This is a genomic window from Mesorhizobium sp. M0938, assembly GCF_040319125.1.
Taxonomy (GTDB): Bacteria; Pseudomonadota; Alphaproteobacteria; order Rhizobiales; family Rhizobiaceae; genus Mesorhizobium; species Mesorhizobium robiniae.
Window position 1 is genome coordinate 228,454 of sequence record NZ_JAMYNS010000005.1, and the last position, 56,506, is coordinate 284,959.

A 56,506-nucleotide genomic window follows, 5' to 3' on the forward strand; every position below is an offset into this window, starting at 1 on the left:
GACGGGGCGAGGCCGGCGGTGCCGGCGACCGGCCGCGGAATCCAGGTGCGGAACGGCACGTAGGTGCCGAACACCTCGCTTTCGTCGGCGACCAGCAACACATCGTGCTCCGGCAGGTCCTGGGTGAAGACAGGCATCTGCCGCTGGATCTGGACGACGCCGGAATCGGTCCGCCGTGCCGTGCCGGTGTCCTTGAATTCCTTTTCGCCGACGATCTCGCCGCCGAAGCGCGTCGCCGCCCGGCGCAGCGCCTCGGCAAAAAGCTGGTCGCGCTCGTGCGAGCCGTAGATCAGCACCCAGCGCCGCCATTGCTTCCAGATGAGATATTGCGCCAGCCCGTCGGCCAGCATGCTGCGCGTCGGGATGGTGTGGAAGATGTTGGCGCGGCATTCCTCCTCGCGAAGACTGTCGTCGGTGGCGCCGGCATTGAAGATCAACACGCCGTTGTCGCGGGCAAGATCGGCGATCGACAGCAACTGCCTGGCCGAGAGGTCCGCGACCACATAGCGGTCGCCTTTGGCGATCATGTCCTTAAAGGCCGGAACGACATCCGCATCCGGCTTTACCTCGGTCACGTCGAGGCTGAATTTCTGGCCGAGGAAGCTGCCGGTCGTGTTGTTATCGGCAATCGCCACATTGCCGCCGGCAACGCCTTCGTCGCGCGGCGGGACGTCGAGCACCGACAAGGCCAGCTGCGGCGCATAAGCGCGCAAATAGCCTATCTTGATTTCGGTTATCTTTTTTTCCGGCTTGGCCGTTGCAGCCGGTTGCTCGCCGGTCGCTTCCTGGGCTACCGCGCCGGGAACGTTGACGGTCAACGAAAAAAAGCACAAAAAAGCCGCGAGAGTGCACGGCACCGCGCTCGTCATCGATAAAATTACCCGTTCTTGCGCTAAAGTCCGATTGTTGTCGGACCGTCGCGAAGTCAAGGTGCCCGCAATGAGCTTAGCTGACCCGCAAAATTTATCAAACCCTGAAAGTGGACTTCTCGCGTCTGCTTTAGTGCCATGCCTTCTCGCCGGAACGGCAACTGGGCGGATTTCGGTATTCGGGCCCGAAAGCGTCCTGTCCCTCCTGCCGGAGAAAATCCAATGACCAGAATGCTGGGCAGTGTCACCGGCGCCGACGAGGCGGAGATCGCGCTTTCAGGCGGCGTCGATATCGTCGACCTGAAGAATCCGAAGGCGGGAGCGCTGGGCGCGGTATCGACGCAAACCATCCGTCGGACGATTTCGTTCATCGCCGGCCGGGCGCCGGTCAGCGCAGTCTGCGGCGATCTGCCGATGGAACCCGAAACGATCCGCGCCAAGGCCGAAGAGATCGCTGCCACCGGCGTCGATTACGTCAAGATAGGCTTCTTTCCGTCGGCAAAAGCCGCTGCCTGTGCGGAAGCGCTCGCGCCGCTCGCCGCGCGAACGAAGCTGATCGCCGTGCTTTTCGCCGATCTGGCGCCGGACTTCGAGCTTTTGCCGGTGTTTGCCAAACATCGCTTCCATGGCGCCATGGTCGACACCGCGAACAAGGCAAACGGCCGGCTGCTCGACCATCTGCCGCCCGAGCGTATCCCGGGCTTCGTCGATCGAGCCAAATCGCTCGGCCTGATGGTTGGCCTGAGCGGATCGCTGGAAGCCCCCGACATTCCGCGCCTGTTGCCCTTCGCTCCCGATTTTCTCGGTTTTCGCGGGGCGCTGTGCGGCCATTCCGGCCGCGCCGGCTCGATCAGCGCCGAGGCGGTTTCGCAGATCCGCGAATTGGTGCCGGCAGAATCCCGGGCCGGCGGTCCGTCGAGCATCGACTACCGGCTGCTGGCGGCGAGGGGTTATTCGCCGGGCACCGACCCGACATTGGGCACCGACAAGATCTTCGTGCGGGACTTTGTCCTGCCGGTCCAGATCGGCGCCTACAGCTTCGAGCACGGCCATACGCAGAAGGTGCGTTTCGATGTGACCGCCGACGTGCTGCAGGTCACCGACCATCCCGAAGACATGCGCCATGTGTTCTCCTACGACATCATCATGGACGGCATCCGCACCATCGTCGCGCGGGGCCACATCCAGCTCAGCGAGGCCCTGGCCGAGCAGGTGGCGACGTATATTCTGGAGAACCCGCGTGTCGTGCGCGTCACGGTAAGGGTGGAAAAACTCGAACTCGGCCCAGGCGGCGTCGGCGTCGAGATCGAACGCAAGCGCCAAGCGGCAAGCCGTGGCGTTGCCCCCGGCCCAGCCGGCCGAAAAGACCAAAGCGCTGTTTCCCAGCCGCGACAGGAAAGGCCCGAGGCCAGGCGCGCCGTGGTCAAGCCGATCGTCGTCAAATTGGGCGGCAGCACGGTCCATGCGGCGGAAATGGCGCGCTGGATCGCGGCGCTGGCGGGGTCCACGCTGCCGATCGTCATCGTGCCGGGCGGCGGCCTCTTCGCCGACCAGGTGCGCGAGACGCAGATGCGCATGGATTTTTCCGACACCGCCGCCCACGCCATGGCGATCCTCGCCATGGAGCAGTTCGGCCAAATCATCCTCGACCGGGACGAAAGGCTGGTGCCGGCACGGTCTCTGGAAGAAATGGTGCAAGCGTTGGACGCCGGGAAGGTGCCGGTGTGGCTGCCGTCATCCTTGGCCCTGCCGGCGCCGGACATTCCGGCGTCCTGGGATATTACCTCCGATTCCCTTGCCGCTTGGCTTGCCGGCAAGCTCGGCGCGAAGGCGCTGCTGCTGATCAAGCAGACCGGCGCGTTCTTCGGCAGCGACACGATCGACAGCCTGGCAGTCAGAGGTATCGTCGATGCCGGCTTTGCCGCCATGCTGCCCGACGGCGTCGATGTCCATCTCGCCGGCCCGAAAGATGCAGCCGAAGCCGGGACGATGCTCGCGGCGGGCAATCTGCCGGGCATGGCGATCGCGGCCCCGATCCGGCCGGCAAGAAAAGCAGGGTAGGCGATGGCGAAGCTGCATACGCCGCGCTGGGCATGGGTTCTGACCGGTTCCGGTCATTTTTTTACGGAGAGCTTCGCACTCATTCACCAACTCGAACATTGCGATGTCTTCGTGTCGAAAGCAGCCAACGAAGTGCTGCGCATGTACAAGCTCAAGCTCGATTTCCCGGAGACGACGCGCGTGCTGCACGACAAGACAGCGAGCGCGATCCCGGTCGGCGAATTCTATCACGGCGTCTATCACACAGTCGTGGTGGCGCCGGCCAGTTCCAACACGGTCGCCAAATGCGTGCACGGCATTTCCGACACGCTCGCCACCAATGTCTTTGCCCAGGCGGGCAAATGCCGGGTGCCGGCCATCGTCTTTGCCTGCGACACCGCGCCGGAACTCGAAACCATGGCGCCGCACGGTTTGGTCAAGGTCTATCCGCGTAGGATCGACCTGGAGAATACCAGACAATTGAAGAGCTTCGAGCGGACCGAGGTGGTCGAGTCGCTCGCCGATCTCGAAGCCTCGGTCAGACGGCGCCACGCCGAACTTGCAAGCCATGGCTGAGCGGCTGGCCTTTCTTACCGGCCATCTGGCCAAGGTCCGGCTGGAAAGGCTGCTGGCCGGGTTGGGCGAAACCGAATTTGCGTGGGAGATCATCGACATCGGCGTCAAGGTCGCCGCGCTGATGAGCGAAGACATCATCAAGCGGCGGCTCACCCTGACCGGCGGTACCGACCGCGTCATCCTGCCCGGCCGCTATCGCGGGGACATCGAGCATCTGTCGAACCATTTCGGCGTGCCCTTCATACGCGGTCCCGACGAGATCGCCGATCTGCCGGCCTTTCTCGGTCGCGCGGGCGAGCCGCCTGACCTTTCGCGTCACGACATGCGCATCTTCGCCGAGATCGTCGACGCGCCGATGCTGTCGATCGAGGCGCTGGTGGCGAGGGCACGGACGCTGGCTGCGGCCGGCGCCGACGTCATCGATCTCGGTTGCCTGCCGGAAACGCCGTTTCCATTGCTGGAAGAGGCCGTGCTCGAGCTGAAGGCACAGGGATTTCGGGTCAGCGTCGATTCCGCCAGCACGGACGAACTGTCGATCGGCGCACGCGCCGGTGCGGACTATCTTCTCAGCCTCGATGAGAACACGCTGCCATTGGCCTTCGACCACAAGGCTGTACCGGTGCTGATCCCGTCTACGCCAGGCGATTTGAATTCACTCGGGCGGGCCATCGACGCGGCGCAAAAGGCCGGCATCGCCTTCATCGCCGATCCCGTGCTCGACCCGATCCATTTCGGCTTTGCCGCCTCACTCGGGCGATTCATCGAGGCGCGCCGCCGCTGGCCCGAGGTCGAACTGCTGATGGGCACCGGCAATCTCACCGAATTGACCGACGCCGACAGTTCCGGCGTTACCGCCGTTCTGGCCGGGCTCTGCTCGGAACTTCAGATCCGAAACGTGCTTGCCGTTCATGTCAGTCTGCACACGCTGCGAACGATCGAGGAGCATGATATTGCCCGCCGCATCCTGTTTGCCGCGAAGAACGACGGTGCGCTGCCGCGGAGTTACCATCCGGGGCTGCTGCAGGTTCACGACCGCAAGCCGTTCACTGCCTCGACCGGGGATATCGACGCGTTGGCGGCAGAGGTGCGCGACGCCAATTTCCGCATCATGACCGCCGAAGACGGCATCCATGTCTTCAACGGCAAGGGGCATGCGGTTGCCACGGATGCGTTCGAACTCTTTGCCGGGCTTGGCGTTGAGGCCGATGGCGCGCACGCGTTCTATCTCGGCGCGGAACTGATGAAGGCCGAGATCGCGTGGCGCCTCGGCAAGCGCTATGTGCAGGACGAGCCGCTCGCATGGGGCGTCGCCGCGCCGGCTCCCGAAACCGACCGCACCCGTCTTGCGGAAGCGGGCCACACGCTTCGCGCGAAGAAAGAGCGCTAAACCATGCCCTATATCAGCGAAACGATCATCACCACGGTCAGCAAGACCGGCGACGTCCACATCGCGCCGATCGGCATCATCGCCGAGAAGGACGGCTGGGTCATCGCGCCGTTCAGGCCATCGGTCACGCTCGACAATCTCGCCGAAGTGCCGTTCGCGATCGCCAATTATACCGACGACGTGCGCATCTTTGCCGGCTGCCTGACCGGCCGCAAGCATTGGCCAACGGTTGCGGTCGACGGGTTTGCGGTGCCGCGGCTCGAGGCGGCGCTGGCGCATTCGGTCCTCGAAGTCGAAAGTGTCGATGACGACGCTATGCGACCCCGCCATTTCTGCCGCGTGGTGCGGGAGGAAACGCATGCGCCGTTCACCGGCCTCAACCGCGCCAAGGCGGCGGTGCTGGAACTGGCCATACTGGTCAGCCGGCTCGGCATGCTGCCGCGCGACAAGGTCGAGGCGGAAATCGCCTATCTTTCGATCGCCGTCGAAAAGACCGCAGGCGAGGGCGAAAAGGAAGCCTGGGGCTGGCTGATGCAGCGCGTCGGCGATCACCTTGCGGCCGAGGATGCCAGCGGCGAGGATGCGCGGGGGTGAGCCGGATATGCTGAACCAGGGTAAGCGTCCGGGCTGACGCGTTTTAGCACACGGTGGCGGTGGCGCTGATCTCAAACGGTGTTCGACCCTTTTGCGGTCATCGAGCCCGGTATGCACGATGACCGGAGTGGGGCCGAGATCGGAATGGCGGCTGACAAGCTAACTGCTCGAAAAGTGGACCTTGAAATCTTGCGAGGCCTTCCAAACATCCACTGGCGTTCAACATCGCCCGCGGCTCGGTTCAGCTCGTCTTCTAACTATCTCGACGAGCACTTACGGGTTTGCCTACTCATCGGTCGCGGGCTCCCTTCTGAAAGTGCTGATCCGGATACCGTCACCAAACAATGTTGGCGCGAATGACGAGATAATCCTCCGCTCATTCAACCATAAAGCGAATTGCTCATTGATCGGATCTCTGTCGATTCTTGGAGACTTTCCATAGGTGGCTATGTCGCGGTACGGTACGGGCAAACCTCGGAGCACATCGCGCACTTCGCCCATGGTCAGTACATCGTGCATCTTATTGAACAACGATAGTTGCAGCGATTCCGGGTAAGAGTTCAGAATGACTGCGCGAACGAAATCCGGTCCGTAATCTTTTGCCACGATCTTTGACCGATCGAGGACAGGACCGATGGCAGTGGCAAGCGGCGGATTTTTTGAAACAAGGTCTGGGTCAATATCGCCGATGATTGCCATTTTCTGACTGTCGGCGAGATTGGAATTCAGTAACCTTTCGATGACTTTGGCGTCGATCGAGAACTCGTTTCGCTTGGGCCTGTAGTCCTCGAAATTCAATTCGATGAATAGAGCCTTAAGCTCATCGTCCCCGAGCTTTACGAAATTGTCGACTGAGAAAACAGCTCTGCGCTCCTCGATCAATATCCTGATCTTCATCGGCCCAACCTCCGGCAGAACCGTGAAGGGAAACGGCAATTGGCGGACATGTAACCTATAGATTTCATCCGGCAGCGCGTCATTCTCAATCACGAATTTCCGCAGCGCCAACGCATTTTTGCCGTTCGGGATTGCCTTCCGAGAGAGAGCCTCGCTTGCTTCACTCTGGAGATAGGCCGTGAGAACTTCGGGGCTGAAAGCCTCGCTGATGAGAAACGCCAAGCAATTCTCCCAAGTGCTGTCGATCTTCTGTTCCTTAACCAGAGAGGAGTGAAACGCGGCCGGAACCCCTTCGAACGACGGGAAAGTCGCCGTCTGCATACTGAGGAACTCCGAACGAAGCTCGAGACCTACCTCATCGTGGCCCAGCACCTCGATGATCGCGGACGGATCTTCGGCAGTGTTGTTTTCAAGTTTCAGTAGGACGTCTCGGACGTAGGCCTCGAAACTGGAGCCGACATGCTTTAGCAGCGGGCGGTAGTTGGCTTCACGCAGTGAGGAGAAATGCTTGGTATCCAGATCGCTAGGCGTTGGGAACTTGACGACCTGTTCCATAATAAGTTGAATGTTGCCAAGGGAAATCCTGTATAGCCCTTCCGCTGCGACATACGAGACCACATCGTGATTGTCAGCGATGGCTCGAATATCGGCTATTTCGACCTGAAGGGACTTCAAGATGCCCAGATCGAATTCAACGCGTTCGGCGAGAATCCTGCTCAGTTCATGAGACGCAAAACGTGCCGATGCGAAGCCAGCGGGAGTTCCTTGCTTGATCGCACCATTTGGAGCGTGCGCAAGTATTCTTGCCGCGTGTGAGACTGCCAAATCACTTCTCAAGGCGACTACTGTGAAAGCTGGCCATCTCCGGATCAGCGCGGAAACCAATCGATCTACATGCGCACCTCGGGCATAGTAGCTTAGGAAAAAGTCCTTGCATTCGTCGACGTGGCTGGCGATGAATTCGAGTGCGCTAGTGCTTTGAGCTTCGTACTCCTGGGGATTTTCCAGCAAGCCATCGATGATGAATCGGTTGAGGACGTAGGTTCGTCCGAAATCATCCTCGCGCATCGAGGCAATGACTTCCGAGATGCTGTCCAACTGGAAATCGGGTTCAGGATTGTTGAAACTGCGGATCTGAATCAGGAATCTGTTGTCATTGCGCGACAGGCGCCCGCTGTGGAACAGTGAGGTATATTGATAGTAGGTATCGTCCAGGTAACCTTCCAGAATGAGGAATTTCAGGAGATCCCGGTTCTCGCCGACCTCTGCAAAAACCTCTTCTATAAGGGCGGAGCTTTCCCTCACGACCTCATGGAATTTTCTTGTCCGAAGTAAAGACAGCTCAGCCTTAAGTTCCTGAGCCTTGTTTTCCATCTTCTCTCTGTGCTCAGGAGACTTGTGCTCGATTTGCGTCTTGCGTTCGGCGAAGGACCAATTTGGATCTACCGCCGCTTCTATCTCCCGAAGATCCACACGCGATTGTTGGCCAGCACTATTCGTGACCCTCATTGGCGGCTGTGAGAAGAGATCATCGAACTGGGGATGCTGAGGTAGCGCAGCGAGCGCTATCTGGCCGAAACTTGGGTGCAAATGCGTGTAGTATTCTGGCACGCGTTCTATGATCGCCATGGCATAGATACGGTGGAGTTCAGCGAGATCCCTAGCGTGCTGCTCATCGCTGCGGACTAGGTCTGCTTGGATCTGATCTAGTTCAGAGCGGATCTTGTCTCGCGACTTCTCAACGAATTCATCGTACCGGTTCAGCACTTTGGATAGCGCACCTTCCCGACGGTGCAGCGCGGCGAAGTCCTTCGGAATGACGTTCTTGTATATCAAGACGGCGAGCAGCTTGTTTGGATCCAGTGCGCCATCTCCGTCTGCTCGGAGATTGGACGCGTAGATCACGTACTCGTTGAAGATATTCGCAATTAGCCTCAGATCACTCAGATATCGGGAAACCTCGCGAACGAAACGCCGATCAAGCCGCCGATCAAGATCGATACGCTGAGTATGTTCGAGGACCTTATCTATCGAGTTGGAATGGTTGATCACCGGAATGACGGGAACAATGAATTCGAAGAACTTGGTCCTGTCCGTGTTGATGAATATGTCGTCGCGGAGAGCGTAAAGGAATCGAATGCGCCGATGTATGTCGGCGTTCTCATTCACCAGCGCATTGATTTCGCGTAACGTCACGAAGATGTCGGGATTGTCGAACCGATCCAAGTCTTCGATGACGACCAGGTCGTATTTGGTGGACTGGAAGAAGTAGATAATCTCGTCGAGGTGCCGATTGAGGATCGATTCCTCGTCCGCAGCCTTCGGGGCGATCTGAATGTCCTTGAGGGAAATGCTTTTCAGGGAAAGCCCCAGGCTTTTCAAATATGCGGTGTGAACCAGCCGCCAAACGAACAGCGCTGCAATACCAAATGATACGATGTTGAACCAGTTGGACAGTTCGAACGGCTCGAAGAAATTCCCGGAAATCACATCGGTTTGATTGGTGACGATATACCAAAGGCAGAACACCCCTAGGCATACTGCCAAAGAACTGGCTGCGGACCATTTCTCTGGAATCTGAATCCTCTTGAAGCGCGATAGCGGCAGCTTGTTTGCGCCCGCGCCGTATAGGATCTGCTGCAGGATGCTTCGTTCGATTTCCTGTTTGCTGACCCGCACCCCAGGAACCTCGCCATCCGGCAAGAAGGACGCCAACGACAGTTCCAGCTTAGGTCGTGGGTATTTCAACAGGAAGGACTTGATGACGCTGCTTTTTCCCGAGCCGTAGGGACCGGTCAATGCAATGTTCAGCACCTCGTCGTTGTTCGTGGCGAACTCTAAAGCCTCGTGGTAGATCCCCGTCTGATCGGCGTTGCTTGTCGGCGCCAGATCAACAAATCTGCTCACGGAAATGTTCTGAGGAGACTTCCAGAAACTGCGTTTCCACATGCGTAGTAAAGAATACACTGAAAAAAATCCGTGGCTCGGTTTACATCCCATCTCTAGCCGCGAACGTGGCAGCCTTTGAAGAGGGTGTATAGGAAGTCGGTGAGGTGGCAACGCCTTAAAATTTCCCGCGATATTTTGAGGCCCTACGATCGCGGTCGTCTACAGAGCGTTGCGCAGTATAAATCATAGACCTATTTCTGCGGCCTCAATCGCAGGCTGGATACGCGACAGAGATAGGTCGGCGACGCAAATCGATAAGGTCTGTATTTGGCGCAAGAGACCGACCGCTTTCAATAGAGCAAGGGGTGATGTGAAGGACAGAAAAGAGGGCGCGTTGCTGAACGCGCCCCGCCATGTTCAGCAGGGCCGCGCGGATCAGATTTCCGTTGTCTCGGCAAGCGTAAGCGCATCATCGATATCGACACCAAGGTATCGAACGGTGTTCTCGATCTTGGTATGCCCAAGCAAGATCTGAATAGCTCGGAGATTTTCCGGTAGCTTTATAAATCAGGCCGGCCTTGGTACGGCGGAGTGAATGCGTTCCGTATTCCTCGGGACGCAGTCCAATCGCCGTAACCCATTCATCGACCAACCGAGCGTACTGACGCGTACTTAGATGTCCCTCTCGGTCAACTCTGCTTGGGAACGCGTAGTCGTCGATACTACCACCACGGCGTTGGAGCCACGCGAGCAGACTTGCCCTCGTGTCCGCGGTGATCTCGAACTGGACGGGCCGACCGGTCTTCTGCTGGACCACCATTGATCGGGCGCGTGCGGAGTCGCCGATCGGCGCGGGAGCCAACTGCTGTCGAGGCTTTCGATACCTACTGCGACATCGTGCAGTCGAAGACGTGGCGGATCGGCAACGCAAAAAAGCGCCGGCGCAAGGCGTTCGCACATCGCAAGAAGGCAGCGACTGCTGCGACAGCGTCAGCCAGTTAGGTGACTACTGCCACCTCCCTGCTCAGCACGGACACGACCTGATCGAGGCTTATGGTGTCAACTTGGAGCAGGATCCGTATCTCAGCCACAATGGCTGTGAAGCGCTGGTTCGCGACGAAACCTAGTCTAGAGCTTCAGCCTTTGCCCTGCATACGCCGTCAGCGGCCGCTATTAGTTTAGGTATCGCGGCCTGCTGCTCAACGACCGATCTGCGGCGCGAACCGGACATGCGCCGAGCGGGTGCCGTTGCGATCCTGCGCGCGGTCCGATCTTGGATGCGCTGGTACGGGTTGAGATTTTTCAAGCCAGGGCGGTATCTCATCTCCCCGATTGATCGGATGGCGATGATACAGCACCTACAATTGAGATCCCGCCAACAGCGCCACCGCTGACGCGGGCGCCACGCTGCTTGCTTCGCCGCGAACGGCGTCATCTGCGGGGATGATCTCGGCAAAATCGACGAAGCGGCGTTCCATGCGTTCGGCCAGCCGCCTGATCTGCCAGCGACCGGTTCCGGCGCCGACGATCGGCGCGTCCGGGGCAAGGGGGCCGGCAACCAGGGATGCCGCATCGTGGATCTTGCGCAACTGCTGCTCGCTGAACCAGCGCGCGACTTCACGCCATTCCGGCGGCGTCAGGTCGGCGGCGTCGCGGCCGATCATGCGCGCGAGCCGCGCGGTAGAACCGTCGACCGTCTTTTCCTTGCCATCGGCGGTGGCGTGCCTGTCGTCTTTCTCGTCGAGCACCCCCAGAATCCGGTGCGCGTCGGCGATCGAGGCGAAATACTCGTTCATCAGCGGTGTCAGCCTGCCACGGACCGGGGCCGATGAGGCCACGCCGAACAGGAACGTCCTGGTGAAGCCGGTGTAGACCAGTTCGCCGGTCAGCAGCCGTCCGGCATCGGTGTAGCCGTCATTGGCGACGGCGCCATTTTTGACGGCGATAATGTCGGTGGTGGTGGAGCCCATATCGACAAACAGGGCATCGCCGGCGAGTTTCGCCACCAACGACGCTGTCGCGTGCCAGTTGGCGGAGGCGACATCGGTGCTCAGCCGCGCTGCCTGCTCGACCCCGACAAAGCCAGACGGCCCGGCGTAGATCAGTTTTTCGCCGGGGAAACGGCTTGAAATTTCATCCAGCAGAGTTGCGACGCCGGCATCGCGGGACGGAAAGATATCAGCCAGTTCGCCGGTCATGGTGAATGCGTTGAGATCGGCGCCCGCATAAATCGGAGCCGTTTCCTCGAATGCCGAGGTCAGGGTATGAAGCCCTAGCCAAAGCGGCGTGGCGATCGTTACTGCCTCGACGATGCGGCCGTCTCGCGCGCGCGTCACCTTCAGATGCGCCCCGCCAATATCGAAGCCGGCAATGATGCTCTTTCTTTTTTCCACACTTCAAGCTTTCATGACAGGGGACAGTTGGGTCAGCGAGAAAAGCGTTGCGTATCATTCCGGTTCTCGACCTGAAAGGCGGCGAAGTGGTCCGCGCCCAGCAGGGAAAACGCGATCGCTACAGGCCGATCGTTACGCCGCTCAGCCAAAGTTCCGATGCCGTCGCGGTCACTGAGGGCCTGCGCGGACTTTATCCTTTTCCGACCTTCTATATCGCCGACCTGGATGCCATCGAAGGCGGAACGCCAAACAGCGGCGCGCTTGCCCGGCTGAAGGCGATGGCGGAGCCGCCGGAGCTTTGGGTCGATGCCGGCATCGCCGACGAGAAGACACTTGCGGCAGCACTTGCCGAACCCTGGCTTTACCCGGTCCTGGGTTCCGAATCGCAGCAAGATGACGCGCTGTTCCGGCGTTTTTGCGATCATCCCGACCTTATCCTGTCGCTGGATTTCTTCGACGACGGATTTCGCGGTCCGCCGTCATTTCTCGACGAGCCGGAGCTTTGGCCGCAAAAGGTGATCGTCATGACATTGGCCAAGGTCGGCTCCGCCTCCGGTCCCGATTTCACGCGGCTCGAGGCGATCAAGGCGAAGGCTGGAAGCCGCTCCGTGATCGCGGCCGGCGGGGTGCGCAACGAGGCTGACATTCGCGCCCTTTCGTCACTCGGTATTGCCGCGGCGCTGGTCGCGACCTCACTGCATGACGGCACGCTCACGCCAAAGCACCTCGCGACGCTTGGCACCTGACATTCGTGTAGCCTCGAACTTCGGCCTGTGAAACTGAGCCTTATAGAGCGGCGGACTCTCAAGTCGATCGTCTCGCCGCTCTATCTCTTTGCTGGAGTATCGGATTTCCCAAAACCGGTTCCCAAACCCTCGGGTCAATTCCGAGGGCAGGTTTTGGGGTCCAATGCTCTATAGGCCCAGAAGTTTTTTCAGGCGGCGCAACAGACCATCCGGCTCAGCGGAGGGTTTTGCCTGTGCGGGGCTGTCTCTTGTCTAAGCCGCGAACGGATGCTTCACCTGGTCCCGCTGGGACGTGGCTTCGGCGGCCGTCGGCGTTCCCGCGACCGCGCGTTGGATGGCTTCCTTCGTCGCCTCGTAATTGTACTTCTGGATCTTGGCGTCGTCCGCCGCGTCCCAGTGGATGAACACGCCGACGCAGATGAACAGATCGTCCGCCTCGTTGGCAGGAATGATCCCCTCGGCGACGCTGTCCTGCACCGCCTTTGCAACCGCATGCTGGGCCGGACCGAACATCTGGACGGCCTGCTTGGCGCCCTTGATCGTGACCTTGTTGAACATCACGGTGTTGGGCTTGCACTGAAGATTGGGCGCGATCACCGCCAAAAGAGAGGTAAAGCCGTCCTTGTTGTTGGTGAGTGCGTTGCAAAATGCCGTTTCGACCGCGCTCCCCCGTGGGCCGATGAGCAGGTCGACATGCGCCACTTCGTTGCCGTCTCCCACCAGCGATTCACCGACCATTACTTTCGAGATCTTTGCCATGCCAATTTCCTCCAAGACACAATTATGGTGTCCAAAGACGCCGCAACCGAGCGAGCGCTCGATGGACAGCTATCCTTGTTGGCAGCGCCCGGATGTCCGGACCGGTTGGCTGGATAGCCGCGGAAGCCCAGCTCCCGCTCATAGAAGTCAACCACCAACGCTGCGATTATGCAAGGCGAACGCCGAGGAGGTGGACTAAAAGAGTAGCCACGGTCAGATCGGCCGAGGTGCCGGGGTTGAGCTTGCCCGCCTTCAGCCGGCGGTCGAGATCCATGAGCAGATGAATGCGCGATGCTTCGTCGTCGTTGGCATGGAGCGCCGCCTGGACCGCAAGCGCTTGTTGCCGCGCCTGATTTGCGACCTCAGTGCCATGGTTGCGCACCACATGACTATCGGGGAAGCCGGCGAGAAACGCCATATAGGCGAACACCGTCGGCCACATGCCGCCTTCCCCGCGTGCCAACGCCGCTTCGAGAGCCGCAAGCCCGACGTCGAACACGTCGCCGAAACCGGTGACATACTGGCGGGCGATCATGTCGCGGTCGGCCGCCTCTCGCATGGCTTCGAGCAGATGAACCTTCGGCTCCTGGCGCACATCGTTCGCGGCCTCTCCAAGGCCGCCCGGCGCGGCCGCGACGATCGCTTCGAACACCGCCCTGGTGTCGTCCATGCTCGTCGTGCGCAGCACCGCGTCGAGATTGTCGCGCAGTCGACTGTCGTGCGGTGGGGCGCCCGTCATTTCGGCGGCGCATAGCAGAGGCCCTGACAGAAGGATGATACCGAGATTGGTGTTGGTCGCGACCGCCAGACGTGTCGCGCGGACCGCTTCCAGCATGCGCTGTCCGACCGGCAGGCGAGGATCGGTCAGCGGCCCGGACGAAACCTCAGCGCTCATCATGAACTGGGCAGCGGACATGCCGTGCCCGTCGGCGAACAAATGGACATTGCCCGGTTTCAGCGCCTCGATCTCCATCCGGCAGGCATCCTCGTAGGAAGCCCGGAGGCGTTCTCGGGAAAGCGCCCGGCTCGTCACGAATTCGCCGGCGCGGTGAAGCGGTAGGGGCGCGCCGCCGCCGCCCCCTCTGGGCGATCAGCTGGGCGATCGACCAGGAATTTCAGCAGCGCGTCGGCGATCGCATCGGCGATGTTCACCGCGACGACCGATTGAAGTCCGGACCAGGCGGGCATGCTGTTGACCTCCAGCACGAACAGCTTGCCGTCGGCCGCCGGCACGATATCGACGCCGGCGAAATCCGCTGACATAGCGGCGGCGGCGGCTCTTGCCAGCGCCGCCAGTTCGGTTTCGCCATGCCCCGGGATTTGCTCGGGCACCGCCCCGCGATTGATGTTGGTGATCCAGTCGTCGCCACGGCGGCTCATCATCGCCAGGACTTCGCCGGCGCAGACGAAAACGCGAAAATCGCGGAAAGGAGGGCCGGGACGCGGCACGTAATGCTGGAGATAGTAGACGCCGTTCACCTCGTCCTCGGCCGGGAGATCGGACAGTGTTTCGATCAGCCTGATGCCGCGGCCCTGTGCGCCGAAAAGCGGCTTCAGCACCAGCGGCGTGAACGGCAGTTCGCGTTCGGCGATCGCTTCGGCCTGGGCACGCCCCTCGACCGCGAATGTCGGCGGCGTCGGCAGGCCGGCATTCTTCAGGAGGAAGGTCGTCATCGACTTGTCGACGCAGCGTTCTATCGCCTGTGCGGAATTCCACACCGGTATGGAGAGCTTGGCGAATGCGTGCAGCACGCCGAGGCGCCGGGTGACCGCTTCGAACGATCCAGCGGCGATCGAACGGACCAGCACGGCGTCCGGCAGCGCGCCGTCGAAGCCGGGGATCGACAGTCCGCTCGGGCTGCCGGTGTCGAATTCGATTGCCGCCAGGGGCACGGTTGCGACCACGGCGCCCCGCCGATCCAGCCTTGCCGCCAGGCCCTTGGCGCGGGTGTCCGAGACATCGCTGACAATCAGGATGCGGGGGATCATGTCATGCCTCGGATACCGGTATACCAAAAGCCCGGGCGAGCGGCCTGGCAACCGGATGCCAGATGGATCCATTGCACAGCCATGGCCTAACCGAGGCTCCGTTCGAGCATCTGCAGATCACGCTCGCCGGCGCGAAACGTATCGCCGGTCTCGATCGCCGTGACGATCACTTCGGCCGGGCTGAACAGCAGCGGATCGATGGCATAGAAATCACCGTTGAACCGCTTGAAAATCTCGGCGAAGGGGTGGCCGTGGTCCCGCGAAGCGCGGCTCGGCAGTCGCTCCGCGAGTTCGCTGGCGTCTTTCGACGACCCTTTAACGAAGAGCTGAACGCTGCCGCCATAGATGATGGCGTCATTGGTTCGGCCCATGGCGGTCAGGAAATCCGGATGGGGAGCGGGGATAGGGGCGGTACCGATGCCATCGACGATGTTGTCCAGCGGAAATTTGAGGTCGTTGCTCTTGTGCAAGGCGACCTCGAGCGCGCGCGCAACGATCTGCACGCTGCCCGCAAGGCTTTGTGTCGGCGCATAGAGGAAGGTGAGCTTTTCGGTCGGCAGTCCTGTCGCCTTGCCGACCTTCTCGACGATCGCCTGGGGCGGCGGTTCGGCCGTCTCCAGGATGAGCACGGCGGATGATGCGGTGTCGCGATAGGAAAGCGCTTCGAACAGCGGTTCGACGCGAGCGAGCGCCCGCGCTGGTCCCGATCCCATGGCGAAATAGCCCTGGCTCGACAGGTTCCAGCCGGCATACTGGCTGCCCAGGCAGGCAAGCACCGGCTGCGAAGACCGCACTTCGATGGTGAGCGGCCATTTCTGCGACGCACGGTCCATGACGACCGAAATGCTGCCGAGACCGCCCATCGCGGCTTCCGCCATGCGCAGCCCGGCCTCGATGCCGCCGGCGGCCTTGGCGCCGGCATCGATCAGGCACTCGCCCAGAGGGCCCCTGGACACGGCGATACGCAGGCGTTCGGCGTTGCCGATCATGCCGTCGACGATGCGCTGTGCATTGTCGTTCAGGAATGCCGAACCATCTTTCATGTCCGGTCTCCTTCCCATTGGTGTTGCAATCGACTGGCTTGTTCCTTGATGAGCCGCCTGGTCAAATCGGCGCTCGGACCGCGCGCGAAGATGGTGCAGACAGGATCGCCGGCGATCAAACCGGTGCCGGGCGACTGATGGTCCGCGGTCCATTCAGGCCAGGCAATCGATGGAAACTGGGCGATCGGCGCCGCCGCGTAGGTCACCATCGACGCCATCGAATCGATGAAGCGTGGCAGGCGGTAAGCCCTGCCTGCCGCGGCGCGCAGATGCGCTTCGATCAGAGGCGCGTCGACGTCGTCGAAAATGTCGAGCGTGGCGCCTGGCCTCGGATTGATCTCGATGAGCTTGTAGCCATCCGGTCCGCGAATGAGATCGGCGCTGCACAATCCAACCAGGCCGGCGCGGCGCGTCAGACCTGAAAGCCAGCCGCCGATCATCGCCGCCTGCCTGCGATCGAAGCGTCTCAACCGCACGGCGCCGCCATAGCGGTAGGGGGCTGAGGGGGCGGGGGACGCCCATTGTTGGCTGAAGCCGACGATATCAGCGCTTTGGCCGTCGCCGACAAACAGGGCCGAGATGCTGCGGCCGGCAACGAAACGCTGGAAATAGCGGCCGCCAGGAGCCTGACACTGTAATGCCGGGCTTTCTCCGGTGGCCCGTCTGATATGCGTGCCGCCGGCGGCACCTGCGGTCTTGACCACCCAATTCTCCGGACCGGGCGGCTGGTCCCATCGGAATTGCGGATGCGGGATGCCGAGTTCGGCGCAATCGGCGGCCAGCAATTGCGGGTCCTTGATCCTGCGGATCGCAGCGCCGCTATTGCCGGCGAGGGGAAAATGGCGCGCGACCTCGTCGACAGTCTGCGTCATCCGCTCGAAGCCCGAGCCCAGGACAATGGCGACCGGATGATCGTCTCCAGCCAATTGCCGAAGCGTCTCGATGATGCGCTCGCCGTCGATGCCGCCCTGCAGGTCGCCCGGGAGCAAAGTCGCGCGTTCGGCGAGCGCGACCGTGTCCGTGTCGCAAAAGAAATCGGCGACCAGCGGACGATAGCCGGCGCGGCGCGCGGCGGCAGCCAGCGCCCGGCCTGAAATCGCCGCGATCAAGAGAGGTCCGGCGTTATTTGGCAATCTCGCGTGCAAGGGAAAACGCTTCCTGGAAATCGAGCGTGATGGTTTTTTCGGCTTCGATCATTCGTTTGAAGAGGCCGAATTCGACCTTATATTTCACGTTGCCGATGGCAAGCGGACCAATGCCGACAGCTTTTGTCGCTTCGATCGGATCGCTATTGGCGTTGACGGCTACGCCTTCGATGCCTGCCGGCGGGACCGCATTGACGTCGGCGGCAATAAGCAGGCCGTCGCCTTTCAACTGGGCTTTCGAGACCACCTGAACGCCGGCCTTGGCGCAAGCCAGGATCACCTCGCTCGCCTCGACCAGCTTCGTCTTTCGGGCCTCGCTCGACCCGTCGGCCGCATCCACGGCGATCTTGAATCGGCTTTTGATCTCGGCCGCGATCTGCTCGACCCTTTCGATGCCGTCATGGCCGACAAGCGTGACCCGGGCGCCTTCCCTGGCGGCGATGACGGCGGTGCAGAAGCCGACGACGCCGGTGGCGCCGAAAACAGCGATCCTGGCGTCTTTCAGCCCGCGCTCGAATTTCTTCTCCAGCGCTTTTTCGACCTTGGCCACCATCGCAGCGGCGGTGGTGAACGAGCCGGCCGGATCGGCGAATACCGAAACCTGGAAAGGCGGCACCATCGCCTTTCCAGCTGCGTCGAACATGTCGAGCGCCAGCGAGGCATCCTTGCCGGCGATGAAGATGCCTGTATCGACGCCCGCATCGGGCGGCCGCGAAAAGATCGCGTCCTGCACCAGGCCTGTCACCTCGCCGAGGCTTACATCGACATAGGGGACGACCGCGTCGAAGCCCGCATCAAGCGCCATATTCACGTCGAAAGGGCTCATATGCTTCAATGGCGTCAGCATATGCAGGATATGTTTGCGGGCCATTTCTCGCCTTTCTGCTTAAACGTGATCGCGTTGCCGAGCCGTCAGCTGCCGACGAGATCAAGTCTGGTCGAACTGATCTTCGCGCCGGAATTCCTGCCCTTGACGATCCTGATCTCGATGCCGTCTTCAACCGTCTGCTGAACGGTGCTGACGAACCCGACTGCTGCCTCCTGCGATGGGGCGAAGGCGAATCCTGTCGGTCCCCACGAGCTCTGGCCGATGCCGACGGCGCCTGCTTTATTGAGAGCATGGGCCACCCTCTCGACCCGCTTGGAGGTGAAAACACCGCCTTGCGCCGGGGCGAAATGGGTGCCGATCAGCATCTGGATCGCGGCAACGGCAGCGCCGAAGGCTGGAAGGTCGTGTTCGACCAGAGCCGGCATGATGCCCATCAGCACCCGCCGGCAGATCTCGCCGCTGCCGGCAGCCGGGAAGGGCGGCAGCGAACGAAACGCCGCAATCTCGTCATCGCCATGCAGTCCATGCCCGCCATGATCGAGGATCAGGATGACGCGCCACTCTTCCGGAAAAGGCAATCGCGCCACGACCGGCGGCGGCCTGCCGCTGTCGTCCTTGCCGGCGTCGACAATGACACCGCCGCTGTCGAAACTGGCGATGCCGATACCGGACCGTCCGCCGCGATCGAGCAGGGTCGCGTCGCCGCCGACATCGAGAGGCAGTTTGTGGAGCGTGCGCAGCGCCGAGGCGACGGCAAGGGCAATCTGCGTGCCGGAGCCCAGGCCGGCATGGCTCGGGATCGACTGCTCGACCACCAGACGATGTTGGCCGCGAATGCCGAGATGGCTGCAGAGCGTCGACAAATGCTGGCCGGCGCGACGGCTCTCGGTGCCTTCGACGATGGTCTCGCTGGACCGCGACAGGGTAACGACTGTTTCGGGTTCGCTTAGAGGCAGCCCGACGCTGCCAAAGCGGCGGCCGGTATCGCCGTTGAGATCGAGGAAACCAAGGTGCAGTCGGGCGGGCACTCGTATGGTAACAGAATTCGACATCTACCCCCCGATGGGTGCATCATAGACGCATCATGGAAGTTTAGGTGCCCATCGCCATGATAGCTGTTTTCGTCGAAGGGGCAAGCCGGAGAGAGTGCATTCGTTTTATCTTCTTTGGCCCCGGTGCGAAAACGGACCGGGCAATTCGCGGAGGTCGAGATGAGCGAGACGCCTAGGGAAAAGGTCTATTCGGAAGCCGAAATTGCTGAGCGGCTCGAGAAAGAGCTGCCGAAATGGCGCTACGAGAACGGCTGGATCCGACGTAAATACAAAACCCACAGCTGGAAATCGACGCTGATGGTCATCAACACGGTCGGCCATCTCGCCGAAGCGGCGTGGCATCACCCCGACATTACAGCGTCCTATGCCTGGGTCGAGGTGCGCCTGATGAACCACGCAGCCAAGGGCATCACCGACAAAGACTTCGAGCTGGCCAAAAAGATCGAGGATGTCGTCCAGTGGCAGCCGGCCACGGAAGGCGGCGCGCTGGAAGGCACTCCGCCGACCGATCAGCGCTTCGCTTACATCAAATATGATTAAGCCCGGTCGGAATTTGTTGATAGCATATGAAAACATTCGCTAATCTGCCGACAGGCGGGGTTCACGGCCAATCCAGTTTCGTCTAGGATCGGGCCGGCACCAGAAAGTAGCGTAGTGAATGGCGGTTGCTTGGATCGGCAACCGGGAAACGCTGGTCGAGCGCGCGGCTGCACATGCCGCCGCGCTGTTGGGGTCAAGCCGGTGCCCGGTTTTCAGCTTGGATACGGATATACACGGCACCAGGGCGGCGATCGCGCTGGCAGAGCGGGTTGGCGCGGCATACGATCATGCCGATGGCGCGGCACTTTCCCGGGAGACCGCGCTTTTTACCGACAAAGGCGCGATGACGGTTGCGCCCGGCGAGACGCGCCGGCGCGCCGATGTCGTGGTGATTGTGGGCGAACTCCCGCAAATCCATCATGAATTTGTCGGCGAACTCTCGGCCACGGTTCCCGATCTCTCGGCCCCCGATGTCTCGGCCAAGAATCAGCGCGAGATCTTTCTGGTCGGGTCGAACGGGACGTCTGCGCCGCCGTTGAGCAACGGGCTGGCGGCGACGCTCCTGTCCTGCGGCGAGGCAAGCCTCGGCGCGACGCTTGCGGCGCTGAGGACGCAGTGCAGGGGGCGTCAGACATCGCAGCCGGTGTCGAACTTCGACGATTTCGCCAAAGCCCTGGAGGCGGCGCATTTTCCCGTCTTCCTGTTTTCCGGCGACGCAACCGGAGGCCTGGCGCTGGAGATGCTGCAAGGACTGATCACCGATCTCAACCGCAAGTCGCGCGCATCCGGCCTTCACCTGCCAGCGAGCGAAACCGGCTGGGGAAGCGCGCTCGCCTCGACCTGGATGACGGGTTTTCCGTTGCGCACGGGCTTTGCGCGCGGCTTCCCGGAATTCGACCCCTGGCGTTACGATGTCGGTCGCATGATCGCTGCCGGCGAAGCCGACCTGCACCTGCGGATCTCCTCCTCGATCGTCCAGCCGCAGAAGAAAAAGAACCGCATGGCGCTGATCGCCTTGGCGAAGACGCAGGAGCCGGTCGCGGGCGCTGCGGTCACCATCGCCATCGGCGAAGCGGGCGTCGACTACGAGGCGGTGGTCTATTCCAGCCGCACCGGTTCGCTGCGGTCGGTCGATGCGCGAGCGGCGTCCGAACTGCCTTCTGCTGCGACTGTTATCCGCCTGGTTGCCAGTCATGTCTCTGCCGAGGCAGCACTGCCATGCTGACGAAAATTGCAGGCGGCGACATCATCGATCCGGTCAACGGCCGTCTCGGCAAGGGCGACCTCTGGATCGGGGACGACAAGATCGTTGCGGCGCCGGCGGGGGGCACTGCCGACCGGACCATCGACGCTGCCGGCTGCATCGTGATGGCGGGCGCCATCGACATCCATTCCCACATCGGCGGCGGCAACGTGAATACGGCACGGCTGCTGTTGCCCGAGCAGCATGCCGCGCATCAGACGCGGCCGGCGACAACGCCGCTCTCCAACGCCGGCTGGTCGACCTTCCAGACCGGCTGCCTCTACGCCAAGATGGGTTTCACCACGGTCGTCGAGCCGGCGATGTCGCCGGGAGCCGCCCTTCACACCCATCTCGAACTGGCCGACATCCCGATCATCGACAAGGCGACGCTCGCCATTCTCGGTAACGACGATTTCCTGCTGTCGATGATCCGCGACGACGCCTCCTCTCAAATGATCGAGGACTATGTCGCATGGACCGTCTCCTCGACGCGGGCGCTTGGGGTCAAGGTGATCAACGCCGGTGCGGCGGCGGCCTTCAAGGAAAACGTCCGCACCTTCTCGCTGGACGATGTGGTGCCTTCCTACGGCGTCAGCTCGCGCAAGATCGTCAAGACGCTGCAGGCGGCCGTCGATAGTCTTGGCGTCCCACATCCCCTGCATGTCCATTGCAACAATCTGGGCAGCCCCGGATCGGCGGATACCGCGGCAGCGACGATCGCGGCAGCAGAAGGGGTGCCGTTGCACCTCGCCCATCTCCAGTTCTATGGCTATGGCACGGAAGGGAAACGCAAGTTTTCCTCGGCCGCGGCGCGTCTTGCCGAGCTGGTCAATGCGACGCCGGAGGTCAGCATCGACATCGGCCAGGTGATGTTTGGCCAAACGGTCACTGTCTCCTCCGACGTGATGCGGCAGTTTTCGGCGCGCGGCAGTGCGAGCCCGAAGAAATCCGTCATTCATGACGGCGACGGTAATGGCGGCGGCATCGTGCCCTACAACTATGGCAAGGATTTCTATGGCGCCATGCAGTGGGCGATCGGGCTCGAGCTTTTTCTCCTGATCGACGATCCCTGGCGTGTCTTCTTCACCACCGATCATCCTAATGGCGCGCCGTTTACCGCCTATCCGGCCCTGTTCGAGCTGCTGATGAGCCGGGAAGCGCGCGCCGAAGCGATTGCCGGACTTCCAAAATCCGTCATGGCGCTCTCCACCCTGGCCACAATCGAGCGCGAATACACGTTCGAGGACATTGCCATCATGACGCGCGCGGCCCCCGCCAAGCTGCTTGGGCTGACGGACCGGGGCCATCTCGGCGCCGGCGCCACAGCGGACATCGCTGTCTACCGCCGGGACGGGAACATCGCGAAAATGCTCGGGCAGGCGGCGTATGTCTTCAAGGATGGCGATCTCGTCGTGCAGGATGGGGAAATCACCCATTACCGTTGGGGCAAGGCGCTCAGGCTCAAACCGTCGCCGGACAAGGCCATGGTGCGGCGGCTGGAAGACTATCACCAGCAACGCTATGGCCTGTCGCTGGACTGGTTCAATTTCCCAGAGTCCGCGATCGCGCGCGAACAGCCATTCGGCGAGGTTTCATGCCGAACGTAAGCGTAAATGGCATAGTGATCGACGATACCTTTGCCGAGGCGTTCGGTATGCGCGCGACCGCCATCATCATCACCGCGCCGAACCGGAAATGGGCGCGCCAGGCGGCGATCACCATGACCGGCTTTGCCACCTCGGTGATCGGCTGCGGCTGCGAAGCGGCAATCGATGTCGAACTGCCACCATCGGCCACACCGGATGGCCGGCCCGGCTGCCGCGTGATGATCTTTGCGATGGGAACCGACGAACTGCAGAAACAACTGCTCAATCGCGTCGGCCAGTGTGTTTTGACCTCGCCGGGTTCGGCCTGCTTCGCCGGACTGGAGGGCAGCGCCGAGCTGAAGCTCGGTTCGGCGCTGCGTTATTTCGGCGACGGCTGGCAGATATCCAAGAAAATCGGCGGCAGGCATTTTTGGCGCGTTCCCGTCATGGATGGCGAATTCCTGTGCGAAGCGACGACCGGGCTGACGAAGGATGCCGTCGGCGGCGGCAATTTCTTTGTCATGGCTGAAAGCAGCGCCAAGGCCTTGCTTGCGGCCGAGGCTGCGGTTGCCGCGATAGGCCTGGTGCCCGGCGCGATCGTGCCGTTTCCGGGCGGCATTGCCCGTTCGGGTTCCAAGATCGGCGGTAAATACAAGGGCATGATCGCCTCGGCCAACGAAGCCTATGCGCCGACGCTGCGCGGCGTCGTCAGGAGTGAGCTCGGTCCCGACATCAACGCCGTCCTGGAGATCGTCATCGACGGCGAGACCAACGATGCCGTTGCCGCCGCGATGAAGGCCGGCATCAAGGCGGTCATCGAGCTGGGGCCGAAGAGCGGCGCGGTTCGCATCGGCGCCGGTAATTACGGTGGCAAGCTCGGCAAATTCATCTATTCGCTGAAGGATATGCTGCCATGAAGGCGCTGACCTTCACCCTTGTCGCCGAACCGCCCGAGCGCCTCGACCTGTCGCTGCTGACACCGGAGCGGCTTGCCGGGATCGAAAGGCGCGACATCGAAAGAATCCAGATCGGCATGTCGAAGCACGGATCGAAGGTCGGCGATATTTTTCGCGTCGCCGGCAACGATCCGCTGGACATCGTGTTCGAAGGCGGCAGCGCGCGCCTCGACCGGGTGGCGGAAGGCATGCGGGGCGGTTCGGTTCGCGTCATCGGCAATGCCGGCGCCCAGGCCGGACGCGCCATGCGCGGCGGCAAGCTCACGATCGAAGGCAATGCGGGGCCGCATGCCGGCTCCGGCATGCGCGGCGGCAGGCTTGAAATAACAGGCAACGCCGGCGATCACCTTGGTGCGCCGCTTGCCGGGGAGCTGGCCGGCATGAATGGCGGCGTGCTGATCGTCAGGGGCAAAGCTGGCGCTTTTGCTGCTGACCGCATGCGGCGTGGCCTGATCGCGGTGCTGAAAGGCTCAGGCGACAATGCCGGCAGCCGCATGATCGCCGGCACGCTGGTGGTGGCCGGCGGCACCGGCGAGATGCCCGGCTATCTGATGCGTCGCGGTTCGATCCTGCTCGATCGCGCGCCGAAAAGCCTGTCGCCGAGCTTCGTCGAATGCGGCGCGCCGGAAAGCGTCTTCGCCGCCGTCATCGATCGCCATCTGATCGCCGAGGGTATTTTGAAACGGCCGCTTCTGGGCAATGCGCCGCAAAAATATGGCGGCGACAACGCGGTGCTTGGAATGGGTGAGGTTCTTTTCCCTCGCTGAGGCGTACAGCTGATGTCTCGGTACTTCAACATCCGATGCCCGGAGACTTAATGATTGCTCGGCGATGCAAGCCCCCGCAATGATCGAGTATCTCAGCGCGGTCTGACGGGTGTCACCGGCGGAGCAATTTCCGATCCTCTGGTCAGTTCTCGAAGGAACGCCTGGACCAGATTCCGTGTTTCGTCCGCCCTGCGGTAAGCGACCAGATGCCGGGAATTGAAGGTGTAGGATCCCGGTTTGATCGCCCGCAACTCGCCGGCATGGACCCATGACGATGCGAAATGGGCCGGCAGGAAGCCGATGAAATTCTCCGACAGGATCAGCATCAATTGTGCTTCCATGTGGATCACCGACGCGCTGGCCTTGGGATGCCCGACGAGATAGAGGTCGTCGAAATACCGATAGCTGCGCACCGAAAACCGCGCCGCGTGGATGGCGCTTTGGTCGATCCTTGAATCGGGCATCGCAAAAAGCGGGTGCCGTCGGCCGCAATAGAGGAAATGCGGCTCGCCGCAGTAATCCCGGTAAACGACACCGGGCGCTTTCTGCGACAGCGGCCCGATGACGATGTCGCGGCCGCCATCAGCGACTTGTTGCTCAAGCTCGGAGGGCGTGCCCAGCGAGAGGTCGATGAATACATCGGAATCAGGGCCCATGAAGCGTCTGAGGGCATGCTGGATGCCCAGCTCACTGCTTGTGAATACGCCATCGGACGTGCCGATCCGCAACCGGCCGGACAGGCTGCCGCTGGCCGCGCTGATGCGGTGCCCGAAATCATCGAGGTCGCGAAACAGTTTCTGCGCCGCGTCGTAGGTTGCCTGTCCGACCTCGGTCAGGCGGAACTGTTTGCGTCCGCGATGGCAGAGCTGGGCGCCGATGCGTTTCTCCAGCTCCGCAAGATGCGTGCTGAGCGTCGGCTGCGACAGGTTGAGGGTGATCTGCGCATCGGCGAAGCCGCCTGAATCGGCCAGCGCCACGAAGACGCGCAGCAGGCGGATGTCGATGTTGTCCAAACGACGCATGGCTTGTCCCTCGAACGGCGATACATCGACATTATTCGATGTAAAATTCTAAATAAACTCATTTACATCAATGCTAGAAATCGCGAGCCTGAGCGGAACAAAAATGGGGAACAATCATGAAATCGTCACTCCGCATCGCGTTGTCCGCAACACTGGTGCTCGCCAGTTCGCAGTTCGCCTTCAGCGCCGACCAGATACGCATCCTTGCTCCGACGTGGCTGGGATTTGCACCTGTCCACATCGCAAGCGATCTGGGCTGCTTCGCTGGCAAAGACCTCGACGTCAGCATCAAGTTTGAGGATGACCTGACCAACGTCATGGCAGCGATGGCGCGCGGCGACATCGAGATGCAGATGCGCTCCGTCGGCGAATATCAGGGCCGCCCGCGCGACGCCTCCACACCGGGCATCATCATCGGCACGATCGATGAATCCGTCGGCGGCGACGGCATCATCACCGACGATAAGATCAAGACGGTGGCGGATCTCAAGGGCAAGGTCGTCGCTGCCGAACCGAACATTCCCTCACGCCTGTTGCTTCAGATGGAGCTGAAGCAGGCGGGACTGTCACTGAAGGATCTCCAGATCAAGGACATCGCAACGGCCGACACGGGCGCGGTTTTCGTCGATGACTCGATCGCCGCGATCGCGACCTATGAGCCGTTCATGTCGCAGGCGCTGAAGGCCTCGACCCGTCCGGGCGCCCGCATGCTGGTCTCATCCAAGGATCATCGCGGCATCATCATCGATGCGATCATCGTCCGTAACGACGACTTCAAGGCGAACCCCGACAAATACGCGAAGTTTCTCGGCTGCATCTACGAGGCCGTCGATTTCCTCAAGGCCGATCCGGGAAAATTCGCCGATATGGCCTCCAAGCATTTCGGCCTGACGCCGGCTGAGGTGACCGAGATCGTCGACTCCAGCCTATCCTACACGACGCTCGCCGAATCGCTCGCCTACATGGGCAAACCGGGAGAAAAAGGCACGCTCCACGGCATCTTCGATACTGTGATGGACCTCAACCTGGAGAACGGCGCTGCCGACAACAAGCTCGTGGCAACGGACCAGATCGACAATTCGGCGATCAACAAGGTACCGGCCAAGTAACGGCAATGGACCAGGTCCCGGCGACCCGCCAGAAGGCGGGCTGCCGGCGGCATGTCATGCCGGCAGCCGTCTGTGACGGCAGTTGTTTTCGACCATCCGGGGATAGGGATCTTGTTCAGCAGTCTGTTTGTTTTTCGCGGCCGGGCTTCGCCGATGGCGGAATCCGCCGTCAGCGTTGCGGCGGCTGCCCTGGTCGTCGCGGGTTGGGAGCTGGCGGCGCGCGCGGGCATCATCGCGCCGCAGTTCCTCCCGTCGCCAAGCCGCGTCGTCGTCGCGTTGTGGACAATGCTGACCGAGCAGAACCTCGTCTGGCACGTTGTGGTCTCGACCACACGCGTGTGGATCGCCTTCCTGCTCGCCGCGGCCATGGCCATCCCGATCGGCATCATGATGAGCAGCTACCGGATCGTCGGAGCCGCACTCGAGCCGATGATCGATTTCATCCGCTATCTCCCGGTTCCCGCACTCGTGCCGCTGTCCATCATCTGGTTCGGCGTAGGCGAGGAGACCAAGATCTTCCTGCTCTGGCTGGGCACGTTCTTCCAGCTCGTGCTTCTCGTGGCCGACGACATGCGGCGGGTGCCGCATGAGTTCGTCGAGGTCGCCCGCACAGTCGGCGCCAGCTCAAGGCAGGTGATGACCGATGTCGCCTTGCGCTGGATGGGGCCGACACTGATCGACAATCTCAGGATCACGCTCGGCTGGTGCTGGACATATCTGATCATCGCCGAGATCGTCGCGGCCGATTCCGGCATCGGCTACGTGATCTGGACGGCACGCCGCTTCGTAAAAACGCCCGAAGTGATGGCAGGCGTCGTCGTCATTGGGCTGATCGGCCTCGTCACCGACCAACTGCTTCGCCTGCTTCACCGCCGGCTTTTCCGGTATCTGTGAGGAATAGGTCATGGTGAGCTACGTTCAGTTCGTCGATACGGCCAAGGCCTTCGGGCCGGTCGATGTCGTGCGAAAAACCGATCTTGGCCTCGACCGCAATTCGCTGGTGGTCTTCCTTGGCCCATCGGGTTGCGGCAAGACAACCTTGATGCGGATGGTTGGCGGCCTCGACGAACCGAGCTCGGGTTCGATCCTGGTCGGCGGCGAAAAAGTTGTCGGGCCGGACCGCCGACGCGGCATGGTGTTCCAGTCCTATTCGTCTTTTCCCTGGCTGACTGTCGAGAAGAACATTGCCTTCGGCATGCGCTACCGGAAGGACCTTGGCGCAACCGAAAAGGCCGAGCGGACGCGCCATTATCTTGAACTGTTCGGGCTTGCCGACTTCGCCGGCTCCTATCCGAACCGGATTTCGGGCGGCATGCGCCAGCGTGTGGCCATAGCGCGCACGCTCGCCGCCGGTTCGGATGTGCTGTTGATGGACGAGCCGTTCGGTGCACTCGACGCGCTGACGCGCGAGCGCCTCCAGGTCGAGCTGCGGCAGATCCAGATTCGCGAGGAAAAGACCGTCATCTTCGTCACCCACGACGTGGAAGAAGCGGTGTTCCTCGCCGACCGGATCATCCTGTTTTCGCGCCGGCCTGCCTCGGTCGTGGCCGACATCGATGTGGCGGCTGAGCTAGGTCCGCAACGGCTACTGGAAATCCGCGAAACGCAGAAATTCTTCGAGCTGCGCAACAAGGTCCTGCATCTGATCCGCAACGAGACGGGAGTGGTCGCATGAGCCTGTCCTTCTCCGGAAAGTCGGTCGTGATCACCGGGGCCAGCCGTGGCATCGGGCTCGGCATCGCTAAGGGCTTTGCGCAAGCCGGCGCAAGCCTGCATCTCATCGCCAACGACGCGGCTGTGCACGAACGGGCGCGTGAATTGGGCGCCACCAGCACGGAGGCCGATATTGCCGATCGTTCGGCCGTAACCGCGGCGCTCGAACCTCTCGCCCGTATAGACGTGCTCGTCAACAATGCCGGCCTCGAACTGATGACGCCGATCACCGACAGCGGCGACGATGTCGAAGCCGCATTCCGGCGCATCATCGAAATCAATATCATCGGCACGGCGCTCGTCACGGCGCGTGCTCTGCCGCGCATGCAGGCCGGCGGTTCGATCGTCAACACCGCATCGATCTGGGGCCGCGTTGCCGAGGCGCAGTTCGGCGCCTATGTCGCCTCCAAGCACGCCATCATCGGCCTGACGAAGACCTGGGCCAAGGAACTTGGGGCCAGGGGCATCCGCGTCAATGCGGTCTGTCCCGGATGGGTTCGCACCGACGCGTCGATGCGCTCGCTCGGCCGCATGGCCGAGAGAGACGCCGTCAGCGAGGCAGCACTGCTCGAAAACATTGTCGGTGCGCAAGCGTTGCCGGGCCTGATGGAGCCGGCCGACATGGTGGGCACCTATCTCTTCCTGGCGTCGGAACTCGCAGCCAACATCACCGGGCAGTCGCTTGGTGTCGACAGGGGAGAAGTGCCTTGGTAAGCCCGCTTCACGGAAAACGCGCGCTGGTCACTGGCGCGGCCAGCGGTATCGGCCGCGCGACCGCGCACGCCTTGCGCGAGGCCGGGGCGACGGTTCTGGGATTCGATCTCGAGGCGTCAGAGGGCGATATCCCCATTCTTGCCTGCGACCTCGCCAGCGAAACCGACATCATCGCCGCGGTCGAGCAGGGCAGGGACCGGATTGGCGGCTATGACATCCTCGTCAACAATGCCGGCATCCTGCAGGAAGCGCCGCTTGGCGGGATTTCGCTCGGTCATGTCGACCGCATGTTCGCCGTCAATGTGCGGGGCGCGATCATCGTGGCGCGGGAAGTGTTGCCCCATCTTCCCGAAGGCGGACGCATCATCAATATCGCCTCCGAGCTCGCCTATCTCGGCCGGTCGGGCGCTTCAGTCTATTGTGCGACAAAGGCGGCGTTACTCGGCCTTACCCGCTCCTGGGCACGCGAACTTGCGCCCCGCATTCTGGTCAACGCTGTGGCGCCCGGGCCAACCGACACGCCGCTTCTCGGCTTCGACGCGCTGACCGAGAGCCAGCGCGCGCTGGAAACGACACACCCGCTGGGGCGGATCGGACGGCCGGATGAAATCGCCGCCGCGGTGGTGTTCCTGGCCGGTCCCGGCGCAACGTTTTTCACCGGACAATGCCTGGGCGCCAATGGTGGCGCGGCGATGCTTTGAGAAGAGATGATCATGAGAGACCGCGTTTTCCTGGCTGAACTGTCGTGGCCCGAGGCTCAGAAGCGGATCGCCGCCGGCGCTCCCGTCTTCCTGCCGCTCGGCGCGACCGAACAGCACGGCCACCATATGGCGATGAATGTCGATGTGGTGATCCCGACCGCCATCGCCGAAAAGGTGGCGGCGCAGGTCGGAGGGCTGGTGGCGCCGACAATCGCCTACGGCAACCGCTCGCAACCGAGGACAGGCGGCGGCCCAGCCTTTCCAGGTACGATCAACATCACCGCACAGACTTTCTCGCTTCTGGTCAAGGATGTGATCTGCGACCTCTATCGCCAGAAGGTCCGACGCATCGTTGTGCTCAACGGCCACTATGAGAACATCGGCCCGTCGATCGAAGGCATCGAACTGGCGCTCGACGCCATCGGCCGCGAACGTGCGACGGACCTGACGATCCTGCGCGTCGACCACTGGGACATGGTGCGCAGCGAAACGCTGGCGAAAGTGTTCCCCGACGGCTATCCCGGCATCGAACTGGAGCATGCGAGCGTGATCGAGACATCGATGATGCTGGCGCTGCGCCCGGAGCTCGTCGATCTCGGCAAGGCGCTGCATGACGGCCCTGCGCAATTCAAGCCCTATGACCGCTATCCCAGACCGTCCGAGGACGTGCCGCCGTCCGGCGTCCTGTCGTTGACCGAGGGCTCGTCGGCGAAAAAGGGCCGATGGCTGCTCGACGACTGCCAGATGCGGCTCGCCGACATCGTCAAACGTGAATTCTTCTGAGGTGACGACAACATGAACAGCAATTTCTTCCAGCCGGTCGATGCGGCCGCAGTTCCCCGCTTCGCCGGGCTTTCGACCTTCATGAGACTGCCGACCGTGGCAAGCGCCGAGGGGCTGGACATCGCGCTCGTCGGCATACCGTGGGATGGCGGTACGACCAACCGCGCCGGCGCGCGCCATGGTCCGCGCGAGATCCGTAACCAGTCGAGCCTGATGCGGCGGGCCCATCACGTCTCGGGAACCGAGCCGTTCAGCATCGCCAACGTCGCCGATGTCGGCGACCTGTCGGTCAATCCGATCAACCTCCTGGACGGTCTGAAGCGCATCGAGGATGGCATCGCGGCGATTGTCGCGGCGGGCGCCATTCCGCTTGCTGCCGGCGGCGATCATCTGACGACGCTGCCGGTGCTGCGTGCGGTCGCGCGCAATGCGCCGGTCGGCATGATCCATTTCGACGCGCATTCCGACACCAATGACCGTTATTTCGGCGACAATCCCTACACGCATGGCACACCATTCCGGCGGGCGATCGAAGAGGGCCTGCTCGATCCCAAACGTGTCGTCCAGATCGGCATCCGCGGTTCAATCTACGAGCCCAACGAGCATGATTGGGCGGTCGCTCAGGGCATCCGCATCATCTACATGGAGGAGTTTGTCCGGCGCGGCGCGGCTAGCGTCATGGAAGAGGCGCGCGGCATTGTCGGCAGCGGTCCCACCTATGTGACCTTCGACATTGACTGCATCGACCCCTCGATGGCGCCCGGCACCGGCACCCCCGAGCTTGGCGGCTTCACCACCCGCGAAGCGCAGGAAATGGTCCGCCTTCTCGACACGGTACTCATAGTCGGCGCTGATGTCGTGGAAGTGGCGCCGCCGTTCGACCTTGGCGGGATGACGGCGCTGGCGGGGGCGACGATGATGTTCGAACTGCTGTGCGTGATTGCCGGTTCTGTCGCTGCAGGCAGGGCTCGACAGGCCTGAGATGCGCCGCGGCAGCGCATCGCATCCGTGGAGAGGCGGCCGCGGGACTTTCGCTAATTCTCCTCCACGAACACCTCTTCGCGCTTCTTCTTGACCCCGGGCAGGAAGACGATGACGAGCACGGCTAATGCGACGAAGAGCAGGCCGGCGCTGATCGGTCTCGTGAGGAAGGTGCTCGGATCGCCGCGCGAGAGAATCATGGCACGGCGCAGGTTTTCCTCGAGCAGCGGGCCGAGCACGAAGCCGAGCAGCAGCGGCGCCGGTTCGCAGCGCAGCTTGGTCAGGAGGTAGCCGAGGAAGCCGAAGAAGGCGACGGCGTAGAGGTCGTAGATGTTGGTGTTGACGCTGTAAACGCCGATCGAGCAAAACGCCATGATGATCGGGAAGAGCACGTAATAGGGGATCGTCAGCAGTTTCACCCAAAGCCCGATCAGCGGCAGGTTCAAGACGATCAGCATCAGATTGCCGATCCACATCGAGGCGATGATGCCCCAAAACAGCGCCGGCTGTTCGGTCGCGACATTGGGGCCGGGCACGATGCCCTGGATGATCATCGCGCCGATCATCAGCGCCATGACCGGGTTGGCCGGTATGCCGAGCGTCAGCATCGGGATGAAGGAGGTCTGGGCGCCGGCATTGTTGGCCGATTCCGGTCCGGCGACGCCTTCGATGGCGCCCTTGCCAAATTCCCCCGGGGTTTTCGATACGCGCTTTTCGACTGTGTAGGAGGCAAAGGCTGCAAGGATCGCGCCGCCTCCCGGCAGGATGCCGAGCGCCGAACCGATGATGGTTCCGCGCACGATGGGCGCCGCCATGCGGCGAAAGTCCTCGCGGGTTGGCATCAGGCCGGAGACCCTTCGGATCATCACGGAGCGCTCGTGCTCATTTTCGAGGTTGCGCAGTATCTCGGCGACGCCGAAGACGCCGACCGCCACCGCCACGAAATTCAGCCCGTCGGCATATTCGCGGATGCCGAGCGTGAAGCGCGGCGCGCCGGTGTAGATGTCGGTGCCGACAAGGCCGAGCAGCAGGCCGAGCACGACCATCGCCAGCGCCTTGACGATCGAGCCGTGGGCGAGCGCGACGGACGAGACGAGGCCGACGACCATCAGCGAAAAATACTCGGCGGCGCCGAATTGCAGCGCGATCGCCGTCAGCGGCGGAGCGAAGATGGCGACGAGGAAGGTCGACACGGTACCGGCGAAGAACGAGCCTATTGCAGCGATCGCGAGTGCCGCCCCGGCGCGACCGTTCTTGGCCATCTGGTAGCCGTCGATTGCGGTGACGGCGGAGGAGGATTCGCCGGGCATGTTGATGAGGATGGCGGTGGTCGAGCCGCCATATTGCGCGCCGTAATAGATACCGGCGAGCATGATGAGGGAGGAAACCGGATCGCCGATCTGAAAGGTGATCGGCAACAGCATGGCGATGGTCGCGGTGGCGCCGATGCCGGGCAGGACGCCGATCAGCGTGCCGAGAAGGACGCCGATCAGGCAGAAACCGAGATTTGCCAGCGTCGTTGCCGTCGAGAAGCCGAGCGCGAGGTTGTCGAGCAGTTCCATGTTCATCGCCTCACAATACGAGCCATGGCGGCAGCCATGGGCCGAAGCGCCGGAACGGCAGGCCGAGCGCGTAGCTGAAGACGAGGAACGCAAACAGGGTAAGGCTGGCGGACAGCACGAGCGCGGTCAGCGGCCTCATGCGGCCGCTGGCAAAGGATGCGATCAGCGCCGTCAGGAAGATCGAAGGGATGAAGCCGAGGCCTCGCACGGTCAGGCCGAAGAAGATCGGAGCAGGCAGGATGAACAGCATGCCGCGCCAGGCTATATGCCCGATCGGCTCGCTTTCGAAGCGCACCGCGTCGATCAGGATGACGGCGCCGAGCAGGATCAGCACGATCGCCAGGACCAGCGGGAAATAGCCCGGTCCCATGCGAAAAGCGGTACCGATTTCGAGGCCGAGCGACTGAGCTGCGAAAAATCCGCCGAGAAAGATGAACAGCACAGCGCATACGCCGTTGGTCGTGTCGATCGTGAAAGGTTTCATGATGTCCTCCCAGGCCCGCGCCGCAGGCACCCCGGTGCAGTGCGAAAGCGGGCCGAAACGAAAACGGGGCGCTGGTGGCGCCCCGCTCAAATCTCAGTCGGCGTACTGGCCGGCGGCTTCGATGATCGGCTTCCAGCGCGCAATCTCGCTTTCCAGCTTGGCCTTCAGCGCGGCCGGTGTCGCGTCCGCGTCGGACGACGGCTTGGTGCCGAGCTCGGCGAAGCGGGCGACGACATTCTGGTCCTTCAGCGCGACCTGAAGCGATTTCGACAGGCGATCGGTGACCTCGGCCGGCGTGCCCTTGGGCGCGTAGAGGCCGTGCCAGATGCCGACCTGCACCTCCGGGAGACCGGCTTCCGTCGTCGTCGGCAGATCTGCCAGCACATCGAGGCGTTGCGGCGAGGTGACGGCGTAGGCCTTGATCGTGCCGCCCTGGATCTGCTTGGTGGTGTTCGTCGTCTGGTCGCACATGATGTCGACCTGGCCGCCGAGGAGATCGGTCATGGCCGGACCGGTGCCCTTGTAGGGCACGGTGACCAGCGGCGTGCCGATCGCGCTCATGAACAGCATGCCGCACAGATGCGAGGCCGCGCCTATGCCGGCATTGGCGACGGTGACGGTATCCTTATTGGCCTTGGCGTAGTCGACCAGCCCTTTCAGATCCGTCGGCTCGAGGTCCTTGCGGCCGACGATGGTCATCGGCACATCGGTGACGAGGCCGACATATTCGAAGCCGTTCAGCGTGTCGTATGCGAGCTTTCGGTATAGTGTAGCGCTTGTCGCCATGCCGATGTGATGGAGAAGCAGCGTATAGCCGTCCGGCTCCGCGTTCGCGACGCGACCGGCGCCCAGCGTGCCGCCGGCACCGCCGACATTCTCGACGATGACCTGCTGGCCGAGATCCTTCGACATGGCTTCCGCGACGAGGCGCGTGACCGTGTCGGTCGGGCCGCCGGCCGAAAACGGCACCACGACGGTGATGGTGCGTTCGGGATAGGTCTGCGCGCCCGCGGCGAGCGGATAGAGCGTGACGGCTGCGGCTGCGGCCAGAGCGACGGCGAATTTTCTCATCGTGATTTCCTCCCAGGATATAAATTCCGGCGTCTAGAGTTCCTCTCAATACCGGCTGTGGATGGAGCAATAACTAGCGCAAGCTAGCGGATTGCAATCGGACTCAAACCGCAAACTGCGATTATGCACAACCCGTCCGCGCAAAATGGGTGGAAAGGTGACGTGGAGCCCGGGGCATTCGATCGAGTTCCTGGCGCTGCTCGATATTTCCATTCACTCTCTTGAACGCGGTTCCGTTTACAAGAAGAGACCCGTGATTCCTCTGAGCTATGCCGCATGCGACCGGCTGCACCTCAATTCACGCCAGTACCGTGATCGGTCAGGTAGTCCATGCTCGACAGCACCTGTCGAACCGTCGCGATGAAGGCTCGAATGTTCGGGCTTCCGCTTCGCTTTGCGAATTTCGCGTAGATTGGCGTATCGGCGACGGGCGGCGAAGTGCGGAGCAGGCGTACAACACCGGCGCGCACGTCCTCCTCGGCCATCTTGCTGGGATAGATGCCAATGGCCACCCCTGCCGTCACTACATGGGCCAGCATCGCCACGCTATTGCATATGTCCACCCGCGCCGGGGTGACGCCCGCACTGGCGAACCACTCGCGGACTTGGCGATAGTTGATGCTACCTTGCGGGTTTGAAATGATCGGCAGGTTCGCTAGGTCGTGTGGGCTAACCAAGGCAGGCAGGGACCATCGGGCCGAGGCAATCCAGCACGTTTCCTGTGCACCAAGCGGCACCAGCGTGAAATCGCTGTTGTCGGTTGGGTTAACTAGGAAAGCCAGGTCGAGCCGATGCGCATGGAGCTCCGGTTCGACGGCAGAGGTGGTGGCGACCATGAGTTCGGGATTCAAGTCGGGATAAAGCTGGTGCAGCAGTTCGAGGGCTCTCGACAGGCAGACGAGGGCGAAACCCTCGGCGAAGCCAACCCGGATGGTGCCGCGCACCGGGACCGGACCGCCGCGGCCAGCCAGCCTTTCTATGCCTTCGAGAATGCGCTTTGCCTCCGGCAGGAGATCGTATCCGTCGGGCGTCGGGCTAACACCGCGCCCGACGCGCTGGAACAGCGGAACGCTGGTCTCATGCTCCAGAGCTTTCAGTCGCAGCGAGATCGTCGGCTGCGACAGGCTGAGATGGCGCGCCGCGCCGTCGACCGAGCCTAACGTCGCGGTCCAGTAGAACGCCTCGATCTGGGCGACGGTAATTCTATTCATTGAAAATTCCAATGAGTGGCGGCCAAAACTTCTAATTGGTCGCTGCAGAGTTAATGCGATAGCTGGCGACAGACAACCGTAATAAAGGAGCGTTCATGAAGGACCGGGACAATCGGGTCGTAAAGGTCGAGGGATTCGAACTTTGCTGCGCGCTGCCCGAGCTTGCTGGAAACGCCCTACGGGTTTTCAACCAGCGTTCAGCCCTGCTGGTGAAGGTCACGACCGCCGGCGGCATTGTCGGTTGGGGTGAGACATGGGCTTTCCCGACCGCCGCCAGCAGCTTTATCCGCACCACCCTCGCTCCCGCCATTCTCGGTGCAGACATCACCAACCCCCGAGCCGCCCAGGCCAGATTACTGCAGTTTGCCGTTCCCGATCGCCGCGGTCAGGCGCATATGGCGATCAGTGCCCTGGATGTTGCGTTCTGGGATGGCTACGGCCATGTCGAAGGCAAGCCTATCCATGCTTTGCTCGGTGGCCGGCTGCGCGATCGGGTGATGGCCTATGCAAGCGGCCCGCTTCTCAAGGCAGGCGGCGACCGCTATGCCGGCTTTGGTGAGGAGGTGGAGCGCTACGCCGAAGCTGGCTATCGCGCGGTGAAGGTCCGGGTCGGCATTGGCGCGGCGCTGGACGTACAGGCGATCCGCAGGGCGCGCGCCATTCTCGGCGATGATGCGCTGCTCATGGCTGATCTCAACGAGAGTTCCACCCAACGCGGCGCTGTCGCCCTGACCGAGGCGGTCGCCGATGCACGGCTGGCCTGGATCGAGGAGCCGCTTCCGCATGATGACCTGCCTGGCTACACGAGGCTGGCCCGTGCTCTGGCGATCCCGCTAGCCGGCGGCGAATCCTTCTGCGGCGTCCAGGCTTTCCGCGACAGCCTGTGCGCCGGGGCTCTCGACATCATCCAGCCGGATCTCGCGCTCTGCGGAGGCCTGACCGAGGGCATGCGCATTGCCGGGTTGGCCGGCGCCTTCGACGTACCGGTCGCCCCGCATGTCTGGGGCACGGGAATAAATACCCTGGCCGCGCTTCAATTTGCGTCCGTGCTGCCGTCGAGCCGCGGCTCGGTCCCGTTCCCTTTGCTCGAATGCGATATGGGCTTCAATCCCCTGCGCACTGCCATATTCGACCCGAAGCCTGACGCTGAGGGACACATGGCAGTGCCGGACGGACCGGGCCTCGGCGTGGAGATCGCGATCGACCGGGTCGCCGAGCACGTCACAGCCCATTGGGTGCTGGAATAATTCTTTGATGTAACGTTCACAATTGGGAGGATGCAATGAACAGACGTGCCTTTTTCGTAGCCTGCATGCTGGCTGCCGGCCTGCCGAGTAGCCTGGCTTTCGCCGAACCGGAGATGACCCTCAACCTCGGCTATGTCGGCGGGGCGCAGGCGCCCGAGGCAATCGCCATGGGCCAGTTCGCCGAGGAGGTTCTGAAGGGGACCGGCAGCCGTATCGCCATCCGGCTCCAGGGCGGCGGCGCGCTCGGCGGGGACCGCGAGGTCATCGAAGGCGTGCAGGTGGGCACGGTCGACATGACTGTGGTCAGCACATCGATCGTCGCAAACTTCGCGCCCGAACTGAAGGTCTTCGACATTCCTTTCCTGTTCCGCGACTTCGACCATGCCGACGCTGTCCTGAATGGACCGATCGGTGACAAAATGCTTGAGGGGCTTCCCTCGAATGGCCTGGTCGGCCTGGCCTTTGGCGGAATGGGCTTTCGCCAGCTCACCAACAATGTGAGGGCGGTCAAAGAGCCGTCCGATGTGGAAGGTCTCAAGATCCGCACGCAGCAGAACGAAATGCACATCGCAGTCTGGACCGAACTCAACGTCCTGCCCACCCCCATGGCGATCCCGGAGGTCTACACGGCTTTGCAGCAGGGGGTCGTCGACGGACAGGAAAATCCTATCGGCGCGATCATCAATAACCGGTTCGGCGAAGTGCAGAAATACCTCAGCCTGACCGATCATGCATTCACGCCGCTAATCCTGTTGATCTCGCCTGCCGTCTATGACGGGCTCTCCGACGCCGATAAGGCGGTATTCAAGGAAGCTGCCCGCAACGCAATGGCGCGCAACCGCAAGGAGGTCGAGGCGGTCGCCAAGACCGGCATCGAAACCTTGACCGCGCAAGGCATGACCGTGGTCAAGGACGTCAACAAGGAAGCCTTCCGTGCGAAGCTCGATCCGCTCTTTGTCAAGTTCGCCGGCGAGTTCGGCGAGGAGCAACTAAAAGCAATCCAGGAAACCAAATGAACCTTGCCATCGGTTCCTGGCGCTCGGCCTTTCTTGCGGTCGAGCGCCGGATCACCCAAGCCGCGGTCATGCTCGGCTGCCTCGGGCTTGTGCTTGCAGCCCTGGCGGGGCTGTACCAGGTCGTCGCGCGTTTCATCCTGTTCCAGCCGGCGTCCTGGTCGGAGCCATTCGTCCAGGCGATCCTGATCTGGATGACTTATCTCGCACTGGCGGGCGCAATGCGCACCGGAACGCTGATTTCCGTCGACCTTCTTCTCGCGCGCAGCCAGGGACGGGCAAGGACCGCGCTTCGGGCCTTCATCGCGCTGGCTGTCATGGCGCTGCTGCTGGTCATCCTGTGGTTTGGCTGCATCCTGGTGTGGCGGGTGCGGTTCCAGACGATTGCCGGCTTGAACATCTCGGCTTCATGGGCCTATGCCGCGCTGCCGGTCGGCGCGGTGCTGTCCATTCTAGCTCTGATCGCCCATGCAATTGATCCGCCCGAGATCGACGAAATCACCATCGAGAGCGGGGGTTAATTCGACATGCTGCCGGCAATGATATTGGCCATGGTCGTGCTCATGATGCTAGCCGTTCCGGTTGCTGTGGCGATCGGGCTGGCCGGCGTGATCGGAACCGTAGGCTTCTCCAATCTGCCCCTGCTCGTCGTACCGCAACAGGCCTTCATCGCCCTTGACAAGTTTCCGCTGGCTGCCATTCCGTTCTTTATCCTGGCGGGCAATATCATGGCGGCCGGCGGCATTTCATCCCGGCTGGTCGATCTGGTGGAGAGTGTGCTTGGCAACGTCCGCGGCGGCTTGCCGATGTCGTGCATCGTCGTTTGCATGATCTTCGCCGCGGTCTCTGGTTCGAGCGTGGCAACCACCTTCGCCATCGGCTCCATCCTGATACCGGCGATGGTGCGCCAGAAATATCCGGTGGGCTTCGCCGCATCGCTGCAGGCGACATCGGCCGAACTCGGCGTCATCATTCCCCCGTCGATCCCGATGATCCTCTATGGCGTCTCCGCCGGTGCGCCGGTCGGCGACCTCTTTATCGCAGGCCTTGGGCCCGGACTCCTGATAGCCGGCGCCCTGGTGATCTATATTCTGATATGGACGCGGCTAACCGGCCACGGGGCTTCCGAAGACTTCCCGCGGAAGCCGTTCCTGCCAAGCCTCAAACGGTCGGGTTTGGCCCTGCTCATGCCGGTCATCATACTGGGCGGCATCTATGGCGGCGTCTTCACCCCGACCGAGGCATCGGTGATAGCCGTCTTCTATGCACTGGCCGTCAGCCTTGTCATTTACCGCGAGATGACGCTGCAGAGCCTGTCCGATGTGATCCGGCGGTCTACCATTTCATCCGCCATCATCATGTTCATCATCTCGATGGCCGGGCTGTTCTCCTTCGTTCTGACTAGGGCGGGCGTTCCGGCGGCGGTCGGCGAATGGATCGTGGTGAACTTCGACAGCGCCGTTGCCTTCCTGCTGGCCGTCAATCTTTTTCTCTTCCTGATCGGCATGTTCGTCGAGACATCCGCCTCGATCGTCGTCATTGCGCCGATCCTTGCTCCGGTGGCTGTACGCTTCGGCATCGACCCGGTGCATTTCGGCATGATCATGATCACCAACCTGGCCATGGGCATGATCACGCCGCCATTCGGCGTCAATTTATTCGCCGCTTGCGCGGTGGCTAAGATATCGCTGCACCGGATGATCCCGCATCTGGTGCCGCTCGTCGGCGTCATTGTGGTATGCTTGGGACTGATTACCTATTTCCCGTCCATCAGCCTTTCGTTCCTCTACTTGCTGGGCGGACGGTAGCTCACTAGGCGTGGGATGGAGTGGAGATCCGCTAGCCGGTACCGCAGCCAGTCCGAGACCCGCTTTTGAGAGCACTGCCGCTCATCGAACTGAGCCGGGGAGGCGAGGCCGGCCCGCAGCGAATGAAGCCGACTTGCGAATGGCATGTTCGACGCCGCGGAGTTCGGCCAATCCCTTAAGCCGGCCGACCGCCGGATAGCCGGGTTGGGCGCCTCGCGTCAGGTCGTCGAGGATATCCTGGCCATGGTCAGGGCGCATCGGGATGACGGCGTCCGCGCGGCCTTCCTTCTTACGCCGCGCTTCCTCATGGAGCAGCGCCGCCACCACCGCAACCATGTCCGTGTCGCCGGCAAGATGCTCATCCTCGTGGAACGAGCAGGGGGTGCCGGCTGCTTCCTTGCGCACATTGCGCAGATGCGCGAAGTGGATTTTTGGTCCGATCCGCCCGATCATGCCGGGCAGATCATTGTCGGGTCTTGCGCCGAGTGATCCCGTGCATAGTGTCGCCCCGTTGGCCGGGCTATCGACTGCGTCCAGAATGTACCTGTAGTCGGCCTCGGTCGACATGACGCGCGGCAGGCCCAGCAGCGGAAACGGCGGATCGTCCGGATGGCAGCAAAGACGCAGCCCGAGGCGCTCGGCCGTAGGCACGACCTCCGCCAGGAAGTCGACGAAATGCCGGCGCAGGGTTGTTGCGTCGATGCGGTCATAATTTGACAGTTGAGCCGCGAGACCTTGGAGAGACGTGTCTTCGGTCGAACCAGGCAGGCCGGAATTGACGTTTCTTGCCAGAGCCTTGCGCGCAAAATCATCCATCTGCGCATATCGCCGCTCCGCCTTGGAGACGATCTCCGGCGTGTAATCGCCGAGCGCCCCTTGGCGTTTCAGGATATGGATGTCGAATGCGGCGAAGTCGATCAGATCGAAGCGCATGGTGGTGCCGCCGTGCGGCAGGCGCCAGGCAAGATCGGTGCGGGTCCAATCGAGCACGGGCATGAAATTATAGCAGATGACCGAAATGCCGGCCCGCGCCAGGTTTTCCAGCGATGTCCTGTAATTTTCTATGTGGCTGCGCCATTCGCCGACCTGCGTCCTGATCGCTTCGGAAACCGGCAGGCTCTCGACGATCTCCCAACTGAGATCACTTGCGCTTCCATCCGGCAAAGACGCGACTTCGCGCTGACGTCTTTCGATTTCGACGGGCAGCCAGACGGCGCCGTGAGGAACGTGGTGAAGGGCTGAGACGATGCCTTGCGCACCGGCTTGACGCGCGTCCGCGATGGTCACCTTGTCGACCGGCCCGAACCAACGCCACACATGTCTCATTCGAACGCTCCGTCAGAAAAGAATCGCCATGCGGCTGCACGCCCGCGCTTCCCGCCGTGGCGGGATCCGCTGCTCCTCTTTCATCGGCTGCTATCAGATTCCGATGCGTCTGACACCCATCCTGCTCGGGCCTGTGCCGACCAACGGCGATGCACCGATGCCGACCGGTCGGCACGAACGGCGATGCCGGCATTGACCTGGCATCAACGAGCGTCAGCGAAATTCCAGGCTACAGCAGCGCTTCGTATAGATCGCCGATCTTTTCAACTTCGAAATCTGCTGCCCTGCTCTTCAGGAGGGCGGCAGAGGTGGGGTGGTCCAGCATCTCAGCCATCGCCTTTGCCAGCGCCTCGGCATCGCCGACCGGCACCAAGGCGCCGAAACGACCGTCATCCAGAATCTCGCGCGGGCCATGCGGCGCATCTGTGGAGACCACGGGGACCCCGGCAGCCATGGCCTCGACCAGCACATTGCCAAAGCCCTCGCTCGTGGAGGAAAGGACGAACAGATCGGCTGCGGCGTAACAGGCGGCGGGATCGTTGACGTAGCCGGCAAAGAGCACATCCGCGCCTATACCGGATTCCTGGGCATAGGCGTGCAGCTCGGCAGCCAGCGGACCTTCGCCGAAGATGACAAGCCGAGCGCGGCGGCCGGCGCGCAGGGTAGCGAAAGCCTGGAGCAAGGTCCGATGATCCTTGACCGGCACCAGGCGACCGGCGGTGGCGATGACCGGGCCATCGCCCATCGTCGCCAACTCTGCCTGCCAGGCATAGGATTGTCCCTGGAGCGCCGCGGCCGGCGGCAGCGGGTTGTTGATGACGACAACCTTGGATTTGGGGAAACCGCGGGCCGCAATATCGCGGCCGACGCCCACTGAGACGGCGATGGCCTTGGTTGCGCGCGCTGCAACCAGCGCGGAAAACCAGACTGCTATTCTCGCGCCGAGGCTGCCGGAAGGCAGTGAGGCCGCGGCGTGGAAGCTTGGAAAGAACCGCGCTCGGCTTCGCGCCAGAAGAAGCGCCAGCGTCACGACCAGATTGGCAAATTCCGGCGCGCTATAGACCGCATGGGGACCAAGGCGGTTAAACAAACGTGCGCTTCGCACGACCCCTTTCAGCGTCTCCCACTTGCCGTAGCCCTCGCCCCTGATGGGAAGGTCGAAATCGACCAGATGCACGGCAGGGGAGCGCAGCGCGGCGTTAGGTCCTTCCGCGTTCCAGGTAAAAAGTGTGACGTCGTGCCCACGCGACGCCAATTCATTTGCCATGAGGACGAAGACACGCTCGGCGCCGCCGCCCCTAAGGCTGGCAATGTGAAAGACAACGCGCTTCGCCATGCCTGGATTTTAGGCTTGGCCGACGGCAATGCCCGGTCGGTCCGGCGGCTGGCGCATGTCGCGCACGATGCCCATGGCTAAGGCGAGCAGCATGCCTAGAGCAAAGCCAGCGAAAGCCCCCAGGCCTGCCATCAGCGGGGTGCGCGGCGGCCACGAGCGCCCGTTCGGCGGCACTGCGGTGGAAATCACCTGTACATTCGTGGTGTCGATCTGCTCGCGCTCGGTGATCTGGCGCGCGCGCGACAGGAAGCTTTCATAGACCGCCCTCCTGGAGGCGGCGTCGCGTTCAAGCTCACGTAAGGCGACCTGGGACTCGCTGTCGGTGAAAACATTGCTCTTCAGATCGTTCATTTTGGCGCTGAGAGAAGCCAATGACGCGTTGGCCTTGTCCAGGTTGGCTTTTGCCGTGCCGACCGTGCGGGCGAACTCCGCCCTGAGTTGAGAACTGACGGTTTCGAATTCCGTCCTGAGCCTGACGATCGTCGGATGGCGCGGACCAAAGGTCATGGACTGTGAATCGATTTGCTGCCGCAGGCCGTTTGCCTTGTCGCGCAGTGCTGCGAGTGCTGCCGAATCCGCGGGATCAGGATTGGCTCCATTGACACCGGAGGCAACCAAGGCGTCGTAACTTGCCTGGGCAGCGATGACGCGCGATTGCGCCTCTCCAATTTCGCTATTGAGCTGCGTCATCGTCTGCGAACTGACGAGCTGGCCATTGCTGGAGGACAAATTGTGGCTGCGCCTGTAGCTCTCGACCTTCTCTTCGGCCGCCTGCACGTCGCGCTTGAGTTGGCCGAGCCGGGCGTCAAGAGCAGCTGCGGCACGGCCGGCACCGGCAGCTTCGGCCTTGGCCAATTCTTCCTGGAAAGCTTTCACTATGGCTTGCGAGATCAGGATCGCCTTGCCGGTGGTTTCTGCCGATACCGAGAGGGTCGTGACGAACGACGTTTCATCTGCAGTGACGTCGACCCGCTCCGCCAGGTTCTTCTGGGCAATAAGTTTCGGATCGGGTTTGCCGCCACTCGCTCCAACACCAGACGTGGAGGTACTCTGGTCCGGGTCGAAAAACTCCGGATCGTTGGTCAGACCGAGTTCGTCCACTACACGTGCAAGCACGTTGCCTGAGGTCAGGATGCGCTGCTTGCTGCGCGCGTTGAGAATTTGGCTATCGACCTGGCCCGGTTGCGAGTAGAGGTCGTTTTCCACAACCTGCAAATTGGCAGGATTGATGAGGATTTCCGTTGCAACGGTATAACGCTGTTTGCTCAGCAGCCCATAGGCGGCGCCGACGACGCCGCCGGCCACTGCCAGCATGCAGGCCACGACGAGCCCGGCACGCAGCCAGACAAACAGGCGTCGAAAGTCGAGCTCGAGGAAATCGCCGATCTTGTCGAGCGTCACCGTCGGGACGGGCTCGGGCGTGTGTGGAGTAACAGGGGCGGAGGTGCGTGCCATGACTGGGGCATCCTGTTGCAGCCTTGCCCTGCTGGCGCGCCGCGCATTGGCAATCCGCTCGAGCGCGCTGATGTCGGAATCCGCTGCAGAGGGAGGGGTTGTGCCGGAAGCGGCGGACATGGTGTTAACTCTGGTTATTCGCTATGCGGGCCAGCACTACAGAAAGATCGTTAACATCTCATTTTCCAAGTTGGCATATTTTGCCTATTCAAGCGCTGCGGCCATTCGGCGGTCCCTGGAATGAATCTCGTTGGTCAGAATGCCGTTTGAATACAGACACTTGGATGGGACATGAGCTATTCCGCTGCCGCTTCGGAACGATTGATGTCCAGCCAAGCGCGCCGTCAGAACGCGCTGTCGCTTCTGTTTTTCCTATGCGCGGCGTTTGCGTTCCTGCTCCGCCTCACGGTGTCACCGCAGATTATGAACATGGTCGTCGACTATACGGCCGACGGTGGCTCATTCTACGAGAAACTGCATTTCGGCACCTATGCTATCTTTCTGCTGCTTCCTATCGTTCTTTTCAGCCGACCGTTTCTGCTGCAGGGCGACGAAATTGGAATATTCAAAGCTTTAATACTCTATTCTGCGCTGATTTTCGCGCTGGTGCCCTATCTGTTCATCACCGGCCGTGCGGGCTCCTCCGGGTTCATCATCGATACCTATCTGGTGGCGGGCGCCGCAGGCCTGTTGATGCTGGCCTTGAACGCGGAAGTGCGGCGGGCGTTGGGCGACGTCGTGCTTGGAATGGTGATCCTCAGCGCTGTGCTCGGCACGATCGAAGCGGTGACTCAACATCGGTTTATGCCTTACGGTCTCAACGAACTGCAGTTCAGGCCAATCGGCCTATCGGCGCATCCGCTGGCACTGGGCGCGCTCTGCGCCACAGCGATCGGCTTCGTTCCGCTGACGCGCTGGCGCATATGGGTGCGGGTGGCGTCGATCCTTGTGTTGCTCCTGGGTTGTGCCGCATCAGGCGCTCGCGCCGCACTGATACTCGCCGCTACGGAAACCCTCATACTGCTGATGTTCGTGCCCTGGCCGCGCCTGACGCTCAAGCACCAGAGGCAGGCCAAGTCCGTCGTGCTGCTGTTCGCCGTGGCGGGTGGCGCAGTGCTGGCGGCCATACTGTTTTCGGGCGGGCTGCTGAACCGGTTCAGCAACACGATCTTCGACGAAAATTTCATGGCGCGGGTGACGATCTACCAGATATTCGGGCTTGTCAGCTGGAAAGACATCCTGTTTGGCATGAACGTCGACGAGCTCCTGAAGATCGTCAACGAGAAGCTGCATCTGCCCTATATCGAGAGCGCGCCGGTGGTCATCATCATGCTCTTCGGCTTGCCGATAGCCGTGCTCTTTATAGCGCTGGTATTCTGGTTCATTTTTCGGCTGCTGCGCGCGGCGCCGCTGCCGGCATGGATCGGCACCATGACGTTCCTGCTTGCTGCGCTGTCGAACAATGCGCTCTCGTCAAAAGCGCCAGATATCACGACTATCGTGGTGTTGCTGCTTGCCTATAGAAACGTGCCGTATAGAAAGCAGCCGAAGAGCACATCTTCGACCGCTGTTGCAGCAGAGCCGAAACTGGAGCAGCCTGGATAAGCGCTCCAGACGCATCAGCCGGCGCTATCCACAACCTCGACATTGCCTGCACGGTTAAGCGTGTGAATTCCCGCGCGGGCCCATGCCGGCCCCGGGCCGATCGGGCGGGGCGGCGCAAAGCGCACATCGCAATCGTCAAGCCGGTCCAGCCGCATCAAGCCCAGACCGCCGCCATAGGCTCTCGACCCGTTTTGGACCGGCAGCACCAGGGCGCCACCCTGGCGAATAAAGGCGCCGCCAGGCCGAGCGGCTGAGTGATCGACGGCGATTGGATTGAGCGCATGCGCAACCCAAGGTCCTCGCAGCGAGGGCGCGGAATAGACCGTCATCGTGTCCGACGCGCTGCCATAACCGAACCGCTCCGTCCCCAACAGCCAGAAGCGGCCATCCGATTCGAGCAGCGTGGCGTCATTGAAATCCTTGTCCGTCATCAGCACGGTGTCGCGTACCCAGCGATCCGGAAACTGCGCGGCACGGTAGAGCACAAGCTCGCGCGCCGCCGCACTTTCAGGAATCATGAAAATCTCGCCGGCGTGAGCGAACACCTGTGGATACGACAAATGGTGAGCTTCCTCCAGCACCACCCTCGGTACGCCGAAGCTGCCATCGTCACCCAGTTCGGCGACGGAAATCACGCCGCGACCGGTGGCGTAGGGAAATTCCTCGACGAACAGATAGTGGCGGCCATCGCGCTCGATGACGAATGGATCGGCGTAGAATCGTTGGCCATCGTCCGGCAGGATGGTAAACGGCGTACCGTCGAGTTGCCCGGTTTCGGCGACGCCGGGCCCTTCGATCAGCCGATAGGCAACCTGCCAATAGAAGGGACGCCGTCCCAGTCTGAGTTTTTGCACGGCGCGGTCGACCAACCCCTTGGAGAAAAAGGGCAGATAGTGCCTGATAAAACCGCTGTTCCTTAGGATCGGCGCCGGGCTATCGGCGATTGGCACAAGTTTGCCCTCGGAAAAACGGGCGACGCTTTGCGCAACCAGCGAGATGGCTCCGGCGAGCAGGTCGTTGCAACTGCGAGACAGCCAGAGCCGGTCGCTGAGCATCGGTCGCCCGCGGGCGACCGTGACGCCATCGAGGCGAACGGCAAGCTCGGGCAACCGCCCGCTCGCCAGCATCTCGGCCACCCCGGCGGGAAAGGTGCTGCGGCCGCAAAATTCGAGCGTCAGAACCGGCGTGCCCGGGCGTGCGAAAGTGCCGGTGAGATCGATTACGAGGTCGGCTGGACCAGCAACGCCGGACGGCAACGGCTCGGAGGGGCTTGCCAGCGAGGGACCGAAGCGCCGGCTCTCGATATCAAGCACACCATCCAGTCCGCGTGCGATCGGCGCAGGCGTCGGCGCGCGGCAACTCGAAACCACGTGACCAGCAGCGTTCAGCCGCACCAGAAGCTCATTTTCCCAGCGCCGAGAGCCGGCAATGTGGCCGATGATTAAAATATTAGTCAATCGAATATGTTCTTTTTCAAGACTACTCTGCCAGAGTACCTATCGGCTTAGGCTTTCATAAGAGTTACCGGGGAGAACGCAGGCTTGGCTGTTAATCATATATTAAGATTTGACGTCACGAAGGCGGCTTCTGCCGCTATTATAGCTCTTGTGGCGAATAATCAGCAGGTCGCGACACCCTCCGGCGACCAGGATCGGCAATGAACGTCCTTTCACATCCAAAACTGCCGTCCAGGCAAAAACTGCTGATCGTGTTCGGCACGAGGCCGGAGGCGCTCAAGTGCTTTCCGGTGGTGCGTGCCGCGCTTGCCCATCCAGGTTTTATCACCGAGACATGCATCACCGGCCAGCATCGCGAGATGGTCGACCAGGTCATCGAACTGACCGGCCTGCCGGTGCATCACGACCTCAACATCATGCAACCCGGCCAGACATTGTTCGACGTGACCTCGCGTGTCCTGCTGGGCATGGCCGACGTGCTGGAGAAGGCGAAGCCCGATATCGTCCTCGTGCAAGGCGATACGACCACGGCGATGACTGCGGCTTTGGCTGCCTTCTACAAGCGCATCCCGGTCGCCCATATCGAGGCAGGATTGCGCAGCCACGATATCAACTCTCCCTTTCCGGAGGAACTGAACCGCAAGATTGCTGGTGACATCGCCACTTGGCACTTTGCACCGACAATCCAGGCGCGCGACAACCTCGTCGCCGAAGGAAAAGCTGAAAACACCATCTTCGTGACCGGCAACACGGTGATCGACACGCTGTTGCATTTTTCAAGCGCGATCGACGCCGACAGGCTGATGAACGCGAAGCTCGCCGCCCATTTCCCCTTCCTAGACCCCGCCAAGAAAATGATCCTCGTCACCGGTCATCGGCGCGAGAATTTCGACGGCGGCATCCAGCGCATCTGCACGGCGTTGAAGGGATTGGCGGCACGCGGAGACGTGCAGATCGTCTATCCCGTCCATCCAAATCCAAATGTGCGCTCGGTGGTCAACGCGGAGTTGGAAGGGGTGCCGAACATCTATCTGGTCGAGCCGCAGGACTATCTGCCGTTTCTATACCTGCAGAAGCACAGCTATCTGGTGCTTACGGACAGCGGCGGCGTGCAGGAAGAAGCGCCTTCGCTCGGCAAGCCGGTGCTGGTGATGCGCGAAAACACCGAGCGGCCCGAGGGCATCGTGGCCGGTACCGCCCGTCTCGTCGGCACCGATGTCGAAAAAATCTTGTCCAACGCCAATCGCCTGCTCGACGATCAGGCCGCCTATCGCGGCATGGCGGAACGACATAACCCATATGGCGATGGCCGGGCCGGTAACCGGATTGTTGAGGAACTGCTGCATCATGGCTGAGATCAAGACCGTTTCCGTTATCGGCATGGGCTATATCGGCCTGCCGACCTGTGCCATTTTCGCCAGCCGCGGGCTCGATGTCATTGGCGTCGACGTCAACGAAGCGGTGGTCGAAAAAGTCAATCGCGGCGAAATCCACATCGTCGAGCCCGACCTCGATGGTTTGATCCAGAAGGTCGTGGCCAACGGCAAGCTCAGGGCTTTCGGCACGCCGCAGCCGGCGGATGCGTTTATCATCGCCGTGCCGACCCCGATGACCCATGACCATAAGCCTGATGTGAGCTACGTGCTCGCGGCGGCACGAAGCATCGCCTCCGTGCTAAAACGGGGAGACCTTGTGGTGCTGGAATCGACGTCGCCGGTCGGCACGACGCGCGTCATGACGGCACTGCTTGCCGACTTGCGGCCCGATCTCAAATTTCCTCTCCTGCACGGCGAAGAGGCCGATGTCCTGGTCGCCTATTCGCCCGAGCGCGTGTTGCCGGGAAAGGTCCTGACCGAGCTGATCAACAACGATCGCTCGATCGGCGGGCTGTCGCGCAAGTCGTCGGAACGGACCGCGGCACTCTATTCAACCTTCGTTGCCGGCGACCTGTTCATGACCCAGGCCGAAAGTGCCGAACTGGTGAAGCTGACCGAGAACGCCTTCCGCGACGTCAATATCGCCTTTGCCAACGAGCTTGCGGCAGTGTGCCAGGATCTGTCGCTCAACGTCTGGGAGGTGATCGATCTCGCCAACCGGCATCCCCGCGTGAACATCCTCCAGCCGAGCCCGGGCGTCGGCGGCCACTGCATTGCGGTAGATCCGTATTTCATCATCGACGCCGCGCCTAACAGCACGCGGCTGATGGCTTCGGCACGCCGGATCAATTCCGAGCGTCCCTTGTCGGTGGTCAGGGATATCGAAGCCTTGCTCGACCCGTCCCGCAAGCAGACCATCGCCTGTCTTGGTCTCAGCTTCAAAGCCAATATCGACGATATGCGCGAGAGCCCGGCTGTCGAGGTGGTGAAGCTTTTGTCAGATATTCCCAACCTGAAGATCATCGCGGCTGAGCCCAACACGCATAGGCTGCCGCAGGAGCTCGAGGGCAAGGGCATCGTCTTCACCGATGCACTTTCCGCCATCGACCAGTGCGACATCGTCGTCCTGCTGGTCGACCATCGGCAGTTCAATCTGGTGGATCCCGAAGCGCTCAAGGACAAGAAGCTCATCGACACAAGGGGTTTGTGGACCTGGCGCAAGGCACGCAAGCCCGACGCCCGCATCGAAGGCAAGAAATCGGCGATCGAACGTCTGGCACTTCCTGCAGGTGCGGAGGAGGCCGCATGAACGCGCACGACCCAGGATGGGCGCAGCATCGCCTGTTGGCGTCGCGTCGCCGGGAATTTCTCGGGGCGCCGATCCATGCGCTGACCATGGCCGAGACGCTGGCTATCGCCGATGAGGCGATGACCCTGCGGCGGCCGCTGCATCATGTGGTCGTGAACGTCGCCAAGCTTGTCAACATGCGCAACAATACCGAGCTGCGGGAGGATGTTGCGACGGCGGATGTGATCAACGTCGACGGCAAGGGTGTGCTTTGGGGTGCGCGTCTTTGCGGTGTGGCGCTGCCCGAGCGGGTAGCCGGCGTCGACATCATGGTCAATCTGTTGAGCCTCTGCGCGAAGCGCGGCTTCAGACCCTTCCTGCTGGGGGCCGAACAGCACGTTCTCGATGCGGTGAAAAGGCGGCTTGCCAAGGATCACCCGAGCCTGGTGCTCGCTGGAATGCGCAATGGCTATTTCAAGCCGGAAGACGAGGCCAAAATTGTCGAGGAGATCAACGCCTCGGGTGCCGACTGCCTTTTGGTGGCTATGCCGACGCCGCGCAAGGAGCGCTTTCTCAAGCGCTATCGTGACCAACTCACGCCGAGTTTCGTCATGGGCGTGGGCGGCAGTTTCGATGTCTATGGCGGCAAGGTCGCCCGGGCGCCGAAACTGGTTCAGGCGGCCGGTCTGGAGTGGTTGTTTCGGGTGGCGCAGGAGCCGCGACGCTTGTGGCGCCGCTACTACGACACCAACACTGCCTACGCAGCGCTGCTGTACCGGGAGTTCCGGGACAGTCGGGGGCGCCGAAAGGCCGGCCTATAAGGAGCGGCTGACTGCGGCTCCGGCAAATTCAAAATCCCCTCGCCGGTCTATGCGGGCCGTAGCCGCGCCCATAACTTAGCTGCGAATTGCATCGCGGCGGTGGGATAAAACAGCCAGCTCAGCCCGAAGAAAACCGCTGCGCCTGCGGCGCCGCCCGCGACCAGCGAGACAATGGCCGGCATGTCGCCGAGTAGAGCGCTGGCAAGGCTGGCGGCCAGCCCGGTGCTGACCGAGATGACGATCGAAACGCCGATGTCGCGCCATGGCACCGGCACCGACGTGAGCCGTTCGCTGATGATGATACAGGCTACAAGGCCGACCAGCGATCCGCCCGCCAGCGCCAAAGCAGCACCGACCTCCGCCATCGAAGGGATCAGCAGCACGGACAGTGCGATTGTCGCCACCGAGCCGAAGGAATTGGCGATGATCAGCAGCCACGGCCGCTTGTGCGCGTGCACCACGGTGCCATAGACGAAACTGGCGAGGTTGGCACACAGCACGCTGAAGGCGATGATCGGAAAGAGCAGGCCGAAGCGGCCGTGATATTCCGATGGCAGCAGGAGCTGCGTGATATCGCTGCTGAGTGCGACCAGCATGGCTGCAACCGGCAGGCAAAGGCGGATCATCAAGGCCATCAATTGCGACAGCAGCCGGCCCGATGCTGCAGGCCCGTCTTCATCGAACCGGCTGACCACCTCGGGAAAAGCGCCCATGTTGATGGAATTGGCGACCATATCGATCGGTTGACGGGCCAGTGCATAGGCCGCGGCAAAAATCGCCACTGCGCCGGCATCGTAGTAGATCTTGAGGAATAAACGCTCCGCGCTGTGCAGGCCGAAACCTACGAGCGCCATGATGACCAGGGGCACGCCGAGGACGAAGAACTCCTTCTGGGTGAAGCGTGGCGGACCGGCAACGACACGTCGGGATGCCATGATGCCCGCCACGATACCGGCGATCAGCACGCCAAGGCTCGAGCCGAGCGATACCGTCAGAAAGGAATCTCGAAACAGGACGACGGCGCCGATCGGCAGCGCGAGTTGCAGCACGGCGCGCAGGAACTCGAGCATCGAGTAGACCGAATGACGCTGCTGCATCTGCAGCACCGTCAACGCGAAGCGGCCGACGGAACCGGCGATCAGGTAGCTGGAGACCGCGATCGCGAACTCGACCCAGCGCTCCGGCACGATCACGGCCGACGCGGCCACGGATACGACCAGCGCCAGCGCCGTGCTCGCAAGCAACACCCGTCCGGCCAGCATCAGGCTGCCGCGGCTGATGTCGCCTTTGCCGCCAAGCCTGAGCAGGGCGATGCGCAGCCAGTTGGTGACGGCGACGTCGGTCATTTCGCCGACCGTCACCACCAGGGTCAGCAGGCCGTACTCGGTCTGGTCGATCAACCGCGTCACGATGACCAGCAGGAGCAGCGCGGAGATCCGCGTCAGCAGGATCGCCGGGGCATAGATGAGCGTGGAGCGGAGCAGCAAAGGGTTTTCCCCGGAAATTCACCTTCGATTAACCGTCGACCGGCGGAAAATCCAGCGCGATGACGGTAAAGGGTGAACAGATTCAGTTTGAACTAACGTATTCGTCGTACACCTCATCTGAAACCTTTGCTTTGTCGTTCCGAAATTGAGTCATGCTGCAGCGTCTGGTTCACAATCAAAAAGTGCATGTCCTTGTCGCGACGCCGTCGGGCGTTTCGGGGCAGGGAGGCATCGACCGCATCATGGGGGCGCTGAAGCAGGAGTTCGAACGGCAAAAAATCGCCGACATCGATGTACGCTTCCTTGCCAGCCGCGGCGCGGGGCATGTCGGGCTTTCGATCTTCTACATGTTTGGCTTTTGTTTGCAGATGCTTGCGGCGCGTTTGGCGAAGCGCGTCGATGTCGTCCACATCAATTTATCGGTATCCGGCAGCACCTACCGCAAGATGGTGATCGCCGCCTGCGCGCGGCTTTTGTCGATACCTTATGTCCTGCATTTGCACGGGGCGCAGTATGAGACATTCTGGAAAGACGATGATGGTTTCATGAGCCGCCGCATCGAAGCTCTGTTCGAGCGTGCCGGTCGGGTGATCGTCCTGGGCGGGCTTTGGCGCGACTTCGTCGCCAGCCGGGCGCCGGGGGCGGCCGGCAATATCGTCATCGTCCCCAATGCAACGGCGGTTCCCTCCCTGGCGCATGTCGGAGGCGGCGAGAATGTGCATATCCTGTTCCTTGGTCGCATCGGCGACCGCAAGGGCGTACCGCAATTGATCGATGCGCTGCACCGCATGAAACCCATCGAGGGCTGGCGCGCCACGATCGCCGGCGATGGCGAAGTCGAGGCGGCACGGGTCAGAACGGCCGAACTGGACCTTGCCGAGCGCGTTACCTTTCCAGGCTGGGTCGGGCCCGACGAGGTTGCGTCGCTGATCGCTTCGGCGGACATTCTGGTGCTGCCCTCGTTTGCCGAAAACCTGCCGGTCTCGGTCATCGAAGGCATGGCCGCAGGTCTCGCGGTCGTGACGACACCTGTCGGCGCCGTGGAGGATATCATCACCAACGAGCAATCCGGGTTGCTGGTGCCGCCCGGCGATGTTGCGGCGTTGACCGAGGCGCTGACACGGCTGGTCGAGAATCCGGCATTGAGGGCCAGGCTTGGTGCTGCCGCAATGGCCGTGCATCGGGAGCGGCTCGAGCTCGCCCCGTTTGTCGGCGCGATCTGCGACGTCTGGAGGTCGGTCGCGTCAAAGGCTCAATCGGTCAAGCGCTGACGCTGTCCCGTGTAATAATGCGACGCTGATCTGCGCGCGCCGTCGCTTGAGCGCGGCGGGTGAGCCTTCACGAGCAGCCCGAGCGCGGCAGCGATCCCATTGGCGTCACTGCGGCGCTCCAAGCTCGAATTCGCGGTGGAATATCTCTAAATTCAGCAGCGCCCAAATCAGCTTTTCGTGGTCTGCGGCACCGCTGGTGTGCTCCGAGACAATTCCATCAAGGTATTTCGCGCTCAAATAGCTGCGAATGACGGAACGGGAGGAGCAAAGATGGTCGTGCACGTAACTCCTCATCGACCCGCGAAACCATTCGGCGACTGGCACCTTGAACCCGATTTTGCGGCGGTTGAGAATTTTCTCGGGAAGTATGTTGGCCATACTGTTGCGCAAGATCATCTTGCCCTGCCGCCGGCCCACCTTGTAGCGATCGGGCAATGTGCTGACGAACGCAACCAGATCGCGATCGAGGAACGGCATTCTTCCTTCGATTGAACCGGCCATCATCATCCGGTCGCCCCGTTCCAACAGATTGTCGGGCAACCACGATGCCTGATCGAAAAACAGCACGCGGCGAAGATGGGACGCCGTCGCGCTCGATGAGAACGGGAAGTCGTTACGTCTATTGCGGCAGTTGGCCGGCACACCGATAAGGCGACCGTGTTCCCGCGCCGTCATGGCACCGAACCAGGAGATCATTCGGGTGGCAAAGTCCCTTTCACCCGCGCTTCGGGCAAATGTATCGAACTTGGCCGTTGCACCAGGCATGGCGCGTATCAAAGGGGCGAGGAGATTGTTGTGGAGGAAGGCTGGAACAAGGGACCGGTAGATTCCAGCCAGCGACTCCGCACGGTGTTTGGGATACCCGCCGAGAATCTCGTCCGCCCCTTCGCCTGTGAGCACCATCTTGACGTCCTGCGAGGCTCGCTCCGACATCAGGTAAATTGGAATGTCCGAACTTTGTGAAACTGGCGCCCCCAGGTGGCGGATCAACTTGGGCAGATGGTCAATCAGGTCGTCTGCTTCGATCACCAACTCGCTATGATCGGTCTTGAAATGGTCGGCGACGCTTCGGGCGAATGGGAGTTCACTGTAAGCCGATTCCCTGAAACCGACCGAAAATGTACGAACGGGCCTGTCGCTGTGCTTGGTCATCAGGGCGACGATTGCCGAGGAGTCGAGCCCTCCGGAGAGAAAGGCGCCAAAGGGCGCATCGCTGCGCATTCTGATCTCGACGGAATGGTCGAGCAGTTGCAGAAATCGTCGCTTGGCGGTTTCGCCGTCGATATCCTCGGTCAGATCCGTTTGATCTGGAGGCGTATAATAGCGCGTTTCCGTCACTGTGCCTTGCGACCAGACGGCATAGCTTCCGGGGTTGAGTTTGCGGATTTGTTTGAAAAGCGTGCGCGGCCCGGGCACGTAACGCCAGTGCAGATACTCGTGCACGGCCTTCAAATCGAGCTGCTGCGCATTCGACTGCGATGACAACAACGCGTTGATCTCTGACGCAAACGACAGCAACTTTCCGCTTTGCATGAGGTAAAGAGGCTTTTTGCCGAAGGGATCCCGGCCGAGGATCAATTCGTGCCTCTCAGCATCCCAGAGCGCAAACGCGAACATGCCGCTCAATCGGTCGAACATGGATAGGTGCCACTGATCATAAGCCCTGAGCAGCACCTCAGTATCGGAGCGTGTTCGAAAATGATGACCGAGACCGATCAGTTCCTGCCGCAACTCGACATAGTTGTATATTTCGCCGTTGAAAATAATTCGGAGACGGCCGTCGTCGACATGCATCGGCTGATTGGATTCGGGGTTCAAGTCAATAATCGCCAGGCGGCGATGCACCAATGCCAACTGGTTCTCGCCAGTGTTCAAGCCCAAGAACTCAGCGCCTTCGGCATCGGGGCCACGATGCCGCAATGTGTTGGACATTCTAGCGGCCCGATCTTGTGGATTCTTCACTTTCGGCCCGATCCAGCCGGCAATTCCACACATTGTCTCTTCCCTTGGCCGCGTAGTCGCGACGCCATTTACGACGAATGTGTTAAACACTTGATTGCCGGCGATCCAAATCCGCGAAGAAATGGTTCAGAGTCGAGCTTGACTGGCTCGATCCCGAATGAAGTGCGACCGACGGTTGCGGCGGGAGACGAAGGCAGTCCGATCCGGTCCAGTGTGGCGGTGAGAGGATTGGCGTTGCCGCCTGACTGACCCATTCGTGAAGGGGGCAATGGCAGCTATGGCAGGCCCAGTGCCCGCAGCATCTCCGAGTCTGGGACCGCAGGCCCTTCCTGCCGGATGACGCTCATTCCGTAGGGATTGGAGAATTCCCAGACGGACCAGGGGATCGCAAAGCGTTCCGCCTGCTGGCGCACCGCCTTGAGATAGCGCAGGCGGTCAGCGTCGAACGCGCCCATGCGGCCGTCCGCAGACATGAGGATGGCGCCGAATTCACCCATGAAAAGCCGGCGGCTTGGAATGCCATGGGCCCCGGCCCAGTCGACCGCCTGACGGAAGCTCGCCTCGAGTTGGCTCGGACCCCAATTCTGCTCGAAATATCGGGCGATTGCTTGACGCGCCACGACCATGTTCATCACTTGCTCGACCTGGCTCAGGCCCGCGGCGTCCATCTGTGCCTTGAGGGTTTCGGTCACCACTTCGGGCGTACTGCTGTCGGCCGGCCACGGAAGGCCCGAGGCAAAGGTGTTTTCACCGTCGGGCCGCTGATGCGTGAAACTGTGCGGCTCGTACATGTGGAAGCTGTAGTAGAGGTTCGGATCGTCAAAGTCCGGGGTGAGATTGACCAGTCCGGCAATGCTGCCGCCGCAAGCGCCCGTTGCGACGATGGTGAGCTCGCTGCTGACTGCGCGGATATCGCGGACCGTGTCCGCCATGATCCGCTGCCAGTCGTCGCTCCCGCTCGAATCGCAGGGGTAGTAGGCCGGCTCGTTGTAGGGCTCGAGCGCTACCTTGTCGGTGCCAATCTTGACGAGCATGGTGGCGACCGACACGACCATTTCGCGGTAGCTGGCAACGCCTTTGCTATCGGCACCGTCATAGATCATCTCCATGCTGTAGGCCGGAACCTGGGTGACGCCGTGCAGGTCGAAAACCACCTTGAGGCCGGCCGACGTGAACCGCTCGACCGCCGCGGCAAGCATGTCCAGCGCTTGTTGCCGTTTGGCGCCCTCGCTGGCAAGCAGAGGGCCGGGGTCGACACTCAACCGGACGAAGTCGAAGCCCATCGATCGAATGCTTGCAAACGCATCGCCATCACCCCAGTTGGTGAGCGGCCTATCTCCGGCGCGCCATTCCTTCTCGGTGCGGTAAGGCGGCCAACGGTAGGATCCATCATCCTCTATCGG

General features: G+C 61.8%; 50 protein-coding genes and 1 pseudogene (2 of these 51 running past the window's edge). 28 read left to right on the forward strand and 23 right to left on the reverse strand.

The features are described from left to right. Positions 1 to 869, reverse strand: the 5' portion of a protein-coding gene (locus tag NKH73_RS11030; protein ID WP_352931155.1) for a lanthanide ABC transporter ABC transporter substrate-binding protein PedA1. Its footprint begins 382 nt before the window's first position; the window shows 869 of its 1,251 coding nt (coding positions 1–869); the start codon lies at positions 867 to 869; the stop codon falls past the left edge of the window. A 222-nt stretch (positions 870 to 1,091) separates the two neighbouring features. Between NKH73_RS11030 and NKH73_RS11035 the strand changes: the two genes are divergently transcribed. The 4 genes from NKH73_RS11035 to NKH73_RS11050 are packed head-to-tail and all read left to right on the forward strand — an operon-like array spanning position 1,092 to position 5,466. Beyond that, positions 1,092 to 2,930 (forward strand): (5-formylfuran-3-yl)methyl phosphate synthase, encoded by a 1,839-nt coding sequence (locus tag NKH73_RS11035; RefSeq protein WP_352931157.1) that lies wholly within the window; start codon positions 1,092 to 1,094, stop codon positions 2,928 to 2,930. Positions 2,931 to 2,933: 3 nt separating this feature from the next. Further along, entirely contained in the window at positions 2,934 to 3,485 is a 552-nt protein-coding gene (locus tag NKH73_RS11040; protein WP_352931159.1) for a flavoprotein, read from the forward strand. Further along, positions 3,478 to 4,872 carry a DUF6513 domain-containing protein gene (locus NKH73_RS11045; protein WP_352931161.1) on the forward strand — a complete coding sequence of 465 codons (1,395 nt, stop codon included), beginning with the start codon at positions 3,478 to 3,480 and terminating at the stop codon, positions 4,870 to 4,872. The genes NKH73_RS11040 and NKH73_RS11045 overlap by 8 nt, the downstream gene beginning before the upstream one ends. Before the next feature lie 3 nt (positions 4,873 to 4,875). Next, positions 4,876 to 5,466 (forward strand): DUF447 domain-containing protein, encoded by a 591-nt coding sequence (locus NKH73_RS11050; RefSeq protein ID WP_352931163.1) that lies wholly within the window; start codon positions 4,876 to 4,878, stop codon positions 5,464 to 5,466. A gap of 285 nt (positions 5,467 to 5,751) precedes the next feature. Here the strand turns inward: NKH73_RS11050 and NKH73_RS11055 are convergent, their stop codons facing one another. Together NKH73_RS11055 and NKH73_RS11060 are read right to left on the reverse strand one after the other, a co-directional pair. Further along, entirely contained in the window at positions 5,752 to 9,270 is a 3,519-nt protein-coding gene (locus NKH73_RS11055) for a YobI family P-loop NTPase (RefSeq protein WP_352931165.1), read from the reverse strand. A gap of 417 nt (positions 9,271 to 9,687) precedes the next feature. Then, positions 9,688 to 10,096 (reverse strand): annotated as a pseudogene (locus NKH73_RS11060) (tyrosine-type recombinase/integrase); the annotation flags it as partial. Here NKH73_RS11060 and NKH73_RS32580 point away from each other — a divergent pair. Further along, positions 10,017 to 10,379, forward strand: coding sequence for a hypothetical protein (locus NKH73_RS32580; protein WP_502893902.1), 363 nt, complete (start codon positions 10,017 to 10,019; stop codon positions 10,377 to 10,379). The pseudogene NKH73_RS11060 and the gene NKH73_RS32580 overlap by 80 nt on opposite strands. 231 nt (positions 10,380 to 10,610) lie before the next feature. Here NKH73_RS32580 and NKH73_RS11065 read toward each other — a convergent pair whose 3' ends face one another. Beyond that, positions 10,611 to 11,645, reverse strand: a complete 1,035-nt coding sequence (locus NKH73_RS11065) for a hydantoinase/oxoprolinase family protein (RefSeq protein ID WP_352931167.1) — start codon at positions 11,643 to 11,645, stop codon at positions 10,611 to 10,613. A gap of 47 nt (positions 11,646 to 11,692) precedes the next feature. Here NKH73_RS11065 and NKH73_RS11070 point away from each other — a divergent pair, with 47 nt between their 5' ends. Next, on the forward strand, positions 11,693 to 12,391 hold the full coding sequence (locus tag NKH73_RS11070; RefSeq protein ID WP_352931169.1) for a HisA/HisF-related TIM barrel protein: 699 nt from the start codon (positions 11,693 to 11,695) through the stop codon (positions 12,389 to 12,391). A gap of 252 nt (positions 12,392 to 12,643) precedes the next feature. On the opposite strand, the gene fae is transcribed toward NKH73_RS11070, so the two are convergent. The 7 genes from fae to NKH73_RS11105 all read right to left on the reverse strand — a co-directional run bounded on the left by fae (position 12,644) and on the right by NKH73_RS11105 (position 19,208). Further along, the gene (gene fae / locus NKH73_RS11075; RefSeq protein ID WP_352931171.1) at positions 12,644 to 13,150 is read right to left on the reverse strand and encodes a formaldehyde-activating enzyme; all 507 of its coding nucleotides are present in this window, start codon (positions 13,148 to 13,150) and stop codon (positions 12,644 to 12,646) included. 166 nt (positions 13,151 to 13,316) lie between these two features. Continuing rightward, a complete protein-coding gene (locus NKH73_RS11080; protein WP_352931173.1) occupies positions 13,317 to 14,123 on the reverse strand; it encodes a triphosphoribosyl-dephospho-CoA synthase in 807 nt (268 codons plus the stop codon). A 56-nt stretch (positions 14,124 to 14,179) separates the two neighbouring features. Next, positions 14,180 to 15,139, reverse strand: coding sequence for an ATP-grasp domain-containing protein (locus NKH73_RS11085; RefSeq protein WP_352931175.1), 960 nt, complete (start codon positions 15,137 to 15,139; stop codon positions 14,180 to 14,182). Between the two features lie 86 nt (positions 15,140 to 15,225). Continuing rightward, entirely contained in the window at positions 15,226 to 16,182 is a 957-nt protein-coding gene (mch, locus tag NKH73_RS11090) for a methenyltetrahydromethanopterin cyclohydrolase (protein WP_352931177.1), read from the reverse strand. Further along, positions 16,179 to 17,291 carry an ATP-grasp domain-containing protein gene (locus NKH73_RS11095; protein WP_352931179.1) on the reverse strand — a complete coding sequence of 371 codons (1,113 nt, stop codon included), beginning with the start codon at positions 17,289 to 17,291 and terminating at the stop codon, positions 16,179 to 16,181. Before NKH73_RS11095 ends, mch begins: the two co-directional genes overlap by 4 nt. A 13-nt stretch (positions 17,292 to 17,304) precedes the next feature. Further along, on the reverse strand, positions 17,305 to 18,198 hold the full coding sequence (locus NKH73_RS11100; protein WP_352931180.1) for an NAD(P)-dependent methylenetetrahydromethanopterin dehydrogenase: 894 nt from the start codon (positions 18,196 to 18,198) through the stop codon (positions 17,305 to 17,307). A gap of 41 nt (positions 18,199 to 18,239) precedes the next feature. Beyond that, positions 18,240 to 19,208, reverse strand: a complete 969-nt coding sequence (locus NKH73_RS11105; protein WP_352931182.1) for a beta-ribofuranosylaminobenzene 5'-phosphate synthase family protein — start codon at positions 19,206 to 19,208, stop codon at positions 18,240 to 18,242. Positions 19,209 to 19,367: 159 nt separating this feature from the next. On the opposite strand from NKH73_RS11105, the gene NKH73_RS11110 reads away from it, so the two are divergent. The 5 genes from NKH73_RS11110 (at position 19,368) to NKH73_RS11130 (ending at position 24,300) form a co-directional block, all read left to right on the forward strand. Next, positions 19,368 to 19,748 carry a 4a-hydroxytetrahydrobiopterin dehydratase gene (locus NKH73_RS11110; protein WP_352931184.1) on the forward strand — a complete coding sequence of 127 codons (381 nt, stop codon included), beginning with the start codon at positions 19,368 to 19,370 and terminating at the stop codon, positions 19,746 to 19,748. Between the two features lie 118 nt (positions 19,749 to 19,866). Beyond that, a complete protein-coding gene (locus NKH73_RS11115; RefSeq protein WP_352931186.1) occupies positions 19,867 to 20,973 on the forward strand; it encodes a tungsten formylmethanofuran dehydrogenase in 1,107 nt (368 codons plus the stop codon). Beyond that, complete coding sequence (locus NKH73_RS11120) at positions 20,967 to 22,598, forward strand: formylmethanofuran dehydrogenase subunit A (RefSeq protein ID WP_352931188.1); 1,632 nt, start codon at positions 20,967 to 20,969, stop codon at positions 22,596 to 22,598. The genes NKH73_RS11115 and NKH73_RS11120 overlap by 7 nt, the downstream gene beginning before the upstream one ends. Continuing rightward, positions 22,586 to 23,494: a formylmethanofuran--tetrahydromethanopterin N-formyltransferase gene (gene fhcD / locus NKH73_RS11125; protein WP_352931190.1), complete on the forward strand. Its 909-nt coding sequence runs from the start codon at positions 22,586 to 22,588 to the stop codon at positions 23,492 to 23,494. Before NKH73_RS11120 ends, fhcD begins: the two co-directional genes overlap by 13 nt. Further along, the gene (locus NKH73_RS11130) at positions 23,491 to 24,300 is read left to right on the forward strand and encodes a formylmethanofuran dehydrogenase subunit C (RefSeq protein ID WP_352931192.1); all 810 of its coding nucleotides are present in this window, start codon (positions 23,491 to 23,493) and stop codon (positions 24,298 to 24,300) included. The genes fhcD and NKH73_RS11130 overlap by 4 nt, the downstream gene beginning before the upstream one ends. A gap of 92 nt (positions 24,301 to 24,392) precedes the next feature. On the opposite strand, the gene NKH73_RS11135 is transcribed toward NKH73_RS11130, so the two are convergent. Then, positions 24,393 to 25,322: a LysR family transcriptional regulator gene (locus tag NKH73_RS11135; RefSeq protein WP_352931194.1), complete on the reverse strand. Its 930-nt coding sequence runs from the start codon at positions 25,320 to 25,322 to the stop codon at positions 24,393 to 24,395. 116 nt (positions 25,323 to 25,438) lie between these two features. Between NKH73_RS11135 and NKH73_RS11140 the strand changes: the two genes are divergently transcribed. From NKH73_RS11140 to speB, 7 genes are all read left to right on the forward strand, one after another. Then, complete coding sequence (locus tag NKH73_RS11140) at positions 25,439 to 26,431, forward strand: ABC transporter substrate-binding protein (protein ID WP_352931196.1); 993 nt, start codon at positions 25,439 to 25,441, stop codon at positions 26,429 to 26,431. 153 nt (positions 26,432 to 26,584) lie between these two features. Beyond that, the gene (locus tag NKH73_RS11145; RefSeq protein ID WP_352931198.1) at positions 26,585 to 27,325 is read left to right on the forward strand and encodes an ABC transporter permease; all 741 of its coding nucleotides are present in this window, start codon (positions 26,585 to 26,587) and stop codon (positions 27,323 to 27,325) included. A 10-nt stretch (positions 27,326 to 27,335) separates the two neighbouring features. Further along, positions 27,336 to 28,106, forward strand: a complete 771-nt coding sequence (locus tag NKH73_RS11150) for an ABC transporter ATP-binding protein (RefSeq protein ID WP_352931200.1) — start codon at positions 27,336 to 27,338, stop codon at positions 28,104 to 28,106. Beyond that, the gene (locus tag NKH73_RS11155; protein WP_352931202.1) at positions 28,103 to 28,858 is read left to right on the forward strand and encodes an SDR family NAD(P)-dependent oxidoreductase; all 756 of its coding nucleotides are present in this window, start codon (positions 28,103 to 28,105) and stop codon (positions 28,856 to 28,858) included. Before NKH73_RS11150 ends, NKH73_RS11155 begins: the two co-directional genes overlap by 4 nt. Further along, on the forward strand, positions 28,852 to 29,559 hold the full coding sequence (locus tag NKH73_RS11160) for an SDR family NAD(P)-dependent oxidoreductase (protein ID WP_352931204.1): 708 nt from the start codon (positions 28,852 to 28,854) through the stop codon (positions 29,557 to 29,559). The genes NKH73_RS11155 and NKH73_RS11160 overlap by 7 nt, the downstream gene beginning before the upstream one ends. Before the next feature lie 12 nt (positions 29,560 to 29,571). Beyond that, positions 29,572 to 30,342, forward strand: coding sequence for a creatininase (locus NKH73_RS11165; RefSeq protein WP_352931206.1), 771 nt, complete (start codon positions 29,572 to 29,574; stop codon positions 30,340 to 30,342). A 12-nt stretch (positions 30,343 to 30,354) separates the two neighbouring features. Beyond that, positions 30,355 to 31,323, forward strand: a complete 969-nt coding sequence (gene speB, locus NKH73_RS11170) for an agmatinase (RefSeq protein ID WP_352931208.1) — start codon at positions 30,355 to 30,357, stop codon at positions 31,321 to 31,323. 53 nt (positions 31,324 to 31,376) lie between these two features. On the opposite strand, the gene NKH73_RS11175 is transcribed toward speB, so the two are convergent. The 4 genes from NKH73_RS11175 to NKH73_RS11190 all read right to left on the reverse strand — a co-directional run bounded on the left by NKH73_RS11175 (position 31,377) and on the right by NKH73_RS11190 (position 35,651). Continuing rightward, positions 31,377 to 32,885, reverse strand: a complete 1,509-nt coding sequence (locus tag NKH73_RS11175) for a tripartite tricarboxylate transporter permease (RefSeq protein WP_352931210.1) — start codon at positions 32,883 to 32,885, stop codon at positions 31,377 to 31,379. Between the two features lie 10 nt (positions 32,886 to 32,895). Continuing rightward, positions 32,896 to 33,369 (reverse strand): tripartite tricarboxylate transporter TctB family protein, encoded by a 474-nt coding sequence (locus NKH73_RS11180; RefSeq protein WP_352931212.1) that lies wholly within the window; start codon positions 33,367 to 33,369, stop codon positions 32,896 to 32,898. Between the two features lie 93 nt (positions 33,370 to 33,462). Further along, the gene (locus tag NKH73_RS11185) at positions 33,463 to 34,440 is read right to left on the reverse strand and encodes a tripartite tricarboxylate transporter substrate-binding protein (RefSeq protein WP_352931214.1); all 978 of its coding nucleotides are present in this window, start codon (positions 34,438 to 34,440) and stop codon (positions 33,463 to 33,465) included. A gap of 293 nt (positions 34,441 to 34,733) precedes the next feature. Beyond that, entirely contained in the window at positions 34,734 to 35,651 is a 918-nt protein-coding gene (locus tag NKH73_RS11190) for a LysR family transcriptional regulator (RefSeq protein ID WP_352931216.1), read from the reverse strand. Positions 35,652 to 35,746: 95 nt separating this feature from the next. Here NKH73_RS11190 and NKH73_RS11195 point away from each other — a divergent pair, with 95 nt between their 5' ends. Genes NKH73_RS11195 through NKH73_RS11210 form a run of 4 tightly spaced genes read left to right on the forward strand, consistent with a single transcriptional unit; the run spans position 35,747 to position 39,719 of the window. Continuing rightward, on the forward strand, positions 35,747 to 36,898 hold the full coding sequence (locus NKH73_RS11195; protein WP_352931218.1) for a mandelate racemase/muconate lactonizing enzyme family protein: 1,152 nt from the start codon (positions 35,747 to 35,749) through the stop codon (positions 36,896 to 36,898). Between the two features lie 35 nt (positions 36,899 to 36,933). Further along, on the forward strand, positions 36,934 to 37,914 hold the full coding sequence (gene dctP, locus NKH73_RS11200) for a TRAP transporter substrate-binding protein DctP (protein ID WP_352931219.1): 981 nt from the start codon (positions 36,934 to 36,936) through the stop codon (positions 37,912 to 37,914). Beyond that, positions 37,911 to 38,432 carry a TRAP transporter small permease gene (locus NKH73_RS11205; protein WP_352931220.1) on the forward strand — a complete coding sequence of 174 codons (522 nt, stop codon included), beginning with the start codon at positions 37,911 to 37,913 and terminating at the stop codon, positions 38,430 to 38,432. Before dctP ends, NKH73_RS11205 begins: the two co-directional genes overlap by 4 nt. Before the next feature lie 6 nt (positions 38,433 to 38,438). Then, positions 38,439 to 39,719 (forward strand): TRAP transporter large permease, encoded by a 1,281-nt coding sequence (locus NKH73_RS11210; RefSeq protein WP_352931222.1) that lies wholly within the window; start codon positions 38,439 to 38,441, stop codon positions 39,717 to 39,719. Between the two features lie 81 nt (positions 39,720 to 39,800). On the opposite strand, the gene uxuA is transcribed toward NKH73_RS11210, so the two are convergent. From uxuA to NKH73_RS11225, 3 genes are all read right to left on the reverse strand, one after another. Continuing rightward, complete coding sequence (gene uxuA / locus NKH73_RS11215) at positions 39,801 to 41,045, reverse strand: mannonate dehydratase (protein WP_352931223.1); 1,245 nt, start codon at positions 41,043 to 41,045, stop codon at positions 39,801 to 39,803. Between the two features lie 229 nt (positions 41,046 to 41,274). Further along, positions 41,275 to 42,381 carry a glycosyltransferase gene (locus NKH73_RS11220; protein ID WP_352931225.1) on the reverse strand — a complete coding sequence of 369 codons (1,107 nt, stop codon included), beginning with the start codon at positions 42,379 to 42,381 and terminating at the stop codon, positions 41,275 to 41,277. 9 nt (positions 42,382 to 42,390) lie between these two features. Next, on the reverse strand, positions 42,391 to 43,836 hold the full coding sequence (locus NKH73_RS11225) for a GumC family protein (RefSeq protein WP_352931226.1): 1,446 nt from the start codon (positions 43,834 to 43,836) through the stop codon (positions 42,391 to 42,393). On the opposite strand from NKH73_RS11225, the gene NKH73_RS11230 reads away from it, so the two are divergent. Beyond that, entirely contained in the window at positions 43,835 to 44,080 is a 246-nt protein-coding gene (locus NKH73_RS11230) for a hypothetical protein (protein WP_352931228.1), read from the forward strand. The genes NKH73_RS11225 and NKH73_RS11230 overlap by 2 nt on opposite strands. A gap of 47 nt (positions 44,081 to 44,127) precedes the next feature. Beyond that, on the forward strand, positions 44,128 to 45,441 hold the full coding sequence (locus NKH73_RS11235) for a VpsF family polysaccharide biosynthesis protein (protein WP_352931229.1): 1,314 nt from the start codon (positions 44,128 to 44,130) through the stop codon (positions 45,439 to 45,441). 14 nt (positions 45,442 to 45,455) lie between these two features. On the opposite strand, the gene NKH73_RS11240 is transcribed toward NKH73_RS11235, so the two are convergent. Continuing rightward, positions 45,456 to 46,898 carry a glucosamine inositolphosphorylceramide transferase family protein gene (locus tag NKH73_RS11240; RefSeq protein WP_352931231.1) on the reverse strand — a complete coding sequence of 481 codons (1,443 nt, stop codon included), beginning with the start codon at positions 46,896 to 46,898 and terminating at the stop codon, positions 45,456 to 45,458. A 200-nt stretch (positions 46,899 to 47,098) separates the two neighbouring features. Here NKH73_RS11240 and wecB point away from each other — a divergent pair, with 200 nt between their 5' ends. From wecB to NKH73_RS11255, 3 genes are read left to right on the forward strand one after another with little or no spacing between them, the layout of a single operon-like run. Next, positions 47,099 to 48,253, forward strand: coding sequence for a non-hydrolyzing UDP-N-acetylglucosamine 2-epimerase (wecB, locus tag NKH73_RS11245; RefSeq protein WP_352931233.1), 1,155 nt, complete (start codon positions 47,099 to 47,101; stop codon positions 48,251 to 48,253). After that, entirely contained in the window at positions 48,246 to 49,583 is a 1,338-nt protein-coding gene (gene wecC, locus NKH73_RS11250; protein ID WP_352931234.1) for a UDP-N-acetyl-D-mannosamine dehydrogenase, read from the forward strand. Before wecB ends, wecC begins: the two co-directional genes overlap by 8 nt. After that, a complete protein-coding gene (locus NKH73_RS11255; RefSeq protein ID WP_352931236.1) occupies positions 49,580 to 50,383 on the forward strand; it encodes a WecB/TagA/CpsF family glycosyltransferase in 804 nt (267 codons plus the stop codon). Before wecC ends, NKH73_RS11255 begins: the two co-directional genes overlap by 4 nt. A 47-nt stretch (positions 50,384 to 50,430) precedes the next feature. Here NKH73_RS11255 and NKH73_RS11260 read toward each other — a convergent pair whose 3' ends face one another. Further along, on the reverse strand, positions 50,431 to 51,870 hold the full coding sequence (locus NKH73_RS11260; protein WP_352931238.1) for a lipopolysaccharide biosynthesis protein: 1,440 nt from the start codon (positions 51,868 to 51,870) through the stop codon (positions 50,431 to 50,433). 152 nt (positions 51,871 to 52,022) lie between these two features. On the opposite strand from NKH73_RS11260, the gene NKH73_RS11265 reads away from it, so the two are divergent. Beyond that, positions 52,023 to 53,141, forward strand: coding sequence for a glycosyltransferase family 4 protein (locus NKH73_RS11265; protein WP_352931240.1), 1,119 nt, complete (start codon positions 52,023 to 52,025; stop codon positions 53,139 to 53,141). 105 nt (positions 53,142 to 53,246) lie between these two features. Here the strand turns inward: NKH73_RS11265 and asnB are convergent, their stop codons facing one another. After that, positions 53,247 to 55,136 (reverse strand): asparagine synthase (glutamine-hydrolyzing), encoded by a 1,890-nt coding sequence (gene asnB, locus NKH73_RS11270; protein WP_352931241.1) that lies wholly within the window; start codon positions 55,134 to 55,136, stop codon positions 53,247 to 53,249. 242 nt (positions 55,137 to 55,378) lie between these two features. Beyond that, on the reverse strand, positions 55,379 to 56,506 hold the 3' portion of the coding sequence (locus tag NKH73_RS11275) for a glycoside hydrolase family 5 protein (RefSeq protein WP_352931243.1). Its footprint extends 114 nt past the window's final position; the window shows 1,128 of its 1,242 coding nt (coding positions 115–1,242); its start codon lies beyond the right edge, outside the window; it ends in the stop codon at positions 55,379 to 55,381.

What these genes read in the sequence shown, in the direction of transcription:
- NKH73_RS11255 (WP_352931236.1), top strand. Translation starts at nt 49,580, where the DNA reads ATGAACGCGCACGACCCAGGATGGGCGCAGCATCGCCTGTTGGCGTCG.
- NKH73_RS11190 (WP_352931216.1), bottom strand. Translation starts at nt 35,651, where the DNA reads ATGAATAGAATTACCGTCGCCCAGATCGAGGCGTTCTACTGGACCGCG.
- mch (WP_352931177.1), bottom strand. Translation starts at nt 16,182, where the DNA reads ATGAAAGATGGTTCGGCATTCCTGAACGACAATGCACAGCGCATCGTC.
- NKH73_RS11135 (WP_352931194.1), bottom strand. Translation starts at nt 25,322, where the DNA reads ATGCGTCGTTTGGACAACATCGACATCCGCCTGCTGCGCGTCTTCGTG.
- fae (WP_352931171.1), bottom strand. Translation starts at nt 13,150, where the DNA reads ATGGCAAAGATCTCGAAAGTAATGGTCGGTGAATCGCTGGTGGGAGAC.
- NKH73_RS11100 (WP_352931180.1), bottom strand. Translation starts at nt 18,198, where the DNA reads ATGGCCCGCAAACATATCCTGCATATGCTGACGCCATTGAAGCATATG.
- NKH73_RS11130 (WP_352931192.1), top strand. Translation starts at nt 23,491, where the DNA reads ATGAAGGCGCTGACCTTCACCCTTGTCGCCGAACCGCCCGAGCGCCTC.
- NKH73_RS11110 (WP_352931184.1), top strand. Translation starts at nt 19,368, where the DNA reads ATGAGCGAGACGCCTAGGGAAAAGGTCTATTCGGAAGCCGAAATTGCT.
- NKH73_RS11175 (WP_352931210.1), bottom strand. Translation starts at nt 32,885, where the DNA reads ATGGAACTGCTCGACAACCTCGCGCTCGGCTTCTCGACGGCAACGACG.
- NKH73_RS11085 (WP_352931175.1), bottom strand. Translation starts at nt 15,139, where the DNA reads ATGATCCCCCGCATCCTGATTGTCAGCGATGTCTCGGACACCCGCGCC.
- NKH73_RS11265 (WP_352931240.1), top strand. Translation starts at nt 52,023, where the DNA reads ATGCTGCAGCGTCTGGTTCACAATCAAAAAGTGCATGTCCTTGTCGCG.
- NKH73_RS11230 (WP_352931228.1), top strand. Translation starts at nt 43,835, where the DNA reads ATGACTGGGGCATCCTGTTGCAGCCTTGCCCTGCTGGCGCGCCGCGCA.
- NKH73_RS11145 (WP_352931198.1), top strand. Translation starts at nt 26,585, where the DNA reads ATGGCGGAATCCGCCGTCAGCGTTGCGGCGGCTGCCCTGGTCGTCGCG.
- asnB (WP_352931241.1), bottom strand. Translation starts at nt 55,136, where the DNA reads ATGTGTGGAATTGCCGGCTGGATCGGGCCGAAAGTGAAGAATCCACAA.
- NKH73_RS11040 (WP_352931159.1), top strand. Translation starts at nt 2,934, where the DNA reads ATGGCGAAGCTGCATACGCCGCGCTGGGCATGGGTTCTGACCGGTTCC.
- NKH73_RS11235 (WP_352931229.1), top strand. Translation starts at nt 44,128, where the DNA reads ATGAGCTATTCCGCTGCCGCTTCGGAACGATTGATGTCCAGCCAAGCG.
- NKH73_RS11150 (WP_352931200.1), top strand. Translation starts at nt 27,336, where the DNA reads ATGGTGAGCTACGTTCAGTTCGTCGATACGGCCAAGGCCTTCGGGCCG.
- fhcD (WP_352931190.1), top strand. Translation starts at nt 22,586, where the DNA reads ATGCCGAACGTAAGCGTAAATGGCATAGTGATCGACGATACCTTTGCC.
- NKH73_RS11140 (WP_352931196.1), top strand. Translation starts at nt 25,439, where the DNA reads ATGAAATCGTCACTCCGCATCGCGTTGTCCGCAACACTGGTGCTCGCC.
- uxuA (WP_352931223.1), bottom strand. Translation starts at nt 41,045, where the DNA reads ATGAGACATGTGTGGCGTTGGTTCGGGCCGGTCGACAAGGTGACCATC.
- NKH73_RS11195 (WP_352931218.1), top strand. Translation starts at nt 35,747, where the DNA reads ATGAAGGACCGGGACAATCGGGTCGTAAAGGTCGAGGGATTCGAACTT.
- NKH73_RS11080 (WP_352931173.1), bottom strand. Translation starts at nt 14,123, where the DNA reads ATGGAGATCGAGGCGCTGAAACCGGGCAATGTCCATTTGTTCGCCGAC.
- speB (WP_352931208.1), top strand. Translation starts at nt 30,355, where the DNA reads ATGAACAGCAATTTCTTCCAGCCGGTCGATGCGGCCGCAGTTCCCCGC.
- NKH73_RS11165 (WP_352931206.1), top strand. Translation starts at nt 29,572, where the DNA reads ATGAGAGACCGCGTTTTCCTGGCTGAACTGTCGTGGCCCGAGGCTCAG.
- NKH73_RS11210 (WP_352931222.1), top strand. Translation starts at nt 38,439, where the DNA reads ATGCTGCCGGCAATGATATTGGCCATGGTCGTGCTCATGATGCTAGCC.
- NKH73_RS11155 (WP_352931202.1), top strand. Translation starts at nt 28,103, where the DNA reads ATGAGCCTGTCCTTCTCCGGAAAGTCGGTCGTGATCACCGGGGCCAGC.
- NKH73_RS11180 (WP_352931212.1), bottom strand. Translation starts at nt 33,369, where the DNA reads ATGAAACCTTTCACGATCGACACGACCAACGGCGTATGCGCTGTGCTG.
- NKH73_RS11120 (WP_352931188.1), top strand. Translation starts at nt 20,967, where the DNA reads ATGCTGACGAAAATTGCAGGCGGCGACATCATCGATCCGGTCAACGGC.
- NKH73_RS11045 (WP_352931161.1), top strand. Translation starts at nt 3,478, where the DNA reads ATGGCTGAGCGGCTGGCCTTTCTTACCGGCCATCTGGCCAAGGTCCGG.
- NKH73_RS11050 (WP_352931163.1), top strand. Translation starts at nt 4,876, where the DNA reads ATGCCCTATATCAGCGAAACGATCATCACCACGGTCAGCAAGACCGGC.
- NKH73_RS11115 (WP_352931186.1), top strand. Translation starts at nt 19,867, where the DNA reads ATGGCGGTTGCTTGGATCGGCAACCGGGAAACGCTGGTCGAGCGCGCG.
- NKH73_RS11105 (WP_352931182.1), bottom strand. Translation starts at nt 19,208, where the DNA reads ATGTCGAATTCTGTTACCATACGAGTGCCCGCCCGACTGCACCTTGGT.
- NKH73_RS11220 (WP_352931225.1), bottom strand. Translation starts at nt 42,381, where the DNA reads ATGGCGAAGCGCGTTGTCTTTCACATTGCCAGCCTTAGGGGCGGCGGC.
- wecB (WP_352931233.1), top strand. Translation starts at nt 47,099, where the DNA reads ATGAACGTCCTTTCACATCCAAAACTGCCGTCCAGGCAAAAACTGCTG.
- NKH73_RS11185 (WP_352931214.1), bottom strand. Translation starts at nt 34,440, where the DNA reads ATGAGAAAATTCGCCGTCGCTCTGGCCGCAGCCGCAGCCGTCACGCTC.
- NKH73_RS11225 (WP_352931226.1), bottom strand. Translation starts at nt 43,836, where the DNA reads ATGGCACGCACCTCCGCCCCTGTTACTCCACACACGCCCGAGCCCGTC.
- wecC (WP_352931234.1), top strand. Translation starts at nt 48,246, where the DNA reads ATGGCTGAGATCAAGACCGTTTCCGTTATCGGCATGGGCTATATCGGC.
- NKH73_RS11205 (WP_352931220.1), top strand. Translation starts at nt 37,911, where the DNA reads ATGAACCTTGCCATCGGTTCCTGGCGCTCGGCCTTTCTTGCGGTCGAG.
- dctP (WP_352931219.1), top strand. Translation starts at nt 36,934, where the DNA reads ATGAACAGACGTGCCTTTTTCGTAGCCTGCATGCTGGCTGCCGGCCTG.
- NKH73_RS11035 (WP_352931157.1), top strand. Translation starts at nt 1,092, where the DNA reads ATGACCAGAATGCTGGGCAGTGTCACCGGCGCCGACGAGGCGGAGATC.